Source organism: Stenotrophomonas sp. GbtcB23 (assembly GCF_019091045.1).
Taxonomy (GTDB): Bacteria; Pseudomonadota; Gammaproteobacteria; order Xanthomonadales; family Xanthomonadaceae; genus Stenotrophomonas; species Stenotrophomonas rhizophila_A.
The window spans coordinates 109,565-165,012 of the sequence record NZ_JAGXKC010000002.1; the positions used below are offsets into that span (position 1 = coordinate 109,565).

The following is a 55,448-nucleotide window of genomic DNA, read 5'->3' on the forward strand; positions in this document are numbered from 1 at the left end:
TCGGGCTTGTGGCGTGCGGCGAACGCGGCCATGCCTTCGCTGACCTGGCGCTGGTCGCCGACCACCGCGCAGGCCAGCGCGTTCTGCACGCCGATCTTCTCGTGCGGCTGCCAGAAGGCTTCGATGTCGTCGATCGGCGGTGGAATCAGGCCCGGCAGGCCGCGACGCAGGTTGACGAAGCTCTGCTGCTGGGTGGTGAACAGGCGCTTGGCCTCGGCTTCGGATTCGGCCGCCACTACGTTCAGGCCCAGCACCGCGTACGGCGCGGTGAGGTACTGCGAGGCGCGGAACTCGCGGCGATACACCGCCAGCGCTTCGTCCATCGCGTCCGGGGCGAAATGCGAAGCGAAGGCAAACGGCAGGCCCATTGCCGCCGCCAAGCGTGCACTGAACAGGCTGGAGCCCAGCAGCCACACCGGCACCGGGATGCCCGCGCCGGGGACCGCGCGCACGGCCTGCCCGGGCTGCGCCGGCTCGAAATAGTGCAGCAGCTCGCGCACGTCCTGCGGGAACTGGTCGGCGCTGTCGAAGTAGCGTCGCAGGGCGCGTGCGGTGGGCTGGTCGGTGCCCGGCGCGCGGCCCAGGCCGAGGTCGATGCGGTCCGGGTACAGCGAGGCGAGCGTGCCGAACTGCTCGGCCACCTGCAGCGGGGAGTGGTTCGGCAGCATGATCCCGCCAGCCCCGACGCGGATGCGCTGGGTGCCGCCGGCCACGTGGCCGATCAGCACCGCAGTGGCGGCGCTGGCGATGCCTGGCATGTTGTGGTGCTCGGCCAGCCAGTAGCGGTGGAAGCCCCAGCCTTCTGCGTGCTGGGCCAGGTCCAGCATGTTGGCAAAGGCCTGGGTGGTATCGCTGCCCTCGCAGACCGGGGCCAGATCAAGAATCGACAGTTGCATGGGGCGTTCCATCAAAGGTTATCCCCTGTTGATGGGGGCGCCGGTCGAAGGACACCATGGCCGCTGGCGGAATGCTGATTCCCGCGCGATATCAATCGGCGGCCTGGTCAACCAGCGGCTTCAATTCCGCGTCGAGGGCCACGCGTTCATCGAACACGAAACAGCGGCCGTCGTAGCCTTCGCCGCCCACGGCCTCGAAGTAGCCGAGGATGCCGCCGTCCAGCTGCAGCACGTTGTCCATGCCGTCGTTGCGCATCCACAGCGCGGCCTTTTCGCAGCGGATGCCACCGGTGCAGAAGCTGACCACGGTGCTGTCACGCAACGCGTCGCGGTGCGGGGCCAGTGCCTCGGGCAGGTCGGTGAACTTTGTTATCGGCAGCACCAGCGCATCCTGGAAGGTGCCGTACTCGATTTCCTGGGTATTGCGGGTATCGAGCATGACCACCGGCTTGCCGTCATCGTCATGGCCCTGGCGCAGCCAGCGCTGCACCGTGGCCGGGTCCACCGAGGGGGCGCGAGGATAGGCCAGCGGCTGGCCGTCGTCGATGCGGAAGCTGATGATCTCTGGCTTGACCTTGGCCTTGAGCCGGGCGAACGGCTGCATCTGGCTGTAGCTGGTCTTCACCCGCAGCCCCTCGAAGCGCGGATCGGCGCGCAGCGCGGCGTAGAAGCCGTCGATGCCGGCTTCAGGGCCGGCCAGGAACAGGTTGATGCCCTCGCCCGCCACCAGCACGGTGCCACGCAGTGCGGCCGCCTCGGCGCGCGCCAGCAGCGTGGCACACAGCGCGTCCGGGTCGGCGATCGGGGTGAAGTGATAGGCGGCGGTATTGGCGATCATCCGCCCATTTTACCCGGGCCCCGCCCCACCCGCCCAACCGGCCATTCAGCCGCGCAGCAGCACGAACGGCAGCAGTACCAGCGCGGCGGCCACCAGCATGCCGGCCAGCACCGCCACCACGAACAGCGGGCGGCGCCGCAGCAGCGTGCCGAAGGTTTCGGCGCTGCCGTCGGCCAGCGCGGCCTGGCGCTCGGCGCGGACCCGCTCGCCGCGCGCCTGCTGGTACTCGGCCATCAGGGCCTTGGCACGGGGCTGGTCGGCGTCGTCGCGGATCCAGATGCCGCCAAAGGAGATTCCCCACGGGCTGGGTTCGGTGCGGTAATGGGCGATGCCCGCCCGGTCCAGCAGGGTGATCACATCCTGGATTTCATCGTCCGCGACATTGCGCAGGTTGAGCAGCAGTTTCGACATGCGCCCATGATAGCGCCCGGCGATGCGCTACCCTTGCGTCCCATTTTCCATCCGGTGCCGCCCATGCGTGCTCTGCCGAAGTTCCTGCTCGTTCCCGCGCTGCTGTCGCTGCTGGCCGCCTGCACCCCGCCCGGCCCGCCGCCGGGTGGCAGCATCGCCACCTTCGAGAAGATCGACACCCAGCCCGGCACCGGTGCCGAGGCCACCCCGGGCAGCACCATCGTGGTCCATTACACCGGCTGGGTGTACGACGAGAAAGCCGCCAACAAGCACGGCGAAAAGTTCGACAGCTCGGTCGATCGCGGCGAGCCGTTCAGCTTCGGGCTGGGCCAGGGCCGGGTGATCAGAGGCTGGGACGAAGGCTTTGCCGGCATGAAGGTCGGCGGCAAGCGCACCCTGATGATTCCGGCTGACTACGGCTATGGCGCCTCCGGCGCCGGCCCGATCCCGCCGAACGCCTCGCTGGTGTTCGATGTCGAGCTGCTCGACGTCAAGCCGCGCTGAACCGCATGAGCACTCCCGCCCACCCTGCGCGACGCGTGGCGATCATCGGCGGCGGCCCGGCCGGGCTGATGGCGGCCGAGACCGTGCGCGCCGCCGGCCACGCCGTGGACCTGTACGAGGCCAAGGGCTCGCCCGGGCGCAAGTTCCTGATCGCCGGCAAGGGCGGCTTGAACCTCACCCATTCCGATCCGCAGGACGTGTTCGTGTCCCACTACCGTGAGCGTGCGACCGAGGTCGGCACGTGGCTGGCCGATTTCGACGGCTCCGCACTGCGCGAATGGGCGGCAGGCTTTGGCGTGGAAACCTATGTTGGCACCTCCGGGCGGGTGTTCCCGGTCGACCGCAAGGCCGCCCCGCTGCTGCGTGGCTGGGTGCGGCGGCTCAAGGAACAGGGCGTGCGCTTCCATGTGCAGCACTTCTGGACCGGCTGGCAGGACGACGGTGCGCTGCGCTTCGAGACTCCGGACGGAGTGGCCACGGTGCAGGCCGATGCGGTGGTGCTGGCGATGGGCGGTGGCAGCTGGCCCGAGCTGGGCTCGGATGGCGCGTGGGTGGCGCCGCTGGCCGCGCGCGGCATCGACATCGCACCGCTGAAACCGGCCAACTGCGGTTTCGACATCGACTGGACGCCCTACTTCCGCGACCGCCAGGCCGGCGCCCCGTTGAAGCCGGTGGTCGCGCACTGGCTCGGGCTGGACGGCCAGGAACACGCGCAGCAGGGTGAGTGCGTGATCACGGCCAATGGCATTGAAGGCAGCCTCATCTACGCGCTTGCCGCGGACCTGCGCGACCGCCTGGCGCGCGATGGCCAGGTGCAGCTGCAGCTGGACCTGTTGCCCGGGCAGACCGAAGCGCAGCTGCTGGACAAGCTGCACAAGCCACGCCAGGGCCGCAGCTTCGGCGAACACCTGCGCCGCCAGCTGGGTCTCAGTGGGGTGAAATCGGCGTTGCTGTTTGAAGTGCTGGGCAAGGACGCCGGCCAGCTGCCGGCCGAAACCATCGCCACCGCGCTGAAGCGGTTGACGCTGACGCCGCTGCGCCCGCGACCGATCGACGAGGTGATCAGCACCGCCGGCGGCGTGCGGCTGGAAGCGCTGGATGACACGTTGATGCTGCGCGACCTGCCCGGCGCGTTCTGCGCCGGGGAGATGCTGGATTGGGAAGCGCCTACCGGCGGGTATCTGTTGACCGCGTGTTTCGCCAGCGGATTGCGCGCCGGGCGCGGTGTGGTGGAGTACCTCGCGCGATGACGCCGCGTACCGACCAACGGTCGGTACCTACCGGTAGCGTACAGGCAGCGGTCGGCACACGCCGGTAGCGCCCGACCGTTGGTCGGGCGGCGCAACAGCACATCGCGCGTCAGCGCGATTTGCTGTTGCGTAGCGCCTGGATGCGCGCTGGTGGCTGGAACGAGTCGCTGCGTGCATCCGCCCAGAAGTCGTGGAATACCGCGTGGTCGGGCACCCGGCGCAGCAGTTCGCCCGGGGTGAGGTAGCGGTACAGCGAGGCCAGCGAGCGGATCTCCACCGGCGACACGCGGCGCACGATGTGTTCCGGGCCCAGTTCGGCCGGATGCTGCAGGCCGGCCGCGCACAGCAGGTCGCGCAGCGCACGCAGGGTGTTCTCGTGGTAGTTGTGCACGCGGGTGGCCTTGTCGGCCGGGTCCAGGTGCCGCCAGCGGTTCGGGTTCTGGGTGGCGATGCCGGTCGGGCAGCGGTCGCTGTGGCAGCTCAGCGACTGGATGCAGCCCAGCGCGAACATGAAACCCCGCCCGGCATTGCACCAGTCCGCGCCCAGCGCGATGGTGCGCGCGATCTCGAAGGCACTGCTGACCTTGCCCGCCGCCCCGACCCGGATCCGGTCGCGCAGGTCCAGGCCGACCAGCGTGTTGTGGACCAGCAACAGCGCTTCATGCATCGGCACGCCGACATGGTCGATGAACTCGGCCGGCGCCGCGCCGGTGCCGCCTTCGGCACCGTCGACCACGATGAAATCCGGCAGCAGCCCGGTTTCCTGCATTGCCTTGGCGATGCCGAACCATTCCCACGGGTGGCCGATGGCCAGCTTGAAACCGACCGGCTTGCCACCGGACAGCTCGCGCAGGCGCACCACGAACTGCAGCAGTTCCACCGGCGTGTTGAACGCCGAGTGCTTCGACGGCGACACGCAGTCCACGCCCATCGGTACGCCGCGGGTGGCGGAGATCTCGGCGCTGACCTTGGCGGCCGGCAACACCCCGCCGTGGCCGGGCTTGGCGCCCTGCGACAGCTTGATCTCGATCATCTTCACCTGGTCGGTGTTGGCGTTGGCGACGAAACGCTCTTCGCTGAAACCGCCGTGCTCATCGCGGCAGCCGAAATAGCCGGAGCCGATTTCCCAGACCAGGTCGCCGCCCATCTCACGGTGGTAGGGTGAAATCGAGCCTTCGCCGGTGTCGTGGTAGAAACCGCCACGGCGCGCGCCTTCGTTGAGCGCGCGGATCGCATTGGCCGACAGCGAGCCGAAGCTCATGGCCGAGATGTTGAACACGCTGGCCGAATACGGCTTGGCGCAGTTGGGCCCGATCAGCACGCGGAAGTCGTGGTCGGCCACCTCGGTCGGCGCCAGCGAATGGTTGATCCATTCGTAGTCCACCGCGTAGGTGCTGCGCAGCGTGCCGAACGGCACCACGTCCATTTCGTTCTTGGAGCGCTGGTAGATCAGCGCGCGTTGCTGGCGCGAGAACGGCACGTCCTCGAGATCGCTCTGCACGAAGTACTGGCGGATTTCGGGGCCGATCGATTCCAGCCCGTAACGGAAATGCGCCATCACCGGGTAGTTGCGGCGCAGCGTGCTGCGCTTCTGCAGCAGGTCCCAGGTGCCCACGATGACCATCGCCGCGCTGATGCCCACGCCCCAGTACCAGGCGGCCCAGTACCCGGCCAGATACAGCGAAACCGGGAGCAACAGGATGGCGAGCACGTAGACCAGGTAACGATGCATGGCTTTCCTCGATCAACAACCGGGTTCGAGTCTACAGGCGGTCGTCGACCACGTCCCGTGGCCAGACCGACTTCACGTCGTAGACGATCCCATCCGGCGCGAGCAGCGCGCGGATCCGTGCGGTGTCCATCGCGCGGAAGCGGTCATGCGCCACCGCCAGCACCACCGCGTCGTAGCCCTGCGGGTCAGGCTGTTCCACCCACTGCACACCGCTGCCTTCCAGCGTGGCCGGACCGACCCACGGGTCCTGCACCTGCACCTGCGCGCCGCTGGACTGCAGGGCCTGGGCCAGTTCCAGCGCGCGGCTGTTGCGCAGGTCCGGGCAGTTCTCCTTGAAGGTCACCCCCAGCACCAGCACGCGTGCGCGCTGCGGTGCCTTGCCGCGGCTGGCCAGCAGCGCCAGCACGCGTTGCGCCACGTGCGCGCCGACGCGGTTGTTGACCTGCCGCGCGGTGTGGATCAGGTCCGGGTGGTAGCCCACGCTTTCGGATTTGTGCAGCAGGTAGTACGGATCCACGCCGATGCAGTGGCCACCGACCAGGCCGGGGCGGAACGGCAGGAAGTTCCATTTGCTGCCGGCGGCATCCAGCACATCCTGGGTATCGATGCCGAGCCGGTCGAAGATCAGTGCCAGCTCGTTGACCAGCGCGATGTTGACGTCGCGCTGGATGTTCTCGATCACCTTGGCCGCTTCGGCCACGCGGATCGACGGTGCCGGCCAGGTGCCCGCAGTGATGATGCGCGCGTACAACGCATCGACAAGCGCGGCGATCTCCGGGGTGGACCCGGAGGTGATCTTGCGGATGTCGGGCAGGCGCCGCTGGCGGTCGCCCGGGTTGATCCGTTCCGGACTGTAGCCGCAGTGGAAGTCCTGGTTGAAGCGCAGCCCTGAGCCGGCTTCCAGCAGCGGCACGCAGACCTCTTCGGTGGTGCCGGGGTAGACGGTGGATTCGTAGATCACCAGGTCGCCGGGCTTGAGCACGCTGCCGATCAGGATGCTCGCGTCGCGCAGCGGGCCAAGATCCGGCTGTTCGTGTGCGTCGATCGGGGTGGGCACGGTCACGATGTAAACGGTGCACGCGGCAAGGTCGGCCGGGTCGACGCTGTAGCGCGCCTGCACCGCAGCGGCGAGTTCGTCCGCCGACATTTCCAGGGTGTGGTCGCGGCCCTGCTGCAGTTCGGCCACGCGCGCATGGTCGATGTCGTAGCCGAGCGTGGGCAGCTGCGCGCCGAACGCTACCGTCAACGGCAGGCCGACATAGCCCAGCCCAATCACGCCGATGCGTGCCTGTGCGGCGCGGTCGGCCGCCGTCATCCGGCCAGCCCCGCAGGCGCACGCAGGCGCGGCAGCAGGTACGCGGGGGAACGATCGATCATGCGGGGCACCACCAGGAAACAGTTGCGACAAGCCTAACGCGGCAGGCGCTGCGCCACAAAGAACAAAGCCGCCGCCCGCGGAGAGTACGGACGACGGCCAACAAGTGGTCCAGCTGCGGTTACTTCCCTTTCAGACAACCCCGGGGCATACCCCGGACCGGTCACAGCTGGTAGACACATGGTACGAAGCGGACTGTGATCTTTGTGTTACGAGCGACGCCACTCACGAGCCCAGCGTCACGGCTGCGGGTTCGAGTTCGCCGGAGACGCCGGTCCATACCTCGAGCAGACGCGCGAAGCCGACCCGGCGCTGGCCATCCACGGGCGCGTAAGCGGCGAACCCGGTCCAGTCGGCATCGATGATCGCGCTCATCACGTCCGGGTCGATGCGGGCAGAGGCCATCGTCCAGCGCGGGAAATGACGCGTGCCGACCTCGCCGCGTGCCAGTTCGCGCATCTGCTGGTGGCTGCGCGCGTTGATCACGCGCTGCTCGACCGGGGCTACGCCATCATCCGGGCCCTCGATGTACTGCAGGAAGCGCCGGCCATCGAACATCAGCACGCTGGTCACACCGGCCACGCGGTTGAAGTTGGAGGCCTCGGCGAGGATGCGGTCGATGCCCGGACCGTCGATGCCGTCGACTGCCTCGCTTACATAGGCGAACGCCTGCAACGCCATATGCACCCCCCGGTGAAGTCCACATGACTATGCCATGAAGATCGCGGGGGTGAAAAGATGGTTTTCCGGCTCAGGGCGACTCGACGTGGTAGCCGGCCTGGCGCAGCCGCTCGAGATAGCCACCCGGTTCCACCAGGGTGTGCACGGGCACGGTCGCAAAGGTGACCGCGTTGCCGGCCAGCGCTGTGCGTGCCGCGCCCATCCACTTCTCCGCCGCGCGTGCATCCAGGTTGGTCATGCCACGCCGGCGCCCCAGCTCGCTGTCGGCAATCGCGCCGACACAGGCGTCGTACTGGCTCTTCAAGGCCAACTGCTGGAGCGCGTCGATATCCCCTGCCGCCCAGGCGTTGGCGCGCTCGACCAGCAGCGGCATCTGGTGTTCAACCACGTCCAGCGTCCGCTGCAGGCAGGCCACGTCCTGCAGCGGGCTGGCGCGCACTTCCTTCAGTGCGGCGCGCGGATCGTCCACCTTGACCTCCACCCGGGTCACCACGGGCGTCAGGCCGCGGGCCTTGTACGCCTTTTCAAGCAGCTTGCCCACGCCGGATCGGGGACTGAGCCCGACCTCGTCGAGGGCAGCCACGTACAGCCGCGTGGCGGCCACCAGCGGGCGGTCCTTCTCCACCCCATTGCCGCGCCCGAGGTAACGGGCCTTCAACGGCTGCCAGCGCGCATACAGCTCCGGCGGCAGAATCTCCTGCAGTCGCCTGCCCTGCGGGTCGTGCTGCGCCTTCATGGCCGAGGGCAGCAGGGTGAGCCGGCTGAAAAAGCCGACATCGGCATCCAGCGTCCAGCCCGGCGGCCCCAACACGGCATCGGCGCTGGCGATGACCGCCTTGACCTCGTCGGCGCGCCAGTCCAGCCTGGCCGGCAGCGGCGATACCGTGCCCAGGATCCACAACGTGTGGCCTTGCGCATTGGTGACCCGCCACATGCCCGGCCCGGGCTGCACGCCGGAGACCACCACCGGCGCCAGGTCGACCACCTCGGGCGGTGCCTGCTGCGCCCTGCCTTCGGGCACACCCGCACAGGCCAGCCACACCAGCAACGCGCCTGCTGCTGCCCTCTTCGCCATGCCTGTCCACCTTCCTGTGCGCCTGCCGTGCAGCGTACGGCGCGCATCGCAGCGGCGTAAACCGTGCCTCAAGTACCGGTGCCGATCAGCCCGGGTCCGGTGCCTGCCGATAGGGCTCTTCAAACGGGCGGAAATCGTGCTCGTCCAGCGCCGCCGCGATCCATGCCTGCACGCCCGGCAGCGCCCGCACCTGCTGCATGTAGGCGGCAACGCGCGGCGACACCGGCACGGCGTAGGTGTGCAGGCGCATCACCACCGGCGCGAAGAACGCATCGGCGATGCTGAAACGATCGAACAGCAGCGGGCCCTCATGGCGTGCCAGCAACCCCTCCCAGAGCGCCTGCAGACGCTGCAGGTCGGCCACTACATCCGGCTGCTCGCGCAGTACCCGCGCCCCCACTTCGGGAAGCAGTGCTTCGATGTTCATCGGGAAGTGCGAGCGCAACGCGCCGAACCCGCTGTGCATGGCGGCGGTCGCGCTGCGGGCCAGCGCACGTTCGCGGGTCTCCTGCGGCCACAGCGCCGATTCCGGAAACCGTTCGGCCAGGTATTCGGCGATGGCCAGCGAATCCCAGACGACCAGCGCGCCATCGACCAGCACCGGCACGGTGCCCGAGGGCGACAATGCCTCGGCGCTGCGCTTGAACTGCGAGTCCGGGTCGAAACTGTCAAAGCGCAGCACGACTTCGTCGAACGGAATGCCGGCCTGGGTCATCAGCACCCACGGCCGCATCGACCACGAGGAGTAGTTCTTGTTGCCGATGTGCAGTTTCAGCATATGCAGAATGGCCCGGAGCAGGAAAGCTGATGCTAGCGCCCCCTAGGATTCCGCTACAATCCCTCCGCAGCGCCGCCCGGATGGCGAAACTGGTAGACGCATCGGACTTAAAATCCGCCGGGGGCAACCCCATGCCGGTTCGATTCCGGCTCCGGGCACCACCTCAGATCGCCCGCGAATAGCGCACCGGCTGTTCGGGCTGGGCCAGGTAACGGTCAAAGCACATCGCCAGCAGGCGCAGCAATGGACGCCCGCGCGCGGTGGCGCGCACCACGCCGTCGCGGAACTCGGCCAGGCCGTCGGCCTCCAGCGCCGTCAATGCGGTGAGCGCATCGGCGAAGTACTGGTCGAAATCGACACCATGGCGTGCCCCCAGCGCGCGGCCATCCACCTCGCCCTGGCACATCAGCTGGTTGATCAGCGCGGCGCGCAGCGCATCGTCCGCATCCAGGGTCAGCCCCCGCCACACCGGCAGGCGCCCGGCATCCACCGCCGTTTCCCAGCCCGGCAGGTCGCGCGGGTTCTGGCTGTAGCAGTTGCCGATGCGGCTGATCGCGCTGGCGCCCAGCCCGACCAGGTCGGTCTGCGCGTGGGTGGTGTACCCCATGAAGTTGCGGTGCAACTGGCCGGCGCGCTGGGCGCGGGACAGGTTCTCTTCCGGCAGTGCGAAGTGATCCATGCCGATGTACTGGTACCCGGCCAGCGACAGCCGACGCACCGCCAGGCCGAGCAGCGCCAGCTTCTGTTCCGGGCTGGGCAGCGCGGCATCGGGGATCTGCCGCTGCGCCTTGAACAGGTTCGGCAGGTGCGCATAGCCGTAGATCGCCAACCGGTCGGGGCGTTCGCGCAGCACCGTTTCCAGGGTGCGCGCGAAGCCCTCCAGGGTCTGGTGCGGCAGGCCATAGATCAGGTCCACGTTGACCGAGCGCAGGCCATGCTCGCGGCACGCACGCAGCACCTCCAGCGTGGCCTCCACGCCCTGCTCGCGGTTGATCGCGCGCTGTACCACCGGGTCGAAATCCTGGATGCCCAGGCTCGCCCGGTTGAAGCCCAACGCGCCCAACCGGGCGATGTCCTCGCGGGTGACGAAGCGCGGATCGAGCTCGATCGAGAAGTCGCGAGCGGCCGAGGTGCTGAACGAAAAGCGCTGGCGCAGCCCCTCGATCAGCTCGCGCATCTGGGTCGCGGCCAGGAAGTTCGGGGTGCCACCGCCAAGGTGCAGCTGCACCACTTCGCGCGAGGCGTCGAACAGCGGTGCGATCAGGTCGGCTTCGCTGAGCACGCGCGCGACATACGCCACGCCCTTGCCATGGTCGCGGGTGATTACCCGGTTGCAGCCACAGTAGAAGCAAGGGCTGCTGCAGTACGGCACATGCACGTACAGCGACAGCGGCAGCGCTTCGGCATTGCTGGCCGCGATCGCGGCACGCAGCCCATGCTCATCGAAGCCGTCGTGGAAATGCGGCGCGGTGGGATAGGAGGTGTAGCGCGGGCCGGGCCGGTCGTGACGACGCAGCAGGTCCGGGTCGAAGTGCCAGGCAAGCCCGGCGGCGGCAGGCGAAAGGGTGTCCATGGACCAAGCGTGCGCGCCCGCGCGCGGCGGCGCATTGAGCCAGATCAATCCAGGCGCGGTCTTGCGGCGAGCGGCAGTTCGGGCCAGCGCTGCATCTGGATGCGCCGCCAGAAGGTGTCGGCGATGCGCGTGGCCACGTCGTCGGCCAGCTGCTGCATGGGCGGGTTGCCCAGTTCGGCGGTGGTGCGCCGGAACAGCAGCAGCCAGCGGTCGAACAGCGCGCGCTCCAGCTCCGGCATGGCCATGTGCTTGGACATCGGGTTGCCGTTGAAGCGGCGGGTGCCGCGCAGCATGGCCGACCAGAAATCCACCAGCTGGGCCAGATGCACGTCCCACTCGTGGATGCGCGCCTCGAACACCGGGCCCAGCTGCTCGTCCTGGCGCACGCGGGCGTAGAAGTCGTGCACCAGGCGGGTGACTTCCTGCTCGCTGCACAGCGCCAGGGAGGCGGCCGGCAGCACGGGGGCGACGGACGAGGACATGCGGTCATGATGCTACGCCGCCTTGATCAGGATCAATGTGGCGTGCTGTCGCAGGGCCTACCGTGCAGGCCATGGACACGCTGAACGCCCCGCCTGGCAACCGCCGCCGCCTGCTGATCCAGCAGTGGGGTGCGGTGCTGTGGCCGAGCTTTGTCGCCGCCGGGCTGGCCTGCGCGGTGTTTTTCGCCTTCGTGGATCCGTTGCGCCTGCGCGACATCACCTTTCCGGACCAGGCGCTGAGTCGCGAACTGGGCTACACGCTGGGCTTCTTCATGTTCTGGTCGGTCACCGCTGCCGCCAGCGCGGTCACCGGCTACCTGCTGCGGCCGCGGCCGCGCGATGACGACGAGCTGCCGCTGGGATGACGCCGGCTGCGCCCCCTGCCCTGCGCTGGCGCGCCCTGGTATGGGCAGCGCTGCTCATGCTGTTCTACGCCCTGCCCTGGCTGCGCTGGAACGGGCGGCAGGCACTGCTGTTCGACCTGCCGGCGCGCCGCTTCGACCTGTTTGGGCTGACCCTGTGGCCGCAGGATGTCGGCGTGCTGTTCGGGCTGGTCGCGGTGCTGGCCTGCACGCTGGTGCTGCTCACCACCGTGGCCGGGCGGGTCTGGTGCGGGCATGCCTGTCCGCAGACGTTGTGGAGCGGCCTGTTCCGCTGGATTGAACGCAGCGCCACGCGACGACTGCGACCGCCGGCCCTGGCCCGCGTGGTCAAACACCTGGCCTGGGCCGCGGTCGCACTATGGACCGGTATCACCTTCGTCGGCCTGTTCAGTCCGATCCAACCGCTGGTGGCCGGCTTCTGGCCGGCCCGCTGGAGCGGCTGGGAAACGTTCTGGGTGCTGTTCTACGCCACGGCCGCGTGGGCCAACGCCGGCTTTCTGCGCGAACAGGTCTGCATCGACCTGTGCCCGTATGCGCGGGTGGCCCCGATGCTGTGCGATGCCGACACCCCGAAGGTCTGCTACGACGCCCGCCGCGCCGAACCGCGCGGCGCCCGCCAGCGTGGACAAGGTTCGGTGCAGCAACGTGGTCGTGGCATGCTCGATCCGACCAGTGCCAGCGACTACGCCTTCCGTGCGGCGCATCCGGCCTTGGCCGGCCCGCCGCCGCGCTTCGCCGACGATCGGCTGGGCGATTGCCTGGACTGCGGTGCCTGCGTCCAGGTGTGCCCCATGCAGCTGGACGTGCGCGCCGGGCCGCAGCCGGACTGCATCGCCTGTGGCGCGTGCGTGGATGCCTGCGATGCGCAGATGCGCGCGTGGCGGTTTCCGAGCGGGTTGGTCCAGCTGGCCAGCGAAAACGAGATGCAGGGAAGGCCGCGACGGTGGCTTCGTCCGCGCACGCTGGCGGCACTGCTCAGCCTGGCCGCGCTGCTCGGTATCGGGCTGCATTACCTGTAACCGCCATCCCCGGGCGGTTGGCCTCAGCGCGTGCGGTTGTCGGGCGGCGGCACCATCTGCGCGCGCCGGACAATGCCGAGCTGTTCAATGATCAGGGCCAGTTCGTTGGTCACCTGGGTGCGGCCGCGGCCCTGCGGCACCAGGCGTTCAAGCACCTGCTGGTAGGTGGTCCAGAACTCCGGCCCACACCCGTGCTTGCTGTAGCTGGCCTCCAGCTCGGTGCGGACGCCGTCAGCCAAGTCATTCGCGCCGTATCGCATACGACCTCCCTTGGACCTGCCCTGCATCGAAGACGAGCAATTCCCCCTGCCAGGCTTGCGCCTGTCGCCCCGCCGCTGGGAGGCGGCAGGACTTCACCCACGTTTCACTCCACCCTTTCATGCCCTTCGCGCCAAGTCAACCAATGGTGAACAGGCGATCAAACAGGCCCTGAATGGTTCAGGCACGCTCCTGTCCACGCAGGCAGGATGCCGCGCGGTTGTTGACACCGTGATGTCAGCCCGCGAAGGCCCGGCGGGTGGTCAGCCCCCCATCCGCCAGATGCCATAGGCGCTGATGGCCACGCCGGCGCCCAGCACCATCCAGGCCACGCCGTTGAAGCGCTTGAACACCTTGGCGAGGCCGAACGAAAGCACGATGGCCGCCAGCCCAAACCCCAGCACGACCACGCCGCTGACGTTGCTGGGCGAATCCCAGAACGAACCGGGCGCGCCGACGGCTGCAAACCACAAGGCGATATCCATCGAACATCCTCGACACGAAACGGTACTGCACAGTAGGTGTGCGCTCGTCCGGGCGAGGTGAAGGGCGGAAACGAAAAACCCCGCCGAAGCGGGGTCTGTCGAATTACTGGAGGCCTGGGTCGGAATTGAACCGGCGTACGCGGATTTGCAGTCCGCTGCATGACCACTCTGCCACCAGGCCGGTGACCCTATAAAACAAGACCCCGAGAACGGGGCCTGGTCAGGATTTGGAGCGGGAAACGAGACTCGAACTCGCGACCTCAACCTTGGCAAGGTTGCGCTCTACCAACTGAGCTATTCCCGCAAAATCAGGCGAATATGTTACCGGAACCGCGGGTAACACACCAGCCTTTTTACACTTCATCGCCGCGTGCCACCGCGGAGAAAAACAAGGCCCCTGGGGGGCCCTGTCGAAATCTGGAGCGGGAAACGAGACTCGAACTCGCGACCTCAACCTTGGCAAGGTTGCGCTCTACCAACTGAGCTATTCCCGCAGTGTTGCTGCGTCCTGCGACCGGCACCTGCGTCGAAGGAGCGCTATTGTGTCGGGATTCCTTCACGTCGTCAACAGGTTTATGCAGCGGTATTCAGCCGTACATGCGCATGCCGCGACGATGAAAATAGACCTGTTCGGCCACCCGCCGCAGCAGGCGGGACTGCAGCAGAAGATCCAGCGGCCAATCCGCCTGCAGGTGGTCCATGGCCCAGCGCAGCACCCGTTTGCGCCGGAACGTGGGCGCGGCGCGGACGGCGACGCTTTCGGCCGCAGGCCCCCTGCCGCGCAGGTGGCGGGCCACCGCATCGCCGACCGTCCAGCCATGCCGCCAGGCCGAATGGATGCCACCGGCCGACAACGGCGAAACGATACCGGCCGCGTCTCCGGTAAGGATCACGCCCGGCGCGGCGATCGGCCCGCGTGCGAGCCCGCAGGGGACCAGCCCGGCGCGGGTCGCGCTGGGGCGGGCCGCTTCGGGCAGTCCGATCACGCTGCGGATGTGCGCCAGGAAACCCGCCAGGTCCGGCTGGCGCGCATGCGCGGGGTCGTGGCGCAGCGCCAGCCCGATCTGCACACCGGTCGGGTTCTGCGCTGCCCAGCCGATGTAGCCGGGCGCGAAGCGACGGCTTGCGAAGCAGTGCAGCGCGCCACCTTCTGGCAGCTGCAGGCCGGCAAATTCCTGCTCGATCCCGAACAGGGTGTCGTGCACCCGCCCCAGCCCGGTGCGCTGGGCCACGCGCGAACGGGCGCCGTCAGCGCCCACCAGATAGCGCGTGCGCCCTGCCCCGGCCACCTGCCAGCCCTCGCCATCGCGCACGGCCTCGGTGAAGGACTGCTGCAGGCGAAGCTCGACACCATGCGCAGGCAGTTCGGCTGCCAGCCAGCGCATCAGGTTCGGCGTGTCGGTGGTCATGAAGTAGTAGCCCGGTGCGGCCAGCTGCACGCTGCGCAGGTTCGGCGCATACAGGCGCACGCGTTCCACGCGTTGCAGCAGTGCGGGCGGAATGCGCTGCAGCCAGGTCTGTTCAACGACCTCTTTGACCAGGATGCCGGTGGTATGCAGGCGCGCGCCTGGATCTTCCTTGCGTTCCAGCGCGCATACGCGCAGGCCGAATTCGGCAGCGGCCAGTGCGCAGGCGGCGCCGGCGAAACTGGCGCCGACCACGACCAGGTCCCAGTCGTATGCGGCGTTGGGGGTGTTCATTGCGATGCATTCCTGCGGATGCGGGCGCACAGGATCGCGGCGGCAGGCGGGGCGGCCATGAAGTGCCGGTGAAGCGGGAATGAAGCGCGACCACCAACGAAAAAAGCGACCCGAGGGTCGCTTTTTTCTTGAATCTGGAGCGGGAAACGAGACTCGAACTCGCGACCTCAACCTTGGCAAGGTTGCGCTCTACCAACTGAGCTATTCCCGCTTGGGAGGCGAAATTCTACAGCCAAACGCGGTGCTGTCAACAGCCCTCAGCCCTTCTTTTTCAGGCGTGCGGTTTCACGTGCGGCGCGTTCGTCCTCGCGCAGGCTCGGCCACGCCGCATGCAGGTACTGCAGGCCGGAGAACAGGGTGAGTACCGCAGCGATCGCCAGGGTCCAGTCGCCGACATGGAATACCGGTTCGCCCATCCAGATATCGGACACCGGCGTGTTCGGCGCCACCGAATACAACAGGCACAGCAGCGCGACCATCTGCGCGGTGGTCTTGATCTTGCCGATCAGGGCCACCCGCACCTTCGCGCGCTGGCCGATTTCAGCCATCCATTCGCGCAGTGCCGACACCGCGATTTCGCGGCCGACGATGACGGCGGCCCAGAATGCCATCCACGGCGTGGGGTGGCCCTGCACGATCAGGAACAGCGCCACGGCCACCATCAGCTTGTCCGCAACCGGGTCCAGGAAGGCGCCGAACGCCGAGGCCAGGTCGTAGCGGCGGGCGATCCAGCCATCCAGCCAATCGGTCAGCGCGGCGATGCCGAAGATCGCCGCCGAGGCGAAATTGGTCCAGGTGTAGGGAAGGTAGAACACCAGCACCAGCACCGGGATCATCACGATCCGCAGCAACGTCAGCCAGGTGGGGAGGGTCAACTTCATTGCGTCTCTCTACTCGCCGGCCGCAGGGGGCGTGGGCAGTCCATGAAGGTTAGCGTAGATGCGTGCGGCAAGGGCGTCATTGATGCCCTCCACCTTGGCGATTTCCGCCTCGCCGGCCGCCTTCAGGCCGACCAGCCCGCCGAAATGCTTGAGCAGGCTGGCGCGCCGGCGCGGCCCGATGCCGGGAATGTCCTCCAGCTTGCTGGTCATGCGCGCCTTCTGCCGGCGGCCCCGATGGCCGGTGATCGCAAACCGGTGCGCTTCGTCGCGGACCTGCTGGATGAACTGCAGGGCCGGTGATGCGGCGCCGGGGCGCAGCTCGCGGCCATCGGGCATCACCAGCGCTTCGTGTCCGGCGCGGCGCTCCACGCCCTTGGCCACGCCCACCAGCATCACCCCTTCCACGCCGAGGTCGGCCAGTGCGGCCTGCGCCTGGGCCAACTGGCCGGCGCCGCCGTCGATCAGCAGCAGGTCCGGCAGCACGCCCTCCTCTTCCACCGCGCGACGGAAGCGACGGTCGATGGCCTGGCGCATGGCCGCGTAGTCATCGCCGGGTTCGATCCCGCTGATGTTGAAACGCCGGTACTGGCTGCGCACCGGGCCGCTGGCATCGAACACCACGCATGAAGCCACGGTGGCTTCGCCCATGGTGTGGCTGATGTCGAAGCACTCCACGCGTTTGACCTGCTCAGCCAGGCCGAGCATCTGCCGCAGGTCCTCGCTGCGCGCATGCTGGGCGCTGCGGCTGGTGAGCTCGCTGACCAGCGTGATCTGCGCATTGCGGCTGGCCAGCTCGACATAACCGGCCCGTTCGCCGCGCACGTTCCACTTCAGCTGCACCTTGGCCTCGGCCGAGGCGCTGAGCGCCGATTCGATCAGGCTGGCATCGGGAATCTCGCGGTCCAGCAGGATCTCGCGCGGCGGGGAATGTTCGGCGTAGTACTGCGACACGAAAGCGCCGAGCACTTCGTCCGCGCTTTCTTCGCCGTTGGTGCGCGGGAAGAACGGCCGCGTTCCCATGTTCCGGCCATCGCGGAACGCCAGCAGCATCACGCAGGCGCTTGCGCCCTGCGTGGCGCAGGCCAGCACGTCGAGGTCGGCGGCGCGGCCATCCACGTACTGGCGGGTCTGCATGCTGCGCAGGGACGTGACCAGGTCGCGCAGGCGCGCGGCCTGCTCGAATTCCAGCGCTTCGCTGGCCGCCTGCATCTGCGTGCCCAGTTCGCGCGCCAGCTGGTCGCTCTTGCCTTCCAGGAACATCGAGGCACGCCGCACCGATTCGGCGTAGTCGTCGGCGGCCACCAGGTCCACGCACGGCGCGCTGCAGCGGCCGATCTGGTACTGCAGGCACGGTCGCGAGCGGTTGCGGAACACGCTGTCCTCGCAGCTGCGCAGCTTGAACAGCTTGTGCATGAGGTTGAGCGTTTCGCGCACCGCGGTCACCCCCGGGTACGGACCGAAGTACCGGCCCGGCACCGCGCGCGGCCCGCGGTGCAGCGCGATGCGCGGCCAGTCTTCGCGGGTCAGCAGCACGTGGGGATAGGTCTTGTCGTCGCGCAGCGAGACGTTGTAACGCGGCGACAGCGACTTGATCAGCTGGTTTTCCAGCAGCAGCGCTTCAGCCTCGGAACGCGTCACGGTCACATCCATGCGCGCGACCTGCGACAGCATGGACATGATCCGCGCGGTCTTGGGCGCGCCATTGAAGTAACTGCCCACGCGGTTGCGCAGCGCGCGGGCCTTGCCGACATACAGCAGGGTGTCGTCGGCGGCGTACATGCGGTACACGCCGGGCGCGGTGCTCAGGTGGGCCGCGAATGCCTTTCCATCGAAGGCCGGAGCGGTAGTGAGGGTCATTCGCTGATCGGCACGTCGCTCAGTACGCCGCTCACCGGGTCGAAACGCAGTACGGCATGGGCATCGGTCTCGGCGATCCACACCGCACCGCCGCCCAAGGCCAGCCCGGCCGGACCATGCAGCCGCCGCGGCAGCGCCACGGTACTCAGTTCGCCGCCGCCCAGGCGCAGGGTGCGCAGTCGGCCGTTGCCGGCGTCGGCGATCCACAACACGGGCGCGTCCGGGCTCATCGCGATGGCCTGCGGGTACTGCAGCTGGGCAGCGGTGCGCGGACCATCCTGGTCGCCGAACGACCACATTCCCTGCCCCACCAGCGTCTGCACCAGGTCGCCGCGCAGCTGCATCGAACGGATCGACGAACCCAGCGCGTCGCATACGTACAGCACCTGCTGCACCGCCGCCAGCGCGGTCGGCTGCGCGAACGCGGCCAGATGGCCGCTGCCGTCACGCTCGTCGATCGCGCCGGAGCCGGCGCGCCAGGACAACGTGCGCTGGCCCAGGTGATAGCTCCAGATGCGGTTGTCGCCAGCCATCGCGATATGGATCTGGTTGTCGGCGACCACCAGGCCCTGCGGATGGTTCAGGGGGGTCTGGCGCGGGTCACCCACCGCGCCTTCGCGCGGCTCGCCCGGACGACCATTGCCGCACAGAGTGTCGACCTGCCCGGTCAGCAGGTGGATCCGGCGCAACGCATGGTTGCCGGTGTCGGCGACGTACAGCCACTCGCGTTCCAGGGCCAGGCCCTGCGGCCGGTTGAACGCGGCCTCGCCCGGGCCGCCATCCATCATGTCGGCGGTGCCCATCCCGAACTGGCGAAGCACCCGCCCGGCATGGCTGCACTCGAGGATGCGATGGTGGCCACTGTCGGCGATGTACAGCCGCTCGGTGCTCACCGCCAGCGCGGTCGGGAACAGCAATGGCAGGCGCGGCTCGGGATGCAGCTCGCGCTGGCGCGATGCGTCCGCGTCGAGCGGGCTGGACGTCCCCTGGCAGAGTGCATTGAGGGCACGATCAAGCTCCTCGCCGAAGCCGACCAGGCGGTCGACCTCGCGCCCCTGTGCATCCAGCAGCACCAGGGTCGGCCAAGCCGCCACGTTGAACCTGCGCCAGCCGTCCCAATCGGCATCCAGCAGCGCCGGCACGGTCACGCCCTGTCGGCGCAGCAGTTTCAGCGCCTGCTCCGGTTCGCGCTCGAAGTCGAAGCGCGGCACCTGCAGGACCAGTACCTGCAGCTTGCCGGGGTTGCGCGACTGCCATTGGCCAAGCTCGGCCAGCCGGTGCGCGCACCACACCGAGGCGGCGTTGACAAAGGCCAGTACCACCGGGCGACCACGCAGTTCGGTCAGGGTGGTCGGGGCGGCATTGAGCCACGTGGCGAATTCGGGCAGATCCTGGACGGGCTGTACGTTCATGCGCTGATTATGCCGGACTGGGCGTCATGCAACCGTCGTGCCACCGTCAATTTCGCGGCGGGCCAGCCAGCCCTCGGCACGCACCAGGTCCTCGGGCGTATCGATCCCCGGCGGGAAGGCGGCCGGCGACAGCGCCACACTCAGCCGGTGGCCCGCCTCCAGCACCCGCAGCTGCTCCAGCGATTCCAGCTGTTCCAGCGTGCCCGGCGGCAACGCGGCGAACTGCTGCAGGAAACCGGCCCGGTACGCATAGATGCCGATGTGGCGCAGCCAGTGGGGGCCGGAGAGGCGCTCGCGCGACTGCGCGAAGGCGTCGCGGTGCCAGGGAATGGGAGCGCGGCTGAAGTACAGCGCGTCCAGGTTCTGCTGGCGTACCACCTTGACCACGTTCGGGTCGAACAGGGTCTCGGCATCCTCCACCGGGGTGGCCAGGGTCGCCATGGCGGCACCGCTGTAGACCAGAGCTTCCGCCACCGCGCGGATGCCCTCGGCCGGGGCGAACGGCTCGTCGCCCTGCAGGTTCACCACCACGGTGTCATCGGACCAGCCGGCCTGGCGGGCGCATTCGGCCAGCCGGTCGGTGCCGGAGGCATGGCTGGCGGCGGTCATCGCCACCTGCACGCCGTCCAGGCCCTGCAGGGCATCGGCGATGCGCGCATCGTCGGTGGCCACCCAGACCTCGCGCGCACCGGCCAGCAGCGCGCGTTCGGCCACGCGCAGCACCAGCGGTCTGCCGCCGAGCAGCCGCAGCGGCTTGCCGGGCAGCCGGGAGGCGGCGTAGCGCGCCGGAATGGCGACGACGAAATCGACGGGCTGGCTCATGCGGACCTCTCGGCAATACACGGGAACAATGGCCGCCAGTGTGCCGCAAACCCGGTGCTCAGCGCTTGCCGAGTTTGTCCACGCGGTCCAGCAGGTTGACCCAGAACGCGGCGGGCAGATCGGCCGACAACGGCACCGAAAAATGCCATTCGTTGGCGAACGCCTTGCACTTCACCGCGTCCTTTTCAGTCATCAGCACCGGCAGTTCGCTGCCAAAGCGAAGGTCCGCCGCCTGATACGCATGGTGGTCGGCGAAGGCATGCGGGACCACCCCGATACCGTGCGCACGCAGCATGTCGAAGAAGCGCTGCGGGTGCGCGATCCCGGCCACGGCGTGCACGCGCTGGCCACGGAAGTGCGACAACGCGCGGGCACGGCCGCCGCTGAGCGGCTGCGCGCTGTCGATATGCAGCTGCATCGCCCATTCGCCGAACCCGCAGGAGGCGAGCGCGGACGGATCGGTGCTGGCCTGGCCCAGGTTGACCACGCGGAAGTCGCAGTCGCGCGCGCGTTCGGCGGGTTCGCGCAACGGCCCGGCCGGGATCAACCGGCCGTTGCCGTAGCGGCGTTGTGCGTCCACCACCTCGATTTCGATGTCGCGCGCCAGCCGGTAGTGCTGCAGGCCGTCGTCGCAGACGATGATGTTGCAGCCCGCCTCGACCAACGCGTTGCCGGCGGCCACGCGGTCGGCATCGACCCGGACCGGCACGCCGGTTTTCCACGCGATCAGCACCGGTTCGTCGCCGCCCAACGCCGTCGGCGTGCTCGCCTCGACCCAGCGCGGGACCTTGGCCTCTTCGCGCCCATAACCGCGACTGGCCACGCCCGGCTTCCAGCCCGCCTCGCGCAGGCGGTCCACCAGCGCGATGGTCAGCGGGGTCTTGCCGGTACCGCCGGCGGTCACGTTGCCGACCACGATCACCGGCACCGGCAGCGCGTGGCGCTTGCGCCAACCGCGCCGGTACAGCCCACGGCGCAGCGCCACCACGGCGCCGTACACCGGCGCCAGCAGCCGTGCGGCAAACGGAATCGCACTGCCGTCGTACCAGTACGACGGCGTCTGGGAACCCTTGGACGCCATCAGGGCTGCCTTTCGCGGAACTGCATCTTGTGCAGGTGCTCGTAAAGCCCGCCCAGCGCCAGCAGCTCGCGGTGGGTGCCGCGCTCGACGATGCGGCCGTGGTCCATCACCAGCACCTGGTCGGCATGTTCGATGGTGGACAGGCGATGTGCGATCACCAGCGTGGTGCGCTCGGGCATCAGGCGCTGCAGGGCATCCTGCACCAGCCGCTCGGACTCGTTGTCCAGCGCGGCGGTGGCTTCGTCGAGGATCAATACCGGCGCGTCGCGCAGGATCGCGCGGGCGATCGCCAGGCGCTGGCGCTGGCCGCCGGACAGCAGCGCGCCGTTCTCACCCACCGGGGTCTGCAGCTGCTGCGGCATGCGCTCGATGAACTCCCACGCATTGGCGGCCTCGGCGGCAGCGCGGATCTGCTCCTCGCTGGCGTCCATGCCGTAGGCGATGTTGGCGCCCACGGTATCGTCGAACAGCATGACCTTCTGCCCGACCATCGCCACCTGGCGGCGCAGGTCGGCCAGCGGGTAGTCGTCCAGCGGCACGCCATCGAGCAGGATTCGGCCGCCGCTGGGCTCATAGAAACGCGGCACCAGCCGGATGAGGCTGGTCTTGCCGCTGCCGGAGCGGCCGACGATGGCCGTTACCGTGCCCGGCTTGGCATCGAAGGTGATGTCGTCCAGTGCGATGCCGGTATCTTCGCGGTAACGCAGCATCACGTGCTGGAAAGACAGCTCGCCACGCACGCGCTGGGCGCGGGTGCTGCCTTCGTCGCGCTCGACCGGCAGGTCAAGGATGCCGAACAGGCGCTCGGCGGCGGCCACGCCGCGCGAGATGGAGGTCTGCACGCTGGTCAGGCGGCGCAGCGACGGGATGATGGCCATCATCGAGGTCATCAGGCCCATGAACTGGCCGGCATTCAAGCGCCCGGCCAGCGCTTCGCGGGTGGACACCCACACGATCACGGCCAGCGCCAGCGCGGCCAGGAACTGCACGGTGCTGGACGCCAGCGCGCGCGTGGTTTCGACCTTCATGTTCAGGCCGAGCATGCGGTTGGCCAGCCGCGAATAACGCGAGATCTCGTGCGCCTGGGTGCCATGCACCTTCACTTCCTGCTGCGCGGCCAGCGACTGTTCGGCGGTCTGCGCCATGCTGCCCATGCCGTCCTGGATGCCGCGGCTGATGCGCCGGTAGCGCTTGCCCACGAACGACACGATCACGCCGATCAGCGGCACCACCACCAGCATCGCCACGGTTACCTTGACGCTCATCTGCAGCATCACCACCAGCATGGCGATGATGGTCAGGGTGTCGGCGACCAGGGTCTTGAGCGCATCGGCGCTGGCCTGGGTGACCTGCTCGGTGTCGTAGTTCAGGCGGCTGACCATCACCGGCGTGGCTTCGCTGTCGAAGTGCGACGACGGCAGGTGCAGGTACTTGGACAGCACCTGTTCGCGCAGGTCGCGCACCACGCTGCGGCCGGTGCGGGCCAGCGCGTAATCGCTGACCAGCGTGGCCAGGCTGCGCATCATGAACAGCCCGAGGATGGTCAGCGGCAGGATCACCGCCATGCGCGGCTCGGGGTTGACGAAGCCGCGGTTGACCAGCGGTTCCATCAGCTTGGTGAAGTGGTAACCGGCCAGGGCTTCGACCACCATCGCGATGACGGCGGCCACCATGAACACCCAGTAGGCGCGGGTGTAGCCCAGCAGGCGTTTGTAGATCGGCCAGACCGGCGCGTGTTGTTTACTCATGGACGCACCTCCGGCGCGGTAGCGATGGCGATGCGACGGAAACCGAGCTGGCCCAGGGCATCCTGGGCGGTCACTACGGCCTGGTACGGGGTGCGGGCATCGGCGCGCAGCAGCACGGTCTGCTCACGGTCGGTGCCGGCGACGGCGGCAATGGTCTGCTTGACCGATTCCACGTCCGTGCGCAGTACTTCCTGGTCGTTGATGAAGTAACGCCCTTCGGCGTTGACCAGCACGCTGAGCGAGCGCGGCGGCTCGGTGGTGTCCTGCTGGCTGGCGGTCGGCAGCTGCAGCTGCAGCGTCGAGCGCGCGTCGAAGGTGGTGGTGACCACGAAGAAGATGATCAGCACGAGGATGACGTCGATCAGGGGTACCAGATCGATGTGCACCTCGTCCTGGACCCGGTCGTTGCGGATACGCATCCGTCAGCCCTTGGCCGTGACGGGCGCGGCGCCGGCCGCCGGCGCGGTGCCGGCGCGCGGTGCCGCGTTCATGACGCCGGGGCGGCCGTCCAGTGCGTCCAGCAGGGCCGAGGCCTCCATTTCCATCTCGATCACGTAACCGCCGATGCGGCCCTTGAAGTAGCGATGGAACATCAATGCCGGGATGGCCACGATCATGCCGGTGGCGGTGCACACCAGCGCCTTGCCGATGCCGCCGGCCAGCTGGTTCACATCGCCCACGCCGTGGTCGAGGATGCCCAGGAACATCTGGATCATGCCCACCACGGTGCCAAGCAGGCCCAGCAGCGGGCCCGCCGATGCGATGGTGCCCAGCGCGTTCAGGAACCGCTCCATGCGGTGCACCAGATGCCGGCCGGCATCTTCGATGCGCTCGCGGATCTGGTCGCGCGGGCGGTTGCGCGCTTCCAGCGCCACGGCCAGCAACGCGCCCAGCGGCGAGTTGGCCCGAAGCGACTGGATGTGATTCGGATCGAGCTTGCCGCGCGCGGCCCAGTTGCGCACTTCCTGGCCCAGCCCCGGGGGCAGGACCTCGTTACGCCGCAAGGTCCAGAAACGCTCCAGGACGATTGCCAAAGCCAGTACGCCCAACAGCAGCAGCGGCACCATCGGCCAGCCACCGGCCTTGACCAGTTCCCACACGTTTCAACCCTCCGGCCCATTGGCCGCCTGTATGACCGCCGATAGGATAGCAGCCGACCGCGTCCGCTCCGCGGCATCCCACCAACGGCGTTCGAAAAGACGCTGTTCGCGCACCTGCAACCCCTCCTGGCCCAGCCACAGGCGCAGCGCGCCGCTGTCGGCGGTGTTCAGCACTTCGGCAGGGGCCGCCCGCCAGCGCTGCACGACGTCCGGGCGCGGGTGCCCGAACCGGTTGCCATGCCCGGCCGAGACGATCGCCAGGCGGGGCGACACCGCCTGCACCCAGTCGGCGCCGGACGAGCCGGCACTGCCGTGGTGCGCCACCAGCACCGCGTCGGCGCGCAGCGCGGCCGGTACCGTGGCAACCAGCACGGCCTCCTCGCGCTGGCCGATGTCGCCCGTCAACAGCACCACGCCATGCGCGGTCTGGATGCGCAGCACGCAGCTGCTGGCGTTGCCTGCGTAGTCCATGCCCGGCGGCGGATGCAGGACGGTGAAGTCCACCCCGTCCCAGCGCCAGGCCTCGCCGCTGCTGCAGGGCAGCTGGATGGCGGGCACCGCACCCGACGGCGCCTGCAGCGGCGGATCGCGAAAGGCGCGGCGCACTGCAGGCATGCCACCGGCGTGGTCGCGGTCGCCATGGCTGAGCAGCAGCCGGTCCAGCCCGGCCTCGCCCAGCGCGTGCAGGGTCGGCACCACCACCCGTTCGCCGGCGTCGAATCCCCCTTCCGCGGCGGGGCCGGCGTCGTACAGCAGGCGGTGGTGGCGGGTACGCACCCACACGGCCAGGCCCTGCCCCACGTCCATCACCAGCAGTTCGACCTCGCCGGGGCCGGGACGATCGCGGGCCGGCCACAGCAGCGGCAGGCACAGCAGCAGCGCCGGCAGGCGCATCCCGGCGGCGCGCGGCAGCAACAGCCAGAACACCCCGAGCACGGCGACCGGCACCGCCGCGACGCCCGCCTGCGGCGCCCACCACAACGCCCACGGCTGGCGCGCAAGCGCCCCGAACAGCCACCAGCTCGCGTCGAAGCAGGCGGCCGCCCAGCGCCAGGGCCAGCGCCCCGCCCCGTCGACCACGGCCTCAAGCCCGGTGCCAAGCAACGCCAACGGCACCACCACCAAGCTCCACCAGGGAATGGCCAGCAGGTTGACCAACGGCCCCGCCCGCGAGGCCTGCCCGAACAGCGCCACGGTGAGCGGCAACAGCGCCAGGGTGGCCACGCCCTGCGCGGCCAGGAAAGTGCGCAGCCAATGCACCCCGTGCCCCGGCAGGCACCAGACCAGCCACAGCACCCCGGCGAAGCTGAGCCAGAAGCCCGGCGCCAGTACCGACAGCGGATCCACCAGCAGCACCGCCAACGCCGCCAGCGCCAACGCCTGGCCAACGGTGGCCGGTCGTCGCACGCAGCGGGCGGCGGCGACCACCGCGATCATCAGCACCGTGCGCACCGTGGGCAGCGCGAAGCCGGCCACGGCCGCATACAGCGCGGCACCGATGACGGCCGCCAGCGCGGCCGCCAATGGCCGTGGCCAGCCGCGTCCCAGCGCGGCAAACGCTCGCCAGGCCAGCCCCGCCAGCCACGCCGCGAATCCGGCCACCAGCCCGACGTGAAACCCGGAGATCGCCACCAGGTGGGTCAGGCCGAGCGCGCGCAGATCATCCCAGTCGCCCTGCCCCAACCCGCGGGTATCGCCCAGCGCCAGCGCCTGGATGAAACGGGCGCCGGCGCCCGGCACGTGTCCGGCGATGGCATCGGCCATGCGCTCGCGCCACGCCGGCAATCCGGTCGGGTCGCCCAAGGCCATCGCCGGGGCGCGCACGTGCCCGGTGCCGCTCAACCGCTGCAGCAGCGCATGCCGCTCGGCGTCGAAGCCACCCGGGTTGCGCAATCCACGCGGTGGGCGCAGCCGCGCGTGGAGCTGCCAGCGTGCGCCGGCGCGAAGCGAGCAGCGCAGCGCCGGTTCGGCTGCAGGCGCGCGCGCAGGCGTTTTTGCCGCAGTGACGTCATACCAGGCCAGCGCAAGCTCGCGGCCGCGCAGGTGCGCGGGCATCGTCGCATCGTCATCCACGCGGAACCGGAAGCGGGTGCTGCGTGGTCCATGTTGCGGCAGCTCCACCACCCGGCCGCGCAGCACGTGGTCCGCAGGCGCGGCAGCCGCGGGTAATTGCAGGGCCAGGCCGGCATGGGCGTGCAGGGTGACCCAGCCGATCCCGGCCAGCACTGCGCCGCACCACCGTGCACGCGGCATCGCACACCAGACCCCCGCACCGCACAGGAGTGCGCACCACGCAGGCATCCGGGGCAACAACACCGGCGCGAACACGACACCACACACACCGGCCAGCAGTGCGAGCGCACATGCCTTGCCGAACAGGGGTAAAGGCGCTGGAAACGAACGGGAGAAGACGTCCGACAGGAACGACATGCAGGCCACCACGCGCTGGAGCCTGCATCCTTGGCCCGCAGCAACCAGCTCGCCATCAGGTGGGTGCGGAACGCGTTGTGGGGAAGCGCCGCTGTCACGGAACCCACAACGCAAAAAAGCCGACCTGATGGCCGGCTTTTCTGTTGTTCCACCGCAGTCGCTGGGACTGGAGTGGTGGGCGGTACAGGGTTCGAACCTGTGACCCCTACCATGTCAAGGTAGTGCTCTACCGCTGAGCTAACCGCCCGTTTGTCTCGCTGCGCCGCTGCAATTGCGTCGGTGCAGGCCGCGTATATTACGGACGTCGGGTGTGAAGAGCAACACTTTTGTGAAGGTATTTCACAACGCGTTGTTCAGCCCAGGCTGGCCTCCTTCAGCTGGCGGATCTGGTCGCGCACGCGCGCCGCATCTTCGAACTCCAGGTCGCGGGCGTGCTGGTACATCTGCTGCTCCAGCGCCTGCAGCCGCTTGGCGATCTGGGCCGGTTCCAGGGTGCGGTAATCCACCGCCTCCTCGGCCACCCGGCCACCGCGTCCCTTGCCTTTGCCCCGCGCTTCTTTTTCGGCCGCTTCCGAGCGCGCACCTTCCAGCACGTCCACGATCGGGCGCAGCACCGACTTGGGCACGATGCCGTGCGCTTCGTTGTATTCCACCTGCTTGGCACGACGGCGGTCGGTTTCGTCGATTGCCGCCTGCATCGAGCGGGTGATCTTGTCCGCGTACAGGATCGCCTTGCCGCGCAGGTTGCGTGCGGCTCGGCCGATGGTCTGGATCAGCGAGCCGGTCGAGCGCAGGAAGCCCTCCTTGTCCGCGTCGAGGATCGCCACCAGCGATACCTCCGGCATGTCCAGGCCTTCGCGCAGCAGGTTGATGCCGACCAGCACGTCGAACTTGCCAAGGCGCAGGTCGCGGATGATCTCCACGCGTTCCACCGTATCGATGTCCGAATGCAGGTAGCGCACCCGGATGCCGTGTTCGGTGAGGTACTCGGTGAGGTTCTCGGCCATGCGCTTGGTCAGCGTGGTGACCAGCACGCGGTCGCCGAGCTTGATGCGCTCGTTGACCTCGCTCATCAGGTCGTCAACCTGGGTGCCCACCGGGCGGATCTCCACCACCGGGTCGATCAGGCCGGTCGGGCGCACCACCAGCTCGGTGATTTCATCGGCGGCTTCGCGCAGCTCGTACGGTCCCGGGGTAGCGGACACGTAAATGCTGCGCGGGCAGCGCGCCTCCCACTCTTCGAAGCGCAGCGGGCGGTTGTCCAGCGCCGAGGGCAGCCGGAAGCCGAATTCGACCAGGGTTTCCTTGCGCGAGCGGTCGCCCTTGTACATCGCGCCGATCTGCGGAATGGTCACGTGCGATTCGTCGATGACCAGCAGCGCATCGGGTGGCAGGTAGTCGAACAGGGTCGGCGGCGGCTCGCCGGCGGCCTTGCCGGTGAGGTGCCGCGAATAGTTTTCGATGCCGTTGCAGAAGCCGACCTCGGCCATCATTTCCAGGTCGAACTGGGTGCGCTGCGCCAGGCGCTGCGCTTCCACCAGCTTGTTCTGTTCGTACAGCTGCTCCAGCCGCACCTTGAGCTCGGCCTTGATCGTATCCACCGCCGACAGCACCCGCTCGCGCGTGGTGGCGTAGTGCGTCTTGGGGTATACGGTGTAGCGCTGCAGGCGGCGCAGGCTTTCACCGGTAAGCGGATCGAACATGCTGATCTGTTCGACTTCGCCATCGAACAGTTCGATGCGCACCGCTTCGCTGTCCGATTCCGCGGGGAATATGTCGATGACCTCGCCGCGCACGCGGAACGTGCCGCGGTGCAGCTCGTACTCGTTGCGGGTGTACTGCAGCTGGGTCAGGTGGTTGATCAGGTCGCGCTGGTCGATGCGTTCGCCGGTGGACAGGATCAGGCGCAGCGACAGGTAGTCCTCGGGCGCACCCAGGCCATAGATTGCCGACACGGTGGCCACCACGATCGCATCCGGGCGCGACAGCAGGGTCTTGGTCGCCGCCAGCCGCATCTGCTCGATGTGCTCGTTGATCGAACTGTCCTTCTCGATGAAGGTGTCCGATGACGGCACGTAGGCTTCGGGCTGGTAGTAGTCGTAATAGCTGACGAAGTACTCCACCGCGTTGTGCGGGAAGAACGCCTTGAATTCGCCGTACAGCTGCGCGGCCAGGGTCTTGTTCGGGGCCATCACCAAGGTGGGCTTCTGCACCTGCTGGATGACATTGGCAATGGTGTAGGTCTTGCCCGAGCCGGTCACGCCCAGCAGGGTCTGCTTGGCGATGCCGGCTTCGAAATTGGCCGTCAGCTTCTCGATCGCGGCCGGCTGGTCGCCCGCCGGGGAGTACGGAGATACAAGTTCGAAGCGATCGCTCATGGTGCCGCCATAGACCGGGCCTTACATTATAGCGGGGGGTTGGGTGACGGCCGGCTGAGGGGGCAGCCTACCGTGAAGCTTGCCTTTGACCGATGGTCGGCCTGCTCCGGACAGGGCACGGTGACGCCTTGTCTCCGGTATCCCCCATGCACCGCCCTCGCCCCTTCCCCCGGCCCCGGGGGTTCACCCTGCTGGAACTGACGGTGACCCTGCTCATCCTGGCGGTGCTCTGCGCGCTGGCCCTGCCCTCGCTGAGCGCCAGCGTCAGCCGGATGCGCGCCGACATGCTGCGCATGCAGCTCGTCTCGGTGTTCAACACTGCGCGCAGCACCGCGATCACCCGCGCCGCGCCGGTGGCCGTCTGCCCGAGCGAAGACGGCATGCACTGCTGGAACGACTGGAGCCGGGGATGGCTGATCCACCTGGACCGTGGATCGGAATCGGGGACTTCCCCGCCCTCGCCGACGGATGTCCTGCAGTACCGCCCCGGGTACCGGGATGCCTCGGTGGTGGCGCGGTCCAGCCAGAATCGCCCGCGCCTGCGCCTCCAGCCCGACGGGCGCAGTGGCGGCAGCCCGCTCACGGTGGCCATCTGTGCCGGAGGGCAGCTGCACGGCGAGGTGGTCGTGAACAACGTGGGCCGCACCCGTGCCGCACGCAGGCCGGGCACCGTGGACTGCCCGCACTGAGCGGCCGGGTCTACCTCTACACCAGCCACCGAAACGACAAAAGCCGCGATTGCTCGCGGCTTCTGCAGAAACTGGCGCCCGAAGTTGGACTCGAACCAACGACCCCCTGATTAACAGTCAAGTGCTCTAACCGGCTGAGCTATTCGGGCGGGGACGCGAATTCTAGACGTTCACTCGTGGCGTTGCAACCGCCGGCGGCCATTTACCAGCAATCCAGCGCACTGGTGTTGGCCGGGGTCTTCACCCCCGCCTGGTTCACCGAGATGGTGCCGCACGGGTCTTTTGCCTGGTCACCCTGCGGAACTGCCGTAATCGTAAACGCGTTGGCATTGGCCGACGCAAAGGTCACCTGGTACATCGGCTTGCTGCCATCGCGTGGCGAAGCGATGGTGGTGCCGCTGTTCTCCACGAACTTGAAGTTCGTGTAGCTGTTGTTGAGCGTGTGCTGGCGCTCGGCGCGCTGTGCGTACTCCACCAGCTCCGCCTTGGCTGCGGCGCGCTTGGATTTGCGCACCTGGGCCGTGTAGGACGGATAGGCGATGGATGCGAGCACGGCGATCACGGCGACGACGATCATCAGCTCGATCAGGGTAAACCCGGCCACCTTGCGCGGGTTGCGCCACTGCGCGGAGAAACGCTTGCTCACAGGATCTGCCTCCAGGATTGACGACCGCACGGATACGGTACGTAGATGATGTCGGGGCCATTGGGGTAACCCATGTAGCAGACATTGTTGCCCGGCGACCCGGGCGCGCCGCCACCGCCACCGCCGCCGCCGCCGCCGCCGCCGCCGCCATCACCACCCAGTGAAGCGACCGGCGCACGCGGCAACGCGAACGGCGTGTTGTTGAGCACGGGTGCATTGCCTGGACTCTTGTTCTTGAGCCCGGCGGCGCCGGTCGCAAACCCGGTCCCGCCAGGCGAATTCAAGGTGGCACGCCCCAGCGCACCTTCACCGGTCAACGGCGTCAGGGCAAAGAACCAGTTGGTGCCGACCGCGGCGCAACCGCCCGAACTGGACGGCTCCGGCGCGTACGTGGACAAAGCCACGATGCCGTTGGACAGGGACGGCGTGCTGACCACGCGCTCGCTGAGCCCGTCCTTGACCTTGCTCACCGGCAGGTCGATGAACCACCCACTTGCATTGGCCGGCGTGGCACCGGCCACCAGGGTGCGCGTGTCCCCCGAGGTGGTGATGGTTCGCCCGGCAAGATTGCTGCGGGTCAGGGTAGTGGCGACGACCGGACCGACGTTGGTGTCGTTGATCGCGTAGATGCTCTGCAGCGAGTTGTCCCGCGAGTCCGGGTCGAACGAGAAGCTGCCCGTACCGAAGTACAGCATCACGCCACCGTTGGGACCGCTGCCGGCGGTGATGCCGCCAGTGATCGGCTGGCGCAGGTTGAGACCGGCGTCCACGGATACCAGGCTGGTGAACAGCGGCCGGACCGGCTTCTGCGTCATGTTGCGCAGGTCGAATTTCCAGACCGCACCCTTCTGGTCGGTACCGTACACGGTGTCGGAAATACCATCGCGCGAGCGCTTGTCCTGCTCGGCCCCGCCCCAGCGATCGATCACGACGATGCTGCCGAGCCCGTTGCTGCCGGCCGGCAGCGGACTGCCGTTCTCGACCGCGTCGATCATAGTCGCCTTGCCCGATGCGATGTCGACCACGAACAGCACCGCCTTGCCGTTGGCGCTGTTGAAGCCGTTGCCGAAGATCGCCTTGAACACCACTTTCTTGTCTTCCAGGACCGGGACGATCACCGGCTTGGCCAGCACGTGGCCGATGTTCTTGCGCACGTCTTCCGGCAGCGAGGCGTCGAGATCGCTGATCTCCCACAGCTTCTTGCCCTTGTCGAACGCACTGCCCGCCGTGACGTCCAGGCCGAACACGCTGCGCCCGCCGGCACCGGACGCGCCGACCAGCGTCGTATGCCAGGCGGTGCCGTAGTACGTGTCACCCACGGCAATCTGCCCATCCACGTAATACCGGTGCTGGAACTTCTGGGTATTCTTCTTCTCCGGATCGGCCGGGAAAAGCAGGTTGCCCATGTGCCCGAGCGCGGTGCTGGGAATGTAGGCGAATGCCTCCGAGCCGCCCCCCGCCACCGTGTCGCCAGCCGCATTCATGCCGCCGTTGAACGCGTGCAGCATGCCGTCATTGGCACCCACATAGACCATGTAGTTGGACTCGGCCTTCTTTTCCAGGTAGGTCGCGTAGGAGGTGGACAGCTGATCGTCGGACAGGCGGCGGTAGCCGTAGTCATCACTCGGCGAGCTGACAAACGGGGCGGAGGTGACGATGTCACCCAGCCGGGTGGTACGGTCACGCAGCTTCCCGCCATTGCGCACTTCGCGGGACGTATCGCCACGCAGGTAATCGACGGCAGCGGCGGCATCCACGCCCAACGCAGTCAGTTCCGAAGTGGCGTTGCAGAAGGACATGCCCGCATAGGGCGCGCCTTTCAGGCAGATGTCCTCGAGCTTCACATTGTTGGAGGTAAATGCGTCGGTCTTGCCGTTCTTGGTGAAGAAAATCCTGCGCGCGGACGCGCTCGGCAGCTGCGCGCTGGCTTCCCAGAACGGGGTCTGTACCAGTGCACGCGTTTCCGGATTGATCGACAGCTTGGTGGCAGTCAACCTGCCGAACCAGTCGGTGCCCTCATTGGTGTACTCGTAGAACGGGCTGACGGTAAGCGAACCGGCACCAATGCGAGCGCCGCTGAACCCGGTGCCACCGGACGGCGAATTGCCGGCCGTCACGGCCGACAGCACGCGGCGCATGGCGTCGGTGATTTCAGCCGGCGTGCGGGCATTGATGTACTCGCCTCGGGTGTTGACGGCCGCGTGCCAGATGTCGTCGATGGTGCTGCGCGCATCGTCTTCCACCTTCGGCCAGTTCTGGTAGATCGCCGGGGTGAGATAGGGGTTCTCGGGATTGTCCGGGTTGAACAGATTGCCGCGCGCGCCCAGGGTGACGCCGTAGAAGTTGAGATGCAGATTCTTCTGGCAATCCAGCTGACTGTCCGGGGTACCCGAGGAGCACGCCGCAGGCACCGGCACCTGCCCTGCAGTGAGGTCGGGACGCAGCGGCGGCAGGCCACTGATGTTGTTGTAGTACTTCGTGACGATGTCCGCCATGGTGTTGGAGTAGCTGTCCGAGAACGGCGCCCCCATGCCCAGGTCGTTGTTGCCTACCGTCGGGCTGCCCTGGTTGCTGTAGCCGTCCGTGAACAACATGACCGCATTCTTCTGGCAGACCTCCAATGTCGGTGCAAGGCTGTCGTTACGCGTGAACTGCTGCGTGGCCGAGTAGACCGCCTGGCGGTTGGGCGTACTGCCATTGGCAGGCAGCGCGAGCATCTCGTCGAACAGCGCCTTGCGCTCGCTGTTGACGCTCACATCCCGGATGGCCAGCTGCTTGGCGGCGGTGTTGTAGCTGCCGTGCTGATTGATGCGGAAATAGCCCACGCGCAGCCTGCCGATATCCGACAGCGACCGCGTCATGCCGGCGATCATCGCGCGATTGCGGTTTCCGTAATAGCTGAACCATATCGCAAAGTTCTTCGAGCCAGCATCGGCATTGTCGGCAGGCAGTGTGTATTTCCACATGTCGCAGCCAGTGCCGCACGCGTTCGCTGCGCGTGTGCGGGTTGCGTTTGCGTAGGCATCGGTACCGTTGAGCTTGGGGAACGGATCGCTGTCATCCTTCACCACCTTGATGAAGAAAGTTGCAGGCCAGTACTGCACGCGGGCGTTACTGGTCCCGTTGCTCCAGACCCCGGCATTGCGATAGGTCGCGCCGTTGATGTACGCCCCGGCCGGGTAGGCCATGCCGTTCTGGATACGGAACGTCTCGGTACCGTAGTAATTGCTGGTCAGGTTGACCCGGGTATCAGCCGCGCCCGGCTTCGGATCAATCCGCGCCTCCGACGGGCGATATTCCGTAAATGGCACGCCATCATATTGCTGCCACGGCTCATACTTCACCGTGGGATCGAAATACGTCGGGTTGTATTGCGGGGAGCGTGCGAACCCCAGCGAGTCGAACGGCGGAATCCCGGGATAATTGTTGATGCGCGGCCCAGGCAGCACGTAGAGGTAATCGCAGCTGTTGTTGCGGTTGTCCGCGGCCGTACTCAGTACGCCAGCAGACTGGAAGAAGCTTTTCAGGTCCGGGTTCCAGCAGCCCTCGCCGTCCTGGCCCGGGAACTGGGTCTGGAAGGTCATGGAGCCAGAATCATCCACAGCCATGATGAACGCCGGCGTGGACGGCTTGGGAATGTTGAGCGGCTGCTGGGACAGCAGGCCCTGCCCCTGTGAGGCGATCAGGTTGTAGCCCACTAATGCCAGGCCTAGTACTGCTACCGCCGAACCGGCGGCGGTCCATTTGAATCTGCGCGAAGCCATGGCCGCGATCCTCAGAGCTTGAAAATAGTGTCGATGACCGAACGCGACGTGGGGTTGTCCTTGTCGTCGGCCGCGTACGCGGTGATCTGGAAGGTGGCGGTGGCCTTGTCCAGCGGCAGGCCGTTGTCGAATGCATTGCCGCCAGGCCCGCCGCACTGGTCGATCTGGCGGACCCGCACCTTCGGCGCGGCTTCATTCTTCTTGGCCAGGTCCCTGCCCCACGCCACCGGATCGAAGCCGTCCTCGCAGTCCTGCGTGACGCTGGCGGCGTTGACGAGACTGTTGTCGCGCGGTGTTTTTCGGTTGGTGATCGCTTCCACGGCATCTTCCGCATTGCGCACGGCGCCTTCGGTGTTCTGGAAGGATCGGCTGGCGGCGCGGTAGTTGGAGGACATCTTTTCCTGCATGCCGGCAACCTGCATGCCGGCCACGCCGATCAGGGCAAGCAGCAGCAGCATGATCAGCGCGACATACAGGACTGCGCCGCGCTGCTGGCGGGCGGCGGGGACAGGACGGCGGTGCGGCGGACGGTTCATGGTCAGTTCCCGAACAGGCGATTGCGCAGGGCCACGCTCACTTCATAGGCGGTGCGATAGCGCCCATCGGTGACGGCATCCTGGTTGTAGGTCATGCCGAGCACGCCGAGGCTGGCCGCGGCATCGGTGGGCCTGGAGTTGGCGTTGGTGCCGGTGCGGCCAGGGCTGCGCGCGACGAGGCCAACCTGGACCATGCCTACGCGGCGCCATTGCCCTGCACCGGTGGCATTGGTGGCGACTGTGACACCAGACGCCACGTTCTGCACCCCGATATAGCCGCTGGGTGGGCTTTCGCCGGTGATCACCGCCGAGCTGTCCAGTCCGTACATCACCTGCAGGTTCTCGATGCCTTCGACCTGTTCCTCGTTGATCGTATACGCCCCGGCCGAATTGGCGCGCGCGCGACGCAGGCCGGGCCCATTGGTGCCGGCGCCAATGTAATAGACCATCGACTCGGCGCGGTACACCTGGGTCGGTTCGGGCTGCGGCGCGTAGCGGGTCAGGTCCACGGTACCGGCGGTAATCACATTGGAGTCCAGCGCCCCTGCGAACACGTCGACGTTGTCGCAGTTGGCGATGCCGAACATGGTCGGCGTCGCGAGCCCGCCTTCGGTCAGCCGCTGCCAGCGGTCCGCCGCGACCGTCAGCTTCTGACCGTTGATGGCGGTCACCGGTACGCCTTCCGGCGCCAGGAAGCGCAGGACGAGGACGTCGCTGCCGGGCATCGGGGCGGGCACCAGGTTGCCGATGGGTCCCGGCAGGTTGGCCGGCACGGTGCCATCGCCTACGTTGAGGATGTTGCTGGGCGCGGTCCCGGGGGCTTCGTAGCCCTGGATGGCCACGCTGAAGTCCAGCGGACTGCCGTTGCCGGTGTTGGTCGCGGCAAGCATGTTGTTACGCGGCAGGCCGGTTTCCTTGATGAAGTGGGCCTGGTCGTTCACGCAGCCCATGTGCCCGGCCATGCGGATGTCGCGCTCAAGAAAATCCAGGGCGAAGCGACCGTTCTCCTGGGCACGCGCCACACCTTCGGAAAGGCGCGAGGCCGAATGCGAGGCAATGAATACCTGGGTGATACCCAGCATCAGGATCAGACCGATGACCAGCGAGATCATCAGTTCGATCAGGGACAGACCTGCCTGGCGGCTGCGGAACATGTGCGGACCTTTCATAGCTGGGTCTGGGTGCGGAAAGTGGTGAGGGCGTCCGGAGCCGTCTTGCTCCAGCGCTCGTCGGCCCAGCTGATTTCAACGGTGGCCACGCCGTTGGCGACAGTGACCTTGGCCGCGGCGTTGTCGCCCAGCGCCTTGACCACCTGGCACTGCCAGCGCGCGATGTTCTGTTCCACCGTGACGGTATTGATCGGCCGCGCGCACACGCCTGCGGCCGTCTTGCTGCCCGAGGCGAAGGTGGCATTGCTGTACCACTCCGACGAATGGCGGTTGCTGCGCATCTGCTCGGTGAGGTCATAGGCCAGGTTGGTGGCCTGGGTGCGGTAGTTGGCGCTCTGCACGTAGCGAACGTTCATGGTCTGCAGCAGGGCGAAGCCGAGCAGGCCGAACGCCAGCACCACCACGGCAACCAGCACTTCAAGCAAGCTGAAGCCGCGTTGGCGGCCACGCGGACGGTAGGGAGTACGGATCATTTGCAGGGTCCCTTGACGGTGGTGACCTGCCCGGAGGCATTGATGGTCAGCGTGCTCTGCAGCGGCTGGTTGTCGCACTTCTCCGGACGCAGGGTGACTTCCTGGTCGGTGCTGTTGCGGCGACGGCCGCGCCCGTCGAACCCGATCATGGCACCGGGGGGGCCGGCAACGACCAGGGCTTTGTTGATGGAGGTGTAGCGCAACACGGGTTCGGTATTGCCCAACACCCCGTCGCCGTCGCTGTCGCTGAACGCCAGCATGCCCACGTTCCACTTGCCATCGCAGCTGGTGCCGGTGCTGCTGCCGCAGACCGCCCCGCCCTGGTTGTTGCGGATCGCGTCGCTGCGGGCCAGGTTGACCAGGCCGATCAGCTCGTTGTGCGCAGTGGCGATGCGGTTGGAGCGGATCAGGTTCTGGAAGTTCGGGAAGGCAATCGCAGCCACCACCCCGATCACCACGACGGTGACCATCAGTTCGATGAGTGTGAAGCCCTTGGACGTACGCAGATGCATGGAACGCTCCCCAGCGTGATGACAGGACAATGGACGCCCGGCCGCCCAGCGGCAAGCGACAGCAGGACGAACGGTCGCCCGGAGGCGACGGGCGTCAAACCGTTGACACCCGTACGGTTGGGCGGGGGTGGCGCGGGCTCCCGACCCGGCCACCCCGCCTTCTCAGGCCAGCACCCTGTAGCAGGGCTGGTACTCGCCCGAGATCTTCATCCGGCGCTGTTCGACGAAGGCACGCAGGAGTTCATCCAGGGCCTGCATCATGTCGGCGTCGCCATGGATCTCGAACGGACCGAACTGCTCGATCCGGCGCATGCCGTCTTCCTTCACGTTGCCAGCCACGATGCCGGAGAACGCGCGGCGCAGGTCGGCCGCCAGTGCATGCGGCGGACGCCCGTGGTGCAGGTCCAGCGCGGCCATGGCCTCATGGGTCGGCACGAACGGCTGCTGGTACTCCCACGGGATCTCGATGGACCAGTTGAAGAAGAACGAATCCTTCTGCACCAGGCGGTGCTCACGCACGCGCTTGATGCCGGCCGACATCTGCCGGGCAACGGCCACCGGGTCGCCGATGATGATCTGGTAACGCTCGGCCGCGGCATCGCCCAGCGTCAGGCGGATGAAGCGGTCGATCTGCTCGAAGTACGGCGCGGCCACGGTCGGGCCGGTCAGGATCAGCGGGAACGGCAGGTCCTTGTTCTCTTCGCGCAGCAGGATGCCGAGCAGGTACAGGATCTCTTCGGCGGTGCCCACGCCGCCGGCGAACACGATGATGCCGTGGCCGATGCGCACGAACGCTTCGAGACGCTTCTCGATGTCCGGCATGATCACCAGGTGGTTCACGATCGGGTTCGGCGATTCGGCGGCGATGATGCCCGGCTCGGTCAGGCCGATGTAGCGCGTGGTGTGCTTGCGCTGCTTGGCATGGGCAATGGTGGCGCCCTTCATCGGGCCCTTCATCGCGCCCGGGCCGCAGCCGGTGCAGATGTCCAGGCCGCGCAGGCCCAGCTCGTAGCCGACCTGCTTGGTGTACAGGTACTCATCGCGGCCGATCGAATGGCCGCCCCAGCACACAACCAGGTTCGGGTCGCCCGGGTTGAGGATGCGCGCGTTGCGCAGCAGCCCGAACACCGCGTTGGTGATGCCTTCGGACGATTCCAGCTCGGCCGCGTAGGCCGGGCCCATTTCGATGGCCATGTAGGCCAGGTCGCGCACGACCGCGAACAGCAGCTCGGCCACGCCGCGGATGATCTCGCCGTCCACGAACGCCATCGCCGGTGCATTGACCAGGTCGATGCGCACGCCACGGTCCTGCTGGGCGACCTGGATGTCGAAATCGGGGTACAGATCGCGCGCGGCGCGCGGATCATCGGAGGCACTGCCACTGGTCAGCACGGCCAGCGCGCAGCGGCGCAGCAGCTCGTGCATGCCGCCGCCGGATGCATCGCGAAGGCGCGCCACTTCTGCGCGCGACAGCACATCCAGCCCACCGCGCGGGTAGATCCGCGCGTCCTGCACCGGCAGCGTGCGCGCCGGCTTTTCGGTGATCGTCATTTCCATTCTTTTCGCTTCCTCAAGGTTGCCGACTGTACCGCTGCCCCCTTAAAAAGCAAAACGGCCGGGAAACCCGACCGTTGGATGCGTTTCGACCCCGGCGACGCCTCGGGGGCTGCCGTGCGTGCGCGATTTTCGCGCAACCGGACGAGCATACGCTCATCCGCCAACGCAGACAAGCGCCCTCGCCTTCCTCGATACCGCACACAGCAGAACGGCCAGGTTTCCCCGGCCGTTCTGTTTACCTTGCCACTAGCTCAGTTCATCAGAACTGGTAGCGGAAGCCCAGCTGCACCGACCACTGCGAGACACCGACGTCGAAGCCGTCTGCGTCATTGTTGGCCACCGCCGGCTCGTCCGCGCCGCGGAAGTTGTACACGTACTTGCCGTCCTTGATGCCCTGCAGGGTGGCCACACGCGCATCGGCGAAGAAGCCGTAGTCGTAGATGTTGCCCCAGTCCTTGTTGATCATGTTGCCGATGTTCTGGACGTCCAGCCAGATCTCCGACTTGTGACCCTTCATGAAGCCCGGCAGTTCCTGGCTGATGCGCAGGTCGAAGGTGTTGATCCAGCCGGTACGGAACTGATTGGCCGGGGCCGCCTGGCCGGCGTACTTGGCCAGCTGCGGGTTGTTCTTCAGCCACTCGAAGAACGAGGCCTCCATGGCCGGATCGGCGGTGAACTGGCCACTCTGGGTCAGGTTGCCGAACAGCACGTCGCCCGGGCCGGTCGGCACGTAGAACAGGTCGTTCGCGGTGCGGCTGTCGCCGTTGGCGTCGTTCACGTAGACGTAGCTGTACGGACGGCCGCTGCGACCTTCGTAGACCAGGCCGACGCGGGTTTCGTAGTCGCCGAAGAACTTGTGCTTCCAGTTCAGCGCACCCGACAGGCGGTCGCGGATCTGGTAGCGCGAGGTGTTCTCGATCTCGTCATTGGCGTTGAAGGCGTACTGGTAGCCCCAACCCGAGCTGGCGGTGGAGCTGGTCAGCGTGCCGACTTCGGTGGCATCGGTGTAGGTGTAGCCCAGGTTCCAGGACCAGTCGCTGGCGGCATCCCACGGCTTGGCCAACGAGACGGTGAACTGCGAGGTGCGGCCCTTGTCGGTGTTGGCGATTTCGTACACCGAGTCGTAGGCCTGGTTGCGGCCTGCGCGTGCGTTGCCGGTCGCCCAGGCATTGCCGGTGCTGCCGCGGGAGTAATACATGTCACGGCCGTCCGGACCCTGATACTGCACCGGACCCAGGTTCAGGTTCTTGTAGTACAGGGCGTCCTTGACCTTGGTGACCAGCAACTCGGCCGAGGCCACGATGCCGTACCACGGGGTTTCGTGGTCGAAGGCCAGGTTGGCCTTGTACACCGACGGCATGTTGAAGTCGCTGCCGACGAAGTTGACGTTCTGGCGGTTCGAGCCCGGCGTGGTCGGGACCGGCTGGCTGTCCTTGCTCGGGTTGAACGGCAGCGCCGGGTTGTAGCCGCTGGTGTAGGCGTAGACCGAATTATTGAAGCCGGTCGCCGAGTAGCTGTTGCTCAGCCACACCTGCGGGGCGTCACCCTGGAACAGGCCCACGCCGCCGCGCAGCTGGGTCTGGCGATCGGTGTCGAAGGTGTAGTTGAAGCCGACGCGCGGCTGGATCAGGAACTTGTTGCTCAGCACTTCGCTGTTGTCCAGGCCGAAGAACTGCGACGCTGCGGCGTTGTAAGCCGGGGCCGGGCTGGTGTCGGCGCGGTCGGCACGCACGCCCATGGTCAGGGTCAGGTTGTTGTTGACGTACCAGGTGTCCTGCACGAACAGGGCCAGGTTGCTGAACTTGTAGTCCGCCGGAATCGAACCCGGGGTGCGTTCCGGATTGTAGTTGTAGCTGCTCCAGCGGCCGGCAGCGAAGTTGTCCAGGCCGTAGAAGGTGTACGCGCCCCACGAGTTGGCGCCGAAGTAGTTGTAGATGTCGTTGGTGTCGTACGACGCGCCGAACTTGACGTCGTGGTCACCCAGGGTCCAGGTAGCGGCGGCGTAGTAGTTCCACGCCTTGGTCTCCAGGATGTTGTCCTGCGAGTTGACTTCGGTACCGAGGTACAGCGAGTCGCCGGACGGCGAGGCTTCGTTGCCCTGGAAGAAGATGCGGATGCTCGGCGCGTCGGTCGAGACATTACGGATCGCCGAGTACTCGCGATAGGAGGCCTTCAGCTCGGTCGAGAAGTTCGGGGACCAGTCGCTGAACAGCTGGGCGACGTAGCTCTCGTTGGTCTTGTCGTGCTGGTACCAGTACGAGCTCAGCGAGGCCGAGCTGGTGGTCATGCCGTTGATGCGCAGCTTGCTCTGGTCGATCTTGCTGTAACGGATGTTGGCACGGTGGTTGTCGCTGATGTTCCAGTCCAGCTTCAGCGCGTACTCTTCCATCTCCGTATCGCCATTGCTTTCCAGGCCACCGGCGGCAATGCCGTAGCCTTCAGCAATCTGCTGCGCACGGGTCACGTCGGCCAGGGTGAACTGCGGGTTGGCCTTGCCCAGCGCGGTGCCGCTCAGGTCGGCGCCCGGGGCGGCCTGCTTGAACTTTTCGTAGTTGGCGAAGAAGAACAGCTTGTCCTTCACGATCGGGCCGCCCACGGTCATGCCGTAGGTTTCTTCCTTGGTGAAGCCGTTGAACTTCTGGCCTTCCGGGTTGTCACCGAACCAGTCGCCGTCACGGTAGGTGCCGTAGACCGAGCCGTGGAAATCGTTGGTACCGGACTTGGTCACCGCGTTGACGGTGGCACCGGCGGCGGCAGCGATGCTGACGTCGTAGTTGGACAGGTTGATGTCCAGTGCTTCGATGGCTTCCATCGCGACCGGCTGGCGACGGGTCGGCATGTTGTTGCCTTCCAGGCCGAAGGTGTCGCTGGCGGACACGCCGTCGATGTTGATCGAGTTGAAGCGCGGGTTCTGGCCACCGGCCGAGATCGAGCCCGAGGCGCGGTCGATGAAGGTCACGCGCGGGTCAAGACGCATCAGGTCCTGGATGTTGCCGCCGATCGACGGGGCGGTCTCGATCTGCTGCTGGCTGATGTTGGTGCCCGAGCCCATCTTGGTCGAGCTGAACACTTCCGAGCCCCCGGCCACGGCCACGACCTGCACGGCGTCCAGGTTGGTCGCCGCAACGTCGCCGGTCAGGGCAGCGTTGACGGTACCGGTCTGGTTCACGCCCAGGTACACGCCTTCTTCGGTCTTGGTGCCTTCACCGGGCTTGTTGATGGTGATGGTGTACGGACCACCCACGCGCAGGCCGCGCGCGTTGTATCGACCCGCAGCATCGGTCGTGGCGCGGCTGACCGTGCCCGACTCGGTGTGCGTGATGGTGACTTCGGCGCCAGCAACAGGCTGGCCAGCGGCAGACGTTACCTGGCCGCCGACACCGGCAGAGGTGCTCTGGGCGAAGGCGGGGGCGGCAGCAAGTACTGCCATGAGGCCAAGGGTGAGCTTGGACATCCGGAGACAGCGTGGGTCGATCATTGGGAGTAGCCTCGATGCGAGTTGGCGATGGCGGAAAAAAAAGCGCGCCCAAGCAGCCATTCAGCGGCTGTCTGGACTTTTATCTGGGTTCCCTTGCCGCAGGCTGGTTTCAGCCGCAACGGTTAACACTAGATTAACACGATAAGCCCGCTATATGACCGTTTGGCGACAAAACACACGCCATCACAACGCGATCGTGACGCGTTCTTCACATTTGGCTGAACAGGGTGCTCCGCCGGGCGTTCTTTCGTGTTCAGGTTCGAGGGCGCGGATTCTCGCGTAACCGCTTCCAGGGAAGGGTACGTCGCAGCCGTTTCCAGCCGGTTACGCCAGGTCCAGCACCGTGCCGCGGTGGGCGATGCCCTGGGCCGAGAGCAGTTCGACGGCCGCCGCAGCGCAGGCCACCGGGTCGCGGGCCATGCCGTCTTCGTCGATCGAGTAGGCACGGGCGCGCAGCGCGGTGCGCATCGGGCCGGGCTGCAGGCCGCTGACCCGCACCGGGCTGTTGGCCAGCTCGTCGTGCAGCGCGGTGATCAGGCCGCGCAACCCGTGCTGGGCGGCGCCATAGCCGCCCCAGTAGGCCCGCCCTACCCGGGCCGGATCGTCCACGGTGAACACCAGCGCGGCATCGTCGCGCTGGCGCAGCAGCGGCAGGCAGGCCTGGGCCAGCCAGGCCGGGGCGGTCAGGTTGACGTGCACCGCCCGCGCGAACGCGGCCGGGTCGGCGTGTTCGAACGGGGTCAGGCCGGCAAAGTCGGCGGCACAGTACAGCACGCCATCAAGCCGGCCGAGCTCGGACTGCAACCGCTCGGCCAGGGTGGCGTAGTCGTCCGGGGTGGCCCCTTCCAGGTCCAGCGGGTACAGCAGCGGCTCGGGGCCGACCGCTTCCACCGCTGTATAGACCCGGTCCAGCCGGCGCGGCTTGCGTCCCAGCAGGACCACGGTGGCACCTGCGGCGGCGCAGGCAATGGCGGCGGCACTGCCAAAACCTCCACCCGCACCGGTCACCAGGATGACGCGATCGGCAAGCGATGCGGTCCCGACCGCAACGGACGGGACCGCACTCACGGCTGAGATGCCTCTTCGACGATCCGCTTGAGTTCGCCGGATTCGAACAGCTCCTGGATGATGTCGCAGCCGCCGATCAGCTCGCCGTTGATGAACAGCTGCGGGAACGTCGGCAGGTTGGAGAAGCGCGCCAGGTTGGCCCGGACCTCGGGCAGTTCCAGCACGTTGACGGTGCGCAGCGACACGGCACCGGCGGCCATCAGGGCCTGCACGGCGCGGCTGGAGAAGCCGCACATGGGGTACTGCGGGGTGCCCTTCATGAACAACACGAGGGGGTACTTGTCCACTTCGGCCTGGATCTCTTGCATTACCGCCACCACGACTCTCCCTGCGCCACGGGACACCCGACCTCGCCGGTCGGATAGACTTCCCAGACGGTCATTGTAATCCTACTGGCCCTGCCTCCGGCGCCCCGTCTCCAGCCTGCAGCGACCCATGCCCCTCGAATTGCCCCGCCTGCCCTACGACCGCACCGCCCTGCAGCCGCATCTGTCGGCTACCACCCTGGACCTCCACCATGGCCAGCATCACCGGGGTTACGTGGATGCGGTAAATGCACGCATCGAGGGCACTGAACTGGCCGAGCTGCCGCTGGAAGAGATCGTGCGGCAGAGCCAGGGCAGCCTGTTCGACGCGGCCGCCCAGGCCTGGAACCACGCGTTCTATTGGCAGTGCCTGCATCCGCGCGGCGGTGGCGAACCGCAGGGGCGGCTGGGCGAACTGATCAGCCGCCATTTCGGCGACGCGAAGCGGTTGCGCGAAGAATTCGACCGGGTCGCGCTGGGCGTGTTCGGCGCCGGCTGGGTGTGGCTGGTGCAGCACCCCAATGGCGCGCTGGCGATCCAGGCCACCCGTAACGCCGGCACCCCGCTGACCGGCCAGAGCACCCCGCTGCTGGCCTGCGATGTGTGGGAACACGCGTATTACACCGATTACCAGAACGAACGCGGCCGATACCTGGACGCGTTCTGGAAAATCGTCAACTGGGATTTCGTGGCCACGCAGTTGCGCGATTGACGCGGGTACCGACCAACGGTCGGTACCTACCGGATCTGCTTCGCCCGGTAGGTCACGACCGTTGGTCGTGACCGTGCTTCATCAATCGCGCAGGGCGGCGACGGCAGGGGCCACCTGATCCGGACGACCCAGCTGCTGCCCCACTGCCTCAAGCGCAGCCGCCAACGCTCCGGCCTCATCCTCGCGCAACGTGGCATGCCCGACCTTGCGGCCGTTGCGCGGCTCCTTCCCGTAGTCGTGCCAGTGCCCGCCAGGCTGTGCCAGCACGGCATCCGCATCGGGCATTTCACCCAGCCAGTTGAGCATGCAGGCATGGCCCAGCATGCGGGTGTCACCCAGCGGCAACCCCACCACGGCACGCAGGTGGTTCTCGAACTGCGAGGTTTCGCTGCCTTCGATGGTCCAGTGCCCGGAGTTGTGCACGCGCGGCGCCATTTCGTTGGCCAGCAGCTCCTCGCCGCGGCAGAACAGCTCCAGCGCGAACACCCCCACATAATCCAGCCGTTCGGCCAGCGTCTGCGCATAGCCGATGGCGGCGTCGTGCTGCGCGGGTGTCAGCTGCGCCGGGGCCAGGCTGGCCGACAGCACGCCATCCACATGCCAGTTGCCGGTGACCGGCCAGGCACGGAACTCGCCATCCTGGCCGCGCACGGCGACCACGCTGACTTCGCGCTCGAAGGCGACGAAGCCCTCCAGGATCAGGCCGGTGCGGGCCACCTGCCCGCCCAACGCATCCCACGCCGCATCGATGTCGGCCGCACTGCGCAGGCGGAACTGGCCCTTGCCGTCGTAACCGAAGCGGCGGGTCTTGAGGATGCACGGCAGCCCGAACTCGGCCACCCGTGTGGCCAGTTCGTCGCGGCTGCCGATGTCGGCGAACGCCGGCAGTGGAATGCCGAGCTCACGGAAAAGGGTCTTTTCGCTCAGGCGGTCCTGCGCCACGGCCAGCGCGTCGGGGTTGGGATACACCGGCACTCGTCCGGCCAGGAACTGCGCGCTGCGCGCCGGCACGTTCTCGAAGTCGAAGGTCACCACGTCCACCCGTTCGGCGAACGCGGCCAGGGCGGCCTCGTCCTCGAACGCGGCCACCTGGAGTGGCGCCAGCTGCCCGCCACAGGCGTCCGCGGCCGGGTCGAACAGTTCAAAGCGCAGCCCCATCGGCGCGCCGGCCAGGACCATCATGCGGGCCAGCTGGCCGCCGCCCAGGATGCCAACGGTCACCGTGGTCATTGACGCGGATCGTCGTGGGCCATGACGTCTTCGGTCTGGCGGGAACGGAAACCCTCCAGCGCCTGGCCGATGGCCGGCTGCTCCGGCGCCAGCATGGCGGCGGCAAACAACGCGGCGTTGGAGGCGCCGGCATTGCCGATGGCGAAGGTGGCCACCGGGATGCCGGCCGGCATCTGCACGATCGACAGCAGCGAATCCATGCCGTTCAGGGCCTTGGACTGCACCGGCACGCCCAGCACCGGCACCGCGGTCTTGGCCGCGATCATGCCCGGCAGGTGCGCGGCGCCGCCGGCACCGGCAATGATGGCGCGCAGCCCGCGCGGGCCCGCCTGTTCGGCGTAGGTGAACAGCACGTCGGGCGTACGGTGCGCCGACACGACTTTCACTTCGTAGGGAACACCGAGCGCGTCCAGCTTCTGCGCCGCGTGCTGCATGGTCTCCCAGTCGGAGCGGGAACCCATGACGATGCCGACGAGCGGCGCGGATTGGTTGGGGGTCATTGGCCGTCACCTGCCTTAAAGACGTATTCTAGCCGCCTTCCACGCAAGACGAAGAACCCATGGATCGCAAAGTCATCGACCTCCTGTGCGCGCCCCGCACCGCCCAGCGCCTGTCCCTGCTGGATTCCAAGGGCCTGGACGCGCTCAACCGGGCCATTGGCGCCGGCACGGTGACCAACCTCGAGGGCACCCCGCTGGTCCAACCCGTGCGCGAAGCGCTGCTGACCCAGGACCGCAAGCAGATTTTCCGCGTCAACGATGGCATTCCCGTGCTGCTGCCGGAAGAAGCCATCGATACCGCCCAGATTGCCGATTTTCCCAAGTAATGAGCCTGAGCGTGCTGACGCCTCCTGACCCCGGCCAGGTGCAGGCCGATGTCGCCCGCGCCCTGGCCGAGGACATCGGCCCGGGAGATGTGACTGCCGCCCTGCTCCCGGACCGCCCCGACAGCGCCTACCTGCTGTGCAAGCAGGATGCGGTGATCGCAGGCCGGCCGTGGTTCGATGCCACCCACCAGGCCTTGGACCCGCAGGTCCGGATCGAGTGGCGGGTGGCCGAAGGCGATGCGGTGACCGCCGGCACCGTGCTGGCGATCCTGCAAGGGCGCAACCGCAGCCTGGTAAGCGCCGAACGCACCTCGTTGAATTTCCTGCAGACGCTGTCGGGCACCGCCACCACTACCGCACGCTACGTCGCGGCGGTGAGCGGGACCGGCACGCGCATCCTGGACACCCGCAAAACCCTGCCCGGCCTGCGTGCGGCGCAGAAGTACGCGGTGCGCTGCGGTGGCGGCGACAACCATCGCCAGGGCCTGTACGACACGGTGATGCTCAAGGAAAACCACATCCGCGCTGCCGGTTCGCTGACCGCTGCGGTCAATGCCGCGCGGGCGCAGTGGCCACAGCTTCCGCTGGTGGTGGAAGTGGAAGACCTGGACCAGCTGCGCGAAGCGCTGGCGGTGGGCTGCGACCGCATCCTGATCGATGACTTCGACGCGGCCAGCCGCCGTGAAGCGGTGCGGATCGCCGCCGGACGCATCCCGCTGGAGGTTTCCGGCAGCGTGGACCTGGCCGGGCTGCGCGCAATTGCCGAGGACGGCGTCGATTGCATCTCGATTGGCGGGCTGACCAAGCATGTGCAGGCGATTGATCTGTCGTTGAAGCTGGGCGATCCGCCCTGACGGGTACCGACCAACGGTCGGTACCTACCGTGGCATTCGTACCGACCAACGGGCTGCCTTCACGGGCTTCCCCTGCCGGCTCTGCGACGCTTCCCGTGCCCCCACCCGGAGAGCGCGGATGCGCCCGCTGCCCCTGCTTGCCTGCCTGACCCCCCTGTTCCTGCTGCTTCCCGGCGCTGCCGCCGCTGCCGAGGTCTGCGACATCCCGCCGCGCTATGGTCTGAGCCCGCTGGCGGCGAGCATCGTGCGGACCGCCTGCAACGAGCACCGACTGTGGTACCGCCCCTTCATCGATGGGGAAGGCCGTGCGCGCAACCTTGGCGTCAGCGAGGCCGAACGGGAATACCTGGCCGACGACGGCATGCCCGCGTGGCAGCGCGTGGTCGGCTACTGGCGCGACAGCGGCACGCTGGGACCGATGGGCAGCCAGCCTGGCGCCACCAGCTGCATGGAGCCGTTCGGTTCGCGCTACACCGACAGCGACTGTCGTGCGTTCCTGATCGACAACCCGTGGTCGGCCGCCTTCATCTCCTGGGTGATGAGCCGCGCCGGAGTGCCCGGCTTCACCCGCTCGCCGCGCCACATCGACTACATCCGCGCCGCTTACCAGAACACCGGTCCGTACCGGATGGCGGATCCAGCGCAGGAAAAGCCCGCGCCCGGCGACCTGTTGTGCTACCTGCGTGGCCGCAACGAATCATTGAGTTACGCCGGGCTGGTGCAACAGCTCAGCGGCGGCACGGTGGCGAACTGGAAATCGCACTGCGAGGTGGTTATCGCAGCGAACATGGGCGGCGACCACACGCTGTACCTGATCGGCGGCAATGTCATGAACACGGTGGCAATGCGCAAGCTGTCGCTGGATCGCAGCGGCCGCATCCAGCTGCCGCCGGCCCCCTCCAGCGATCCCTACGACATGGGCTGTACCCCCGGACGCGAAGACGAGTGCAACTTCAACCGGCAGGACTGGGCGGCGCTGCTCAAGCTGGTGGCGACCTCGCCGATGGGGTCGACGCCCAGCTATCCGCCATCGCCATCGCCATCGCCCGCGCCGGCCACCGGCCCGCTGCCGGCACCCGCCCAGCCTGGCGTGCCGGCGACGACGCCGCCGCCAAAGCCCACCTTCCCGCGCGTCGTGCCGCCGCGGCCCATACCACCGCCAACGCAATCGCCTGCCCCGCAACCACAGCAGCCGCAGAAGCAGGACGGGTCGCCGGCTTGATCCGGCGCCGGTTCGTCGCCATCTTGGTCGTTCCTGACCCGATTCCGCACCGAGCCGCCGATGCCCAGTCTTATCCTGTTGATGATTGCCGGCGCGTTCGCCTACGCCTTCTGGAACTCCTCGCGCGCCGCGGCCGAACGCGCCATCGAACTGGGCCGCAACGCCTGCCGCGCCGCCGACGTGCAGTGGCTGGACCAGGCCGTGCATGCCAGTGGCATCCGCGTCTGCCGCAAGGACAACGGCTGGCTGGGCTGGGAGCGCACCTACCGCTTCGAGTACTCCCACGATGGCATCGACCGCCATACCGGGCGGATGGTGCTGCGCGGCGATGAACTGGTGGCCTTCGTCGGGCCCTCGGCCGCGCGCATCAGCGAAATCCGTCGCAGCGTGGACACCACCGGCGCCGAGGATGTGTAGAAACAAAATCGCCGCCCGAGGGCGGCGATCTCTTACTTGACCACCCGAAGGTGCGGGCGACCGCTCGGCTTGGGCGGGGTGTCATCCGGGGTCGGCGTGTCATCCGGCGGCAGGGTATCGTCCGGGCTCGGCTCGTGGCCGGGAATATCATCCGGCAGTGCCATGCCCTGCCCGGTTTCGCGGGCGTAGACGGCCAGCACGGCCGAGATCGGCACCTGCACCGGGTAGCTGGTGCCCGAGAAGCGGGCCGAGAAGCTCACGCTCTCGTTGTCGATGTGCAGCCGCACCACCGCGCGCTCGGCGATGTTGAGGACCACGCGACCGTCCTTCACCGCACTCTGCGGCACCTGTACGCCAGGCATGCCAGCGTCGACCAGGATATGCGGGGTCAGGTCGTTGTCGTTGATCCATTCCACCAGCGCCCGCAACAGGTAGGGGCGATGGCTGGTCATGCGGAAAGTGTCTTCAGTCATTGTCGGGTGCCGCGGAAATGTGACAAGTGTACGCGCCCACCCGTGCAGCGGTCAGCATGCACGTCCCCCGGCGTAAAGCGCCGATGCAGCGAACCGCCGGTCAGGCCGGCAGGTCGCGCAGCTTCTTTTCCTGGTCGGTCAGGCTGCGGATGAAGCCCGGGTGGCGGAAAATGCGGTTGCCGTAATCCTCGATGGACTTGCCATCCTTGGGCAACGGCACGTCCAGCGACTGCAGGCGCCAGATGATCGGCGCCATGGCGCAATCGGCCAGGCTCATTTCCGGGTTGAGGAAGAACTTGCTGGCCTTGAACAGCGGCACCGCGCTGGTCAGCAGTTCCTTCAACCGCTTGCGCCCGGCCTCGGCCTGGGTCTTGTTGCCGAGCTGGATCGCCTGCACCTGCGGTACCCAGTCGTGTTCGATGCGCAGCATCGCCAGCCGGATCCGCGCACGCGAGAGCGGGTCCACCGGCATCAGCGGCGGGTGCGGGTAGCGTTCGTCCAGGTATTCGCTGACCACCGAGGCCGCGTACAGCACCAGCTCGCGCTCTACCAGCGTGGGCACCGAGTGGTACGGATTGAGGTCGATCAGATCCTCGGGCGGGTTCTGCGGGTCGACGGGTACGAAATCATAGGTAACGCCTTTGGCAGCCAGCACCAGGCGCACGCGATGGCACAGCACGTCGTCGTTCGAGGAAAACAGCGTCAGGGTGTTCCGCATGCGTACGCTCGCCGCCATCAAAGGCTCTCCAGCGATCGGTATCCGCCGGTCGCATCGGCGCTGCCGGCCCATTGCCGACAGTCGTCACAGTACCCGAGTGTGCAACTGCCCATCACAAAAGCCAATAGGCCGATCGACTTACGCCGTATCGATCAATGCACGTCCTTCCAGTACTCCTTCTTCAGCAGGTAGGCCAGGAAGGTGAGCAGTGCCAGGAACAGGATCACCCACACGCCCAGCTTCTGCCGCTTCAGCGCCGCGGGTTCACCGGCATATTCCAGGAAGTTGGTGATGTCCCGCACCGCCTGGTCGTACTGCCCCGGGTCAACATTGCCGGGCTGTGCCAGCGTGAGCCCGGTCACCGGCGCGTCCGCACCCGGCGCTTCCGGCTTGCCGTGCACGGCGTGCTGCAGGCCCTGCATTTCCCACAGCGGGTTGGGCATGGAGGCGTTGGGGAACAGCGCGTTGTTCCAGCCCAGCGGGCGGCTGGGATCCAGGTAGAACGACTTCAGGTAGGTATAGACCCAGTCGCTGCCACGCACCCGTGAGATCAGGCTGAGGTCCGGCGGCATTTTGCCGAACCACTTCTCGGCTTCCGCCTTGGGCATCGTCACCGGCACCGGTTCGCCGATCGGCACGCCGGTGAAGTTGAGGTTGTTCATGACCTCTTCTTCGCTCAGCCCCAGGTCCTGCGCCATCCGCGAATAGCGCAGGTACTTGAGCGCATGGCAGCCGGAACAGTAGTTCATGTAGAGCTGCGCGCCGCGCTGCAGCGACGCACGGTCGCCCAGGTCGTTGCCGGCCTGCAGGGTCTTGCCGCCTTCGGCGGCGCCGGCGACGGTGCTGGCCAGCATCAGGGCGGCCGCGCAGGCCAGCCGGACAATCCAGTGGTCAGTCATGCGTGGTCACCCGGTCCGGTACCGGCAAGGTCCTGTCCAGCTTGGTCCATAGCGGCATGGTGATGAAGAAGGCGAAGTAGAGGAAGGTCAGCACGCGGCCGACATAGGTTTCATGCGCATCGGTACCGGGCCCGGAACCGATCACGCCCAGCCAGATGAAGCAGACCGCGAACACGCCGAGCAGCGCGCGCGACAACCAGCCGCGGTAGCGGTAGGACTTTACCCGCGCCTTGTCCAGCCACGGCACCAGGAACAGGATGGCGATCGCCGAGAACATCACGATCACGCCGCCGAGCTTGTTGGGCACCACGCGCAACATCGCGTAGTACGGCGTGTAGTACCACACCGGTTTGATGTGCTCGGGCGTGACCAGGCGGTTGGCCTCGGTGAAGTTGTCGTGCTCCAGGAACAGGCCGCCAAAGCCTGGCGCGAAGAAGATGATGAAGGCCGCGATGATCAGCAGGAAGCCGGCGCCCACCCCGTCCTTGAGCGTGTAGTACGGGTGGAACGGAATGCCGTCGGTGGGCGCGGTGGCCGACCAGCGGTTGCCCTTGGGCCCCTTCTTGATCTCCACGCCGTCGGGGTTGTTCGACCCCACTTCATGCAGCGCGCCCAGGTGCAGCACCACCAGCAACAGCAGCACCAGCGGCAGGGCGATCACGTGCAGGGCGAAGAACCGGTTGAGGGTGGCATCACTGGGCAGGTAATCGCCCATGATCCATTCGGTCAGCCCGTTGCCGATCACCGGAATGGCGCCGAACAGCGAGATGATCACCTTGGCGCCCCAGAACGACATCTGGCCCCACGGCAGCACGTAGCCCATGAAGGCTTCGGCCATCAGCACCAGGTAGATCAGCATGCCCAGGATCCACACCAGCTCGCGCGGCTTCTGGTAACTGCCGTACATGAGGCCGCGGAACATGTGCAGGTAGACCACGATGAAGAACAGCGAGGCCCCGGTGGAGTGCATGTAGCGGATCAGCCAGCCCCACTCCACGTCTCGCATGATGTATTCAACGGAGTTGAACGCTTCCAGCGCACTGGTCTTGTAGTGCATCGTGAGGAAGATGCCGGTCACGATCTGGTTGACCAGGATCAGCAGCGCAAGCGAACCGAAGTAGTACCAGATATTGAAGTTCTTCGGCGCGTAGTACTCGCTCACATGCTTGCGGTACACCGGCATCAGCCCGGGCGCGCGTGCGTTGACCCAGTCGGCGACGCCGGTGGCGGTACGGGAAAGGATGTTGGCCATGATCAGGCTGCCCCCTGAGGATCGACGCCGATGATGATGGTGCTGTCGTCCTGGTAATGGTGCGGCGGCACCAGCAGGTTGATCGGCGCCGGGACGCCGTCGAAGACGCGACCGGACATGTCGAACCGGGATTTGTGGCAGGGGCAGAAGTAGCCGCCCTTCCATTCCGGATCGAACGGCTCGGGGCGGATCTCGGCCACCATTTCCGGCGAACAGCCCAGGTGGGTGCACAGCCCGACCAGCACCGAGACCTCGGCCTTGATCGCGCGGAATTCGGGGTTCTGCTTGAGCACGTAGTCCGGCTGCTGGTCCTTGTTCTCCGACGCAGGATCCTTCAGCCGCCCATCCAGCCCGTGCAGGGCGTCAAGGATGGCCTTGGACCGTTTGACGATCCAGATCGGCTGTCCACGCCACTCCATGACCAATCGCTGGCCTTCCTGCAGGGCGCTGATGTCGGCAAGCACAGGGGCACCGGCCAGTTTGGCGCGGGCGCTGGGATTCCAGGACTTGATGAACGGAACTGCGGCGAAACCGACGCCGACTGCTCCCACCACTGCGGTGGTTGCGGAAAGAAATCGTCGACGTCCAGTGTTGACTGGATCGTTTACCCCATCGTTGGCCATCCGGCACTCCGATATTGATTTAGGTAGCTTGAGGCTGCCAGTAGACCGGTGGGGGCCAGTCCACAATGAATCCTGATCGACTATAGCGGAACCTGACTCGGCGACACAATGGTGGTCGCACCACGAGGGCCAGCCAACGGCCGGCGCTGCCAGGGAAGCGCCCACATCTGCAGTGCCGGGCGTTGGCCGGGCTTCGCGATGCGATCGAAAGCGGACGGGGATTACTGCGTGGAGGCGGTGGCGCCGCGGTAGCGGTCGGCGAGCAGGGCGACGCGCTTCACGTAGTACTGCGTCTCGCTGTAAGGCGGCACGCCACCGTGGCGGTCGACCGCGCCTTCGCCCGCGTTGTAGCCCGCTGCGGCGAGGGTCAGATTGCCGTTGAAGCGCTTGAGCAGCCACGACAGGTACTGCACGCCGCCGCGGATGTTCTGCGCCGCATCATAGGAATCAGTGACACCGAAGCGGCGCGCGGTGGGCGGCATCAGCTGCATCAGGCCCTGTGCGCCGGCGCGGCTGAGCGCGGTCGGGTTGTAAGCCGATTCGGCGTGGATGATGGCGCGGACGACCGCCTCCTCCACCCCGAACTCGCGCGCGGCTGACGCGATCTCTGCCTGGAAGGCGGTGGTGTTGAGGCGGACCGAACCGAAGTTCACGCCCGGACTGGCACCGCAGGCATAACAGCGCTCGATGAAGCTGTAATGGATGGTGCGGACCTGGCCCAGGCTGGCCATCTGCGCGGGCCGGCGGCTGGTGTAATGCCGCACGCCATCCTTCATGTACGAGTAGACCTGCCCGTTGACCACGCGCTGCGCCTTGCCGGTGCGGGCCGCCGGCGCCGGCGCGGCAGTAAGCACGGTGGCGGCCTGGGCGGGTGCCGGGGTCGGGGCCAGCGCGGTGCCGGACGCGGCACCGTCCTGGACCGGCGCAGCGGTTGCCACGACCGCAGGGGCGGGCACAGGGGCTGGAGACGGTGGCGGAACGTAACGGCGCGGGGCGCTGCGGTCGGGACGGTAGTTGCTGACCACGCTGCAGCTGGTGCCGGCAATGCGTTTGCTGACATAGCTGGGAATGCCGTCCGCGCCAACACACTTGTACAGGGTGCCCGCACTGGCCGGCACAGCGGTCAGCGCAGCCAAGGCCAGCGCAGCGATCCCCAAGATCCCCTTCATGGGGCGGAGTGTCCCCGTTTCGCGCGCCGTTGCCAAGCCCCGCAGCCACGCAGGGCGTGGCTCTACCGGGCGCCCGGGGTACAATGGACGGCTACCCGGCAGCCCTCCCCGGCTGCCTGCCCGCCCACCCGACTGGAATAAGCGCCATGACCGGGACGCCAGCTTCGACCCTGCCGACCTCGGCCGGCACCGCCGTGCCTGCCATCGATTCGCCCCGCCCCGACCTGCTGCCCCTGCCCGGTTCCCGGCCGCAGGTGACGGGCCCCGTGCGCGGCAAGCTGTACATCAAGACCCACGGTTGCCAGATGAACGAGTACGACTCGACCAAAATGGCCGACGTGCTTGCCGCCGAAGAAGGCCTGGAGCTGACCGACGACCCGGCCGAAGCCGACGTGCTGCTGATGAACACCTGCTCGATCCGCGAGAAAGCGCAGGAGAAGGTGTTCAGCCAGCTGGGCTACTGGAAGGCGCTGAAGAACAACGGCCGGGGCGTCATCATCGGCGTGGGCGGTTGCGTGGCCTCCCAGGAAGGCGAAGCCATCATCAAGCGCGCCCCGCATGTGGACCTGGTGTTCGGCCCGCAGACCCTGCACCGCCTGCCCGAGCTGATCCGCCAGCGGCGCGAATCGGGCAGGTCGCAGGTGGACATCAGCTTCCCCGAGATCGAGAAGTTCGACCGCCTGCCCGAGCCGCAGGCCGAAGGCGGTTCGGCGTTCGTGTCGATCATGGAAGGCTGCTCGAAATACTGTTCGTTCTGCGTGGTGCCCTACACCCGTGGCACCGAGGTCAGCCGCCCGTTCGAGGACGTGGTGGTGGAAGTGGCGCAGCTGGCCGCGCAGGGCGTGCGCGAGATCAACCTGCTGGGCCAGAACGTCAATGCCTACCGCGGTCCCTATGGGGATGGCGAGTTTGCCGACCTCGGCCTGCTGATCCGCACCATCGCCGAGATCGACGGGGTGGACCGCATCCGCTTCACCACCTCGCACCCGCTGGAGTTCAGCGATTCGCTGGTGGATGCTTACCGCGACGTGCCGCAGCTGGCCAATTTCCTGCACCTGCCGGTGCAGGCCGGCAGCGACCGGGTGCTGTCGGCGATGAAGCGCGGCTACACCGCGCTCGAATTCAAGGCCAAGATCCGCAAGCTGCGCGCAGTACGCCCGGACATTTCGATCAGCTCGGACTTCATCGTCGGCTTCCCTGGCGAGACGGACGCGGACTTCGAGAAGACCATGAAGCTGATCGAGGACGTAGGCTTCGACCACAGCTTCTCCTTCATCTATTCGCGCCGACCGGGCACGCCCGCAGCCGACCTCGAGGACACCATCAGCGATGCGGAGAAGCACGCGCGGCTGTCGCGCCTGCAGGCCCGGATCAACGGGCAGGCAGCCGCCATCTCCCATGCGATGGTCGGCACGGTGCAGACGGTGCTGGTGGAAGGTCCGTCGCGCCGCGATCCGAATGAGCTCACCGGCAAGACCGAGAACATGCGGTCGGTGAATTTCCCGGGGCAGGCGCGTCTGGTCGGCCAGCTGGTCGATGTGGAGATCACCGAGGCGTACAGCAATTCGCTGCGCGGACGGCTGGTCATCGCGTGAGCCCACGTACCGACCAACGGTCGGTACCTACCGGGTAGATGCCGACCGTTGGTCGGCATGCGCGCTAATCCAGGCGCTTGCGGAACCGCAGGATGGCCAGGGTCATCATCAC

Annotated in this window: 53 protein-coding genes and 7 tRNA genes (2 of these 60 running past the window's edge); 12 read left to right on the forward strand and 48 right to left on the reverse strand. The window is 67.3% G+C overall.

Annotation, left to right across the window (positions count from 1 at the left end):
* From KVS69_RS01420 to KVS69_RS01430, 3 genes are all read right to left on the reverse strand, one after another.
* Positions 1-896 carry the 5' portion of an LLM class flavin-dependent oxidoreductase gene (locus KVS69_RS01420; RefSeq protein ID WP_093534515.1) on the reverse strand. The gene continues 94 nt to the left of window position 1, outside the view, so the window shows 896 of its 990 coding nt (coding positions 1-896); it begins with the start codon at positions 894-896; its stop codon lies off the left edge, out of view.
* A gap of 91 nt (positions 897-987) precedes the next feature.
* The gene (locus KVS69_RS01425) at positions 988-1,734 is read right to left on the reverse strand and encodes a sulfurtransferase (protein ID WP_217535998.1); all 747 of its coding nucleotides are present in this window, start codon (positions 1,732-1,734) and stop codon (positions 988-990) included.
* 45 nt (positions 1,735-1,779) lie between these two features.
* Positions 1,780-2,145: a DUF6164 family protein gene (locus KVS69_RS01430; RefSeq protein ID WP_068850799.1), complete on the reverse strand. Its 366-nt coding sequence runs from the start codon at positions 2,143-2,145 to the stop codon at positions 1,780-1,782.
* Between the two features lie 63 nt (positions 2,146-2,208).
* Here KVS69_RS01430 and KVS69_RS01435 point away from each other — a divergent pair, with 63 nt between their 5' ends.
* Positions 2,209-2,649: an FKBP-type peptidyl-prolyl cis-trans isomerase gene (locus KVS69_RS01435; RefSeq protein WP_217535999.1), complete on the forward strand. Its 441-nt coding sequence runs from the start codon at positions 2,209-2,211 to the stop codon at positions 2,647-2,649.
* Between the two features lie 5 nt (positions 2,650-2,654).
* Positions 2,655-3,899, forward strand: a complete 1,245-nt coding sequence (locus KVS69_RS01440) for a TIGR03862 family flavoprotein (RefSeq protein ID WP_217536000.1) — start codon at positions 2,655-2,657, stop codon at positions 3,897-3,899.
* 109 nt (positions 3,900-4,008) lie between these two features.
* On the opposite strand, the gene KVS69_RS01445 is transcribed toward KVS69_RS01440, so the two are convergent.
* The 5 genes from KVS69_RS01445 to KVS69_RS01465 form a co-directional block, all read right to left on the reverse strand.
* Entirely contained in the window at positions 4,009-5,631 is a 1,623-nt protein-coding gene (locus tag KVS69_RS01445) for an FMN-binding glutamate synthase family protein (protein ID WP_068850789.1), read from the reverse strand.
* Between the two features lie 31 nt (positions 5,632-5,662).
* On the reverse strand, positions 5,663-6,946 hold the full coding sequence (locus tag KVS69_RS01450; protein WP_217536001.1) for a nucleotide sugar dehydrogenase: 1,284 nt from the start codon (positions 6,944-6,946) through the stop codon (positions 5,663-5,665).
* 285 nt (positions 6,947-7,231) lie between these two features.
* Complete coding sequence (locus KVS69_RS01455) at positions 7,232-7,687, reverse strand: BLUF domain-containing protein (protein ID WP_217536002.1); 456 nt, start codon at positions 7,685-7,687, stop codon at positions 7,232-7,234.
* A 70-nt stretch (positions 7,688-7,757) separates the two neighbouring features.
* Positions 7,758-8,762: a TraB/GumN family protein gene (locus KVS69_RS01460; RefSeq protein ID WP_093534076.1), complete on the reverse strand. Its 1,005-nt coding sequence runs from the start codon at positions 8,760-8,762 to the stop codon at positions 7,758-7,760.
* Positions 8,763-8,847: 85 nt separating this feature from the next.
* A complete protein-coding gene (locus KVS69_RS01465) occupies positions 8,848-9,540 on the reverse strand; it encodes a glutathione S-transferase family protein (protein WP_217536004.1) in 693 nt (230 codons plus the stop codon).
* Positions 9,541-9,614: 74 nt separating this feature from the next.
* On the opposite strand from KVS69_RS01465, the gene KVS69_RS01470 reads away from it, so the two are divergent.
* Positions 9,615-9,701 (forward strand) — tRNA-Leu (locus KVS69_RS01470).
* 2 nt (positions 9,702-9,703) lie between these two features.
* Here KVS69_RS01470 and hemN read toward each other — a convergent pair.
* Together hemN and KVS69_RS01480 are read right to left on the reverse strand one after the other, a co-directional pair.
* Positions 9,704-11,113 (reverse strand): oxygen-independent coproporphyrinogen III oxidase, encoded by a 1,410-nt coding sequence (hemN, locus tag KVS69_RS01475; RefSeq protein WP_217536005.1) that lies wholly within the window; start codon positions 11,111-11,113, stop codon positions 9,704-9,706.
* A 44-nt stretch (positions 11,114-11,157) separates the two neighbouring features.
* Entirely contained in the window at positions 11,158-11,595 is a 438-nt protein-coding gene (locus tag KVS69_RS01480) for a group III truncated hemoglobin (protein ID WP_217536006.1), read from the reverse strand.
* Positions 11,596-11,675: 80 nt separating this feature from the next.
* Here KVS69_RS01480 and KVS69_RS01485 point away from each other — a divergent pair, with 80 nt between their 5' ends.
* The gene (locus KVS69_RS01485; protein WP_095364065.1) at positions 11,676-11,960 is read left to right on the forward strand and encodes a hypothetical protein; all 285 of its coding nucleotides are present in this window, start codon (positions 11,676-11,678) and stop codon (positions 11,958-11,960) included.
* Positions 11,957-12,997, forward strand: a complete 1,041-nt coding sequence (locus tag KVS69_RS01490) for a 4Fe-4S dicluster domain-containing protein (protein WP_217536012.1) — start codon at positions 11,957-11,959, stop codon at positions 12,995-12,997. Before KVS69_RS01485 ends, KVS69_RS01490 begins: the two co-directional genes overlap by 4 nt.
* Before the next feature lie 23 nt (positions 12,998-13,020).
* Here KVS69_RS01490 and KVS69_RS01495 read toward each other — a convergent pair whose 3' ends face one another.
* The 18 genes from KVS69_RS01495 to uvrB form a co-directional block, all read right to left on the reverse strand.
* Complete coding sequence (locus KVS69_RS01495; protein WP_068850770.1) at positions 13,021-13,257, reverse strand: hypothetical protein; 237 nt, start codon at positions 13,255-13,257, stop codon at positions 13,021-13,023.
* 261 nt (positions 13,258-13,518) lie between these two features.
* Positions 13,519-13,740 carry a hypothetical protein gene (locus tag KVS69_RS01500; RefSeq protein ID WP_068850768.1) on the reverse strand — a complete coding sequence of 74 codons (222 nt, stop codon included), beginning with the start codon at positions 13,738-13,740 and terminating at the stop codon, positions 13,519-13,521.
* A gap of 107 nt (positions 13,741-13,847) precedes the next feature.
* Positions 13,848-13,921: transfer RNA gene (locus KVS69_RS01505), tRNA-Cys, on the reverse strand.
* A 47-nt stretch (positions 13,922-13,968) separates the two neighbouring features.
* A tRNA-Gly gene (locus tag KVS69_RS01510) sits at positions 13,969-14,044 on the reverse strand.
* Between the two features lie 114 nt (positions 14,045-14,158).
* Positions 14,159-14,234, reverse strand: a tRNA-Gly gene (locus KVS69_RS01515).
* 93 nt (positions 14,235-14,327) lie between these two features.
* Positions 14,328-15,440, reverse strand: a complete 1,113-nt coding sequence (locus tag KVS69_RS01520; protein WP_217536013.1) for an NAD(P)/FAD-dependent oxidoreductase — start codon at positions 15,438-15,440, stop codon at positions 14,328-14,330.
* Positions 15,441-15,575: 135 nt separating this feature from the next.
* Positions 15,576-15,651, reverse strand: a tRNA-Gly gene (locus KVS69_RS01525).
* Positions 15,652-15,697: 46 nt separating this feature from the next.
* Positions 15,698-16,321, reverse strand: a complete 624-nt coding sequence (pgsA, locus tag KVS69_RS01530; protein ID WP_068850761.1) for a CDP-diacylglycerol--glycerol-3-phosphate 3-phosphatidyltransferase — start codon at positions 16,319-16,321, stop codon at positions 15,698-15,700.
* Between the two features lie 9 nt (positions 16,322-16,330).
* The gene (gene uvrC, locus KVS69_RS01535) at positions 16,331-18,178 is read right to left on the reverse strand and encodes an excinuclease ABC subunit UvrC (RefSeq protein ID WP_095364027.1); all 1,848 of its coding nucleotides are present in this window, start codon (positions 18,176-18,178) and stop codon (positions 16,331-16,333) included.
* Positions 18,175-19,590, reverse strand: coding sequence for a hypothetical protein (locus tag KVS69_RS01540; protein ID WP_217536015.1), 1,416 nt, complete (start codon positions 19,588-19,590; stop codon positions 18,175-18,177). Before KVS69_RS01540 ends, uvrC begins: the two co-directional genes overlap by 4 nt.
* Before the next feature lie 24 nt (positions 19,591-19,614).
* Positions 19,615-20,412 carry a 3-deoxy-manno-octulosonate cytidylyltransferase gene (gene kdsB / locus KVS69_RS01545; protein ID WP_217536018.1) on the reverse strand — a complete coding sequence of 266 codons (798 nt, stop codon included), beginning with the start codon at positions 20,410-20,412 and terminating at the stop codon, positions 19,615-19,617.
* Between the two features lie 58 nt (positions 20,413-20,470).
* A complete protein-coding gene (gene lpxK / locus KVS69_RS01550) occupies positions 20,471-21,493 on the reverse strand; it encodes a tetraacyldisaccharide 4'-kinase (protein ID WP_217536021.1) in 1,023 nt (340 codons plus the stop codon).
* On the reverse strand, positions 21,493-23,241 hold the full coding sequence (gene msbA / locus KVS69_RS01555) for a lipid A export permease/ATP-binding protein MsbA (RefSeq protein WP_095364024.1): 1,749 nt from the start codon (positions 23,239-23,241) through the stop codon (positions 21,493-21,495). Before msbA ends, lpxK begins: the two co-directional genes overlap by 1 nt.
* On the reverse strand, positions 23,238-23,660 hold the full coding sequence (locus KVS69_RS01560; RefSeq protein ID WP_068850743.1) for a biopolymer transporter ExbD: 423 nt from the start codon (positions 23,658-23,660) through the stop codon (positions 23,238-23,240). Before KVS69_RS01560 ends, msbA begins: the two co-directional genes overlap by 4 nt.
* A 3-nt stretch (positions 23,661-23,663) precedes the next feature.
* Positions 23,664-24,341 carry a MotA/TolQ/ExbB proton channel family protein gene (locus tag KVS69_RS01565; protein ID WP_095364023.1) on the reverse strand — a complete coding sequence of 226 codons (678 nt, stop codon included), beginning with the start codon at positions 24,339-24,341 and terminating at the stop codon, positions 23,664-23,666.
* Between the two features lie 3 nt (positions 24,342-24,344).
* Positions 24,345-26,594 carry a DNA internalization-related competence protein ComEC/Rec2 gene (locus tag KVS69_RS01570; protein WP_254621957.1) on the reverse strand — a complete coding sequence of 750 codons (2,250 nt, stop codon included), beginning with the start codon at positions 26,592-26,594 and terminating at the stop codon, positions 24,345-24,347.
* 349 nt (positions 26,595-26,943) lie between these two features.
* Positions 26,944-27,018: transfer RNA gene (locus tag KVS69_RS01575), tRNA-Val, on the reverse strand.
* 106 nt (positions 27,019-27,124) lie between these two features.
* The gene (gene uvrB, locus KVS69_RS01580) at positions 27,125-29,149 is read right to left on the reverse strand and encodes an excinuclease ABC subunit UvrB (RefSeq protein WP_068854624.1); all 2,025 of its coding nucleotides are present in this window, start codon (positions 29,147-29,149) and stop codon (positions 27,125-27,127) included.
* 146 nt (positions 29,150-29,295) lie between these two features.
* On the opposite strand from uvrB, the gene KVS69_RS01585 reads away from it, so the two are divergent.
* Positions 29,296-29,838 carry a GspH/FimT family protein gene (locus tag KVS69_RS01585; protein ID WP_254621958.1) on the forward strand — a complete coding sequence of 181 codons (543 nt, stop codon included), beginning with the start codon at positions 29,296-29,298 and terminating at the stop codon, positions 29,836-29,838.
* A gap of 72 nt (positions 29,839-29,910) precedes the next feature.
* Here the strand turns inward: KVS69_RS01585 and KVS69_RS01590 are convergent.
* The 11 genes from KVS69_RS01590 to grxD all read right to left on the reverse strand — a co-directional run bounded on the left by KVS69_RS01590 (position 29,911) and on the right by grxD (position 43,358).
* A tRNA-Asn gene (locus KVS69_RS01590) sits at positions 29,911-29,987 on the reverse strand.
* 53 nt (positions 29,988-30,040) lie between these two features.
* A complete protein-coding gene (locus KVS69_RS01595) occupies positions 30,041-30,484 on the reverse strand; it encodes a type IV pilin protein (protein ID WP_217536029.1) in 444 nt (147 codons plus the stop codon).
* Positions 30,481-34,248 (reverse strand): PilC/PilY family type IV pilus protein, encoded by a 3,768-nt coding sequence (locus tag KVS69_RS01600; RefSeq protein ID WP_217536031.1) that lies wholly within the window; start codon positions 34,246-34,248, stop codon positions 30,481-30,483. The genes KVS69_RS01595 and KVS69_RS01600 overlap by 4 nt, the downstream gene beginning before the upstream one ends.
* A gap of 11 nt (positions 34,249-34,259) precedes the next feature.
* On the reverse strand, positions 34,260-34,784 hold the full coding sequence (locus KVS69_RS01605; protein WP_217536034.1) for a PilX N-terminal domain-containing pilus assembly protein: 525 nt from the start codon (positions 34,782-34,784) through the stop codon (positions 34,260-34,262).
* Positions 34,785-34,786: 2 nt separating this feature from the next.
* Positions 34,787-35,953: a PilW family protein gene (locus tag KVS69_RS01610; RefSeq protein WP_254621959.1), complete on the reverse strand. Its 1,167-nt coding sequence runs from the start codon at positions 35,951-35,953 to the stop codon at positions 34,787-34,789.
* On the reverse strand, positions 35,950-36,426 hold the full coding sequence (gene pilV / locus KVS69_RS01615; protein ID WP_217536044.1) for a type IV pilus modification protein PilV: 477 nt from the start codon (positions 36,424-36,426) through the stop codon (positions 35,950-35,952). Before pilV ends, KVS69_RS01610 begins: the two co-directional genes overlap by 4 nt.
* Positions 36,423-36,938 carry a GspH/FimT family pseudopilin gene (locus KVS69_RS01620; protein ID WP_302675354.1) on the reverse strand — a complete coding sequence of 172 codons (516 nt, stop codon included), beginning with the start codon at positions 36,936-36,938 and terminating at the stop codon, positions 36,423-36,425. The genes pilV and KVS69_RS01620 overlap by 4 nt, the downstream gene beginning before the upstream one ends.
* Positions 36,939-37,100: 162 nt before the next feature.
* Positions 37,101-38,489, reverse strand: coding sequence for a nucleotide 5'-monophosphate nucleosidase PpnN (gene ppnN, locus KVS69_RS01625; RefSeq protein WP_095364063.1), 1,389 nt, complete (start codon positions 38,487-38,489; stop codon positions 37,101-37,103).
* A 265-nt stretch (positions 38,490-38,754) separates the two neighbouring features.
* The gene (locus tag KVS69_RS01630; protein ID WP_093534036.1) at positions 38,755-41,949 is read right to left on the reverse strand and encodes a carboxypeptidase regulatory-like domain-containing protein; all 3,195 of its coding nucleotides are present in this window, start codon (positions 41,947-41,949) and stop codon (positions 38,755-38,757) included.
* A 348-nt stretch (positions 41,950-42,297) separates the two neighbouring features.
* Positions 42,298-43,041 carry an SDR family NAD(P)-dependent oxidoreductase gene (locus tag KVS69_RS01635; RefSeq protein ID WP_217536054.1) on the reverse strand — a complete coding sequence of 248 codons (744 nt, stop codon included), beginning with the start codon at positions 43,039-43,041 and terminating at the stop codon, positions 42,298-42,300.
* Positions 43,038-43,358, reverse strand: coding sequence for a Grx4 family monothiol glutaredoxin (grxD, locus tag KVS69_RS01640; RefSeq protein WP_068854623.1), 321 nt, complete (start codon positions 43,356-43,358; stop codon positions 43,038-43,040). The genes KVS69_RS01635 and grxD overlap by 4 nt, the downstream gene beginning before the upstream one ends.
* Before the next feature lie 118 nt (positions 43,359-43,476).
* Here grxD and KVS69_RS01645 point away from each other — a divergent pair, with 118 nt between their 5' ends.
* Positions 43,477-44,058: a Fe-Mn family superoxide dismutase gene (locus KVS69_RS01645; RefSeq protein ID WP_068850703.1), complete on the forward strand. Its 582-nt coding sequence runs from the start codon at positions 43,477-43,479 to the stop codon at positions 44,056-44,058.
* A gap of 81 nt (positions 44,059-44,139) precedes the next feature.
* On the opposite strand, the gene KVS69_RS01650 is transcribed toward KVS69_RS01645, so the two are convergent.
* Positions 44,140-45,288 carry a 5-(carboxyamino)imidazole ribonucleotide synthase gene (locus tag KVS69_RS01650; RefSeq protein WP_217536056.1) on the reverse strand — a complete coding sequence of 383 codons (1,149 nt, stop codon included), beginning with the start codon at positions 45,286-45,288 and terminating at the stop codon, positions 44,140-44,142.
* Positions 45,285-45,788, reverse strand: a complete 504-nt coding sequence (gene purE, locus KVS69_RS01655; RefSeq protein ID WP_068850697.1) for a 5-(carboxyamino)imidazole ribonucleotide mutase — start codon at positions 45,786-45,788, stop codon at positions 45,285-45,287. Before purE ends, KVS69_RS01650 begins: the two co-directional genes overlap by 4 nt.
* 59 nt (positions 45,789-45,847) lie before the next feature.
* Between purE and KVS69_RS01660 the strand changes: the two genes are divergently transcribed.
* The 4 genes from KVS69_RS01660 to KVS69_RS01675 all read left to right on the forward strand — a co-directional run bounded on the left by KVS69_RS01660 (position 45,848) and on the right by KVS69_RS01675 (position 48,607).
* Entirely contained in the window at positions 45,848-46,114 is a 267-nt protein-coding gene (locus KVS69_RS01660) for a hypothetical protein (protein WP_093534028.1), read from the forward strand.
* Between the two features lie 11 nt (positions 46,115-46,125).
* Positions 46,126-46,968 carry a carboxylating nicotinate-nucleotide diphosphorylase gene (gene nadC / locus KVS69_RS01665; protein ID WP_345776784.1) on the forward strand — a complete coding sequence of 281 codons (843 nt, stop codon included), beginning with the start codon at positions 46,126-46,128 and terminating at the stop codon, positions 46,966-46,968.
* A gap of 118 nt (positions 46,969-47,086) precedes the next feature.
* On the forward strand, positions 47,087-48,190 hold the full coding sequence (locus KVS69_RS01670) for a DUF2272 domain-containing protein (protein ID WP_217536059.1): 1,104 nt from the start codon (positions 47,087-47,089) through the stop codon (positions 48,188-48,190).
* A gap of 60 nt (positions 48,191-48,250) precedes the next feature.
* Positions 48,251-48,607, forward strand: coding sequence for a DUF3301 domain-containing protein (locus KVS69_RS01675; RefSeq protein WP_068850685.1), 357 nt, complete (start codon positions 48,251-48,253; stop codon positions 48,605-48,607).
* Positions 48,608-48,639: 32 nt separating this feature from the next.
* Here the strand turns inward: KVS69_RS01675 and KVS69_RS01680 are convergent, their stop codons facing one another.
* From KVS69_RS01680 to KVS69_RS01705, 6 genes are all read right to left on the reverse strand, one after another.
* Positions 48,640-49,080: a ClpXP protease specificity-enhancing factor gene (locus tag KVS69_RS01680; RefSeq protein WP_093534021.1), complete on the reverse strand. Its 441-nt coding sequence runs from the start codon at positions 49,078-49,080 to the stop codon at positions 48,640-48,642.
* Positions 49,081-49,180: 100 nt separating this feature from the next.
* The gene (locus tag KVS69_RS01685; protein ID WP_145478065.1) at positions 49,181-49,816 is read right to left on the reverse strand and encodes a glutathione S-transferase N-terminal domain-containing protein; all 636 of its coding nucleotides are present in this window, start codon (positions 49,814-49,816) and stop codon (positions 49,181-49,183) included.
* A gap of 134 nt (positions 49,817-49,950) precedes the next feature.
* Positions 49,951-50,652 carry a cytochrome c1 gene (locus tag KVS69_RS01690; protein WP_237334347.1) on the reverse strand — a complete coding sequence of 234 codons (702 nt, stop codon included), beginning with the start codon at positions 50,650-50,652 and terminating at the stop codon, positions 49,951-49,953.
* Between the two features lie 37 nt (positions 50,653-50,689).
* On the reverse strand, positions 50,690-51,949 hold the full coding sequence (locus KVS69_RS01695) for a cytochrome bc complex cytochrome b subunit (RefSeq protein WP_068850673.1): 1,260 nt from the start codon (positions 51,947-51,949) through the stop codon (positions 50,690-50,692).
* 2 nt (positions 51,950-51,951) lie between these two features.
* The gene (petA, locus tag KVS69_RS01700; protein ID WP_068850670.1) at positions 51,952-52,572 is read right to left on the reverse strand and encodes a ubiquinol-cytochrome c reductase iron-sulfur subunit; all 621 of its coding nucleotides are present in this window, start codon (positions 52,570-52,572) and stop codon (positions 51,952-51,954) included.
* A gap of 221 nt (positions 52,573-52,793) precedes the next feature.
* Positions 52,794-53,741 carry a lytic transglycosylase domain-containing protein gene (locus KVS69_RS01705; protein WP_095364012.1) on the reverse strand — a complete coding sequence of 316 codons (948 nt, stop codon included), beginning with the start codon at positions 53,739-53,741 and terminating at the stop codon, positions 52,794-52,796.
* A 146-nt stretch (positions 53,742-53,887) separates the two neighbouring features.
* Between KVS69_RS01705 and miaB the strand changes: the two genes are divergently transcribed.
* Positions 53,888-55,336 (forward strand): tRNA (N6-isopentenyl adenosine(37)-C2)-methylthiotransferase MiaB, encoded by a 1,449-nt coding sequence (gene miaB, locus KVS69_RS01710; RefSeq protein ID WP_217536060.1) that lies wholly within the window; start codon positions 53,888-53,890, stop codon positions 55,334-55,336.
* 64 nt (positions 55,337-55,400) lie between these two features.
* Here miaB and KVS69_RS01715 read toward each other — a convergent pair whose 3' ends face one another.
* Positions 55,401-55,448 carry the 3' end of an ABC transporter permease gene (locus tag KVS69_RS01715; protein WP_217536062.1) on the reverse strand. 1,068 nt of this gene lie beyond the right edge of the window, so 48 of the gene's 1,116 nt are visible here — the last part of the coding sequence; its start codon lies off the right edge, out of view; its stop codon occupies positions 55,401-55,403.

Excerpts from the sequence above, each read along its gene's own strand:
- KVS69_RS01560 (WP_068850743.1), bottom strand. The coding sequence starts at position 23,660 with ATGCGTATCCGCAACGACCGGGTCCAGGACGAGGTGCACATCGATCTG.
- KVS69_RS01425 (WP_217535998.1), bottom strand. The coding sequence starts at position 1,734 with ATGATCGCCAATACCGCCGCCTATCACTTCACCCCGATCGCCGACCCG.
- KVS69_RS01500 (WP_068850768.1), bottom strand. The coding sequence starts at position 13,740 with ATGGATATCGCCTTGTGGTTTGCAGCCGTCGGCGCGCCCGGTTCGTTC.
- msbA (WP_095364024.1), bottom strand. The coding sequence starts at position 23,241 with ATGAGTAAACAACACGCGCCGGTCTGGCCGATCTACAAACGCCTGCTG.
- KVS69_RS01520 (WP_217536013.1), bottom strand. The coding sequence starts at position 15,440 with ATGAACACCCCCAACGCCGCATACGACTGGGACCTGGTCGTGGTCGGC.
- KVS69_RS01450 (WP_217536001.1), bottom strand. The coding sequence starts at position 6,946 with ATGACGGCGGCCGACCGCGCCGCACAGGCACGCATCGGCGTGATTGGG.
- KVS69_RS01465 (WP_217536004.1), bottom strand. The coding sequence starts at position 9,540 with ATGCTGAAACTGCACATCGGCAACAAGAACTACTCCTCGTGGTCGATG.
- pgsA (WP_068850761.1), bottom strand. The coding sequence starts at position 16,321 with ATGAAGTTGACCCTCCCCACCTGGCTGACGTTGCTGCGGATCGTGATG.
- KVS69_RS01610 (WP_254621959.1), bottom strand. The coding sequence starts at position 35,953 with ATGAAAGGTCCGCACATGTTCCGCAGCCGCCAGGCAGGTCTGTCCCTG.
- KVS69_RS01680 (WP_093534021.1), bottom strand. The coding sequence starts at position 49,080 with ATGACTGAAGACACTTTCCGCATGACCAGCCATCGCCCCTACCTGTTG.
- KVS69_RS01650 (WP_217536056.1), bottom strand. The coding sequence starts at position 45,288 with ATGACCACGGTGACCGTTGGCATCCTGGGCGGCGGCCAGCTGGCCCGC.
- KVS69_RS01460 (WP_093534076.1), bottom strand. The coding sequence starts at position 8,762 with ATGGCGAAGAGGGCAGCAGCAGGCGCGTTGCTGGTGTGGCTGGCCTGT.
- KVS69_RS01480 (WP_217536006.1), bottom strand. The coding sequence starts at position 11,595 with ATGTCCTCGTCCGTCGCCCCCGTGCTGCCGGCCGCCTCCCTGGCGCTG.
- KVS69_RS01600 (WP_217536031.1), bottom strand. The coding sequence starts at position 34,248 with ATGGCTTCGCGCAGATTCAAATGGACCGCCGCCGGTTCGGCGGTAGCA.
- KVS69_RS01570 (WP_254621957.1), bottom strand. The coding sequence starts at position 26,594 with ATGCCGCGTGCACGGTGGTGCGGCGCAGTGCTGGCCGGGATCGGCTGG.
- uvrC (WP_095364027.1), bottom strand. The coding sequence starts at position 18,178 with ATGACCCTCACTACCGCTCCGGCCTTCGATGGAAAGGCATTCGCGGCC.
- KVS69_RS01675 (WP_068850685.1), top strand. The coding sequence starts at position 48,251 with ATGCCCAGTCTTATCCTGTTGATGATTGCCGGCGCGTTCGCCTACGCC.
- KVS69_RS01430 (WP_068850799.1), bottom strand. The coding sequence starts at position 2,145 with ATGTCGAAACTGCTGCTCAACCTGCGCAATGTCGCGGACGATGAAATC.
- KVS69_RS01670 (WP_217536059.1), top strand. The coding sequence starts at position 47,087 with ATGCGCCCGCTGCCCCTGCTTGCCTGCCTGACCCCCCTGTTCCTGCTG.
- kdsB (WP_217536018.1), bottom strand. The coding sequence starts at position 20,412 with ATGAGCCAGCCCGTCGATTTCGTCGTCGCCATTCCGGCGCGCTACGCC.
- KVS69_RS01705 (WP_095364012.1), bottom strand. The coding sequence starts at position 53,741 with ATGAAGGGGATCTTGGGGATCGCTGCGCTGGCCTTGGCTGCGCTGACC.
- KVS69_RS01445 (WP_068850789.1), bottom strand. The coding sequence starts at position 5,631 with ATGCATCGTTACCTGGTCTACGTGCTCGCCATCCTGTTGCTCCCGGTT.
- KVS69_RS01690 (WP_237334347.1), bottom strand. The coding sequence starts at position 50,652 with ATGCTGGCCAGCACCGTCGCCGGCGCCGCCGAAGGCGGCAAGACCCTG.
- petA (WP_068850670.1), bottom strand. The coding sequence starts at position 52,572 with ATGGCCAACGATGGGGTAAACGATCCAGTCAACACTGGACGTCGACGA.
- purE (WP_068850697.1), bottom strand. The coding sequence starts at position 45,788 with ATGACCCCCAACCAATCCGCGCCGCTCGTCGGCATCGTCATGGGTTCC.
- KVS69_RS01495 (WP_068850770.1), bottom strand. The coding sequence starts at position 13,257 with ATGCGATACGGCGCGAATGACTTGGCTGACGGCGTCCGCACCGAGCTG.
- KVS69_RS01620 (WP_302675354.1), bottom strand. The coding sequence starts at position 36,938 with ATGCATCTGCGTACGTCCAAGGGCTTCACACTCATCGAACTGATGGTC.
- KVS69_RS01455 (WP_217536002.1), bottom strand. The coding sequence starts at position 7,687 with ATGGCGTTGCAGGCGTTCGCCTATGTAAGCGAGGCAGTCGACGGCATC.
- KVS69_RS01435 (WP_217535999.1), top strand. The coding sequence starts at position 2,209 with ATGCGTGCTCTGCCGAAGTTCCTGCTCGTTCCCGCGCTGCTGTCGCTG.
- miaB (WP_217536060.1), top strand. The coding sequence starts at position 53,888 with ATGACCGGGACGCCAGCTTCGACCCTGCCGACCTCGGCCGGCACCGCC.
- KVS69_RS01685 (WP_145478065.1), bottom strand. The coding sequence starts at position 49,816 with ATGGCGGCGAGCGTACGCATGCGGAACACCCTGACGCTGTTTTCCTCG.
- KVS69_RS01630 (WP_093534036.1), bottom strand. The coding sequence starts at position 41,949 with ATGTCCAAGCTCACCCTTGGCCTCATGGCAGTACTTGCTGCCGCCCCC.
- hemN (WP_217536005.1), bottom strand. The coding sequence starts at position 11,113 with ATGGACACCCTTTCGCCTGCCGCCGCCGGGCTTGCCTGGCACTTCGAC.
- KVS69_RS01585 (WP_254621958.1), top strand. The coding sequence starts at position 29,296 with ATGCACCGCCCTCGCCCCTTCCCCCGGCCCCGGGGGTTCACCCTGCTG.
- KVS69_RS01660 (WP_093534028.1), top strand. The coding sequence starts at position 45,848 with ATGGATCGCAAAGTCATCGACCTCCTGTGCGCGCCCCGCACCGCCCAG.
- KVS69_RS01490 (WP_217536012.1), top strand. The coding sequence starts at position 11,957 with ATGACGCCGGCTGCGCCCCCTGCCCTGCGCTGGCGCGCCCTGGTATGG.
- lpxK (WP_217536021.1), bottom strand. The coding sequence starts at position 21,493 with ATGGCGTCCAAGGGTTCCCAGACGCCGTCGTACTGGTACGACGGCAGT.
- ppnN (WP_095364063.1), bottom strand. The coding sequence starts at position 38,489 with ATGACGATCACCGAAAAGCCGGCGCGCACGCTGCCGGTGCAGGACGCG.
- KVS69_RS01540 (WP_217536015.1), bottom strand. The coding sequence starts at position 19,590 with ATGAACGTACAGCCCGTCCAGGATCTGCCCGAATTCGCCACGTGGCTC.
- KVS69_RS01695 (WP_068850673.1), bottom strand. The coding sequence starts at position 51,949 with ATGGCCAACATCCTTTCCCGTACCGCCACCGGCGTCGCCGACTGGGTC.
- KVS69_RS01440 (WP_217536000.1), top strand. The coding sequence starts at position 2,655 with ATGAGCACTCCCGCCCACCCTGCGCGACGCGTGGCGATCATCGGCGGC.
- KVS69_RS01605 (WP_217536034.1), bottom strand. The coding sequence starts at position 34,784 with ATGAACCGTCCGCCGCACCGCCGTCCTGTCCCCGCCGCCCGCCAGCAG.
- pilV (WP_217536044.1), bottom strand. The coding sequence starts at position 36,426 with ATGATCCGTACTCCCTACCGTCCGCGTGGCCGCCAACGCGGCTTCAGC.
- uvrB (WP_068854624.1), bottom strand. The coding sequence starts at position 29,149 with ATGAGCGATCGCTTCGAACTTGTATCTCCGTACTCCCCGGCGGGCGAC.
- KVS69_RS01645 (WP_068850703.1), top strand. The coding sequence starts at position 43,477 with ATGCCCCTCGAATTGCCCCGCCTGCCCTACGACCGCACCGCCCTGCAG.